This is a genomic window from Marinobacter bohaiensis, assembly GCF_003258515.1.
GTDB lineage: Bacteria > Pseudomonadota > Gammaproteobacteria > Pseudomonadales > Oleiphilaceae > Marinobacter_A > Marinobacter_A bohaiensis.
Genome location: NZ_QGEH01000005.1, coordinates 169997 through 226147, shown reverse-complemented (window position 1 = coordinate 226147; position 56151 = coordinate 169997). Strand labels below are relative to the sequence as shown.

The window sequence follows — 56151 nt, the reverse complement described above, 5'->3', positions numbered from 1 at the left end:
CCTCGACGAACGCCAGCGGGTCCTCGCGGGTGAAGCGTTCGGTGGCCTGGTCGTCGCGGAACAGGGTGATGTCCTTGCCACGCACTTCCAGCCGCTCCCGGCAGGGCAGGCCGATGATCGAGTAACGGCCCCATTTTTCGCCGCCGGTGACGGATTCGAAGAGATAGGTGTAAGGGCCGGTCGCCAGTTTGAGATAGGTGCTCAGCGGCGTGTCCAGGTCGGCGAGGACTTCGCGCTGGACGGGAATACGGTTATAGCCGGCCTGTGCCAGCTCGGTGAACTGTTCGGGCGTCATGGATCGGTTTCCTGAAATCTGATCTGCGGGTACCGCCACAGGCGACCGGAGTCGGTGCACCGTGGGGTGGTTTCAGGTCGGCATGCTCACGCGAGCACCGACCGGGCTGAGGGGATCAGCCGGTGCGCCATCGCCACCATCGAGTCGCACGCGTGCTCAGCACATTGCGCGATTTTGCAGTCAGTTTCAGTCCCCGCACGGCAGGAAAGCTCCGAAGGTGAGAGTGGAGCGGGCCCGTTGCTGGAAGCAGGCCCGACAAAAGTTAGAACGAGGTTACAAAAGCTCTTCGAGCGAATCAACCACTCGATCCGCTCCGGCGTCGTCGATGTTGGCGCCGTGGTTGTAGCCATAACGCACCGCGGCCACCGGGACACCGGCCCGTTGCGCCGCCAGGATGTCGTTGATGGAGTCGCCCACCATCAGCGTGGAGGCCGTGTCGCCGCCCAATTGCTCAATGGCCAGGTGCAGCTGCGCCGGGTCCGGCTTTTTCACCGGCAGGGTGTCGCCGCTGATGGTGGTGTCGAACCAGTGGTCCAGGCCCATCTTTTCCAGCAGCGGGCCGGTGAAGGCGCCGGGTTTGTTGGTCACCACCGCCAGCCGGGCGCCGGCCTCGCGCAGGGCCATCAGGAACGGCACCACGCCGTCGTAGACCCGGGACATGTGGCCGTTGAGGCCGGTATAGGCGTTGAAGAAGCGCTCCTGGGCATCGTCGAACGCGGCGTCGTCGATGGCCGGGCCGGCTTCGTGGTCGAAGCGGCCGGCCAGGGCGCGGCGCACCAGCACGCCGGCGCCGTTGCCCACCCATTGGCGGACCCGGTCGTCGCCGGCCGGGTCACGGCCCAGGCTTTCCAGCATGGAATCGATGGCGGCGGCCAGGTCCGGCGCGCTGTCCACCAGCGTGCCATCAAGATCGAACAGAACGGTACGTGGCCACTGGCCCTGAAACAGTGTTTTCATGTTCAGCGGCTCAGGGCGATCTGCTCACGCATGGCCTGGATGGTGGCCTGGTAGTCGTCGGTGTTGAAGATGGCGGAGCCGGCAACGAACGTGTCGGCGCCAGCGGCGGCGATCTCGCGGATGTTGTCGACCTTGACGCCGCCGTCGATTTCCAGGCGGATGTCGCGGCCGCTGGCATCGATGCGCTGGCGCGCCTCACGCAGCTTGTCGAGTGTGCCCGGAATGAACTTCTGGCCGCCGAAGCCCGGATTGACGGACATCAGCAGGATCATGTCGAGTCGGTCCATGACGTAGTCCAGGTAGTGCAGCGGTGTGGCCGGGTTGAACACCAGGCCCGCCTTGCAGCCCGCGTCCTTGATCAGTTGCAGGGAGCGGTCGATGTGGCCGGACGCTTCCGGGTGGAAGGTGATGTAGCTGGCACCCGCGTCGATGAACATCCTGATCAGGTCGTCCACCGGGCTGACCATCAGGTGCACGTCGATGGGCGCGGTCACGCCGTGCTTGCGCAGGGCTTCGCAGACCATTGGACCGATGGTCAGGTTGGGCACGTAGTGATTGTCCATGACGTCGAAGTGCACGATGTCGGCGCCGGCGGCCAGGACGTTATCGACTTCCTCGCCCAGTCGGGCAAAATCGGCAGACAGGATCGAAGGGGCGATCAGATCGGGCTGCATGACAGGTCTCTCTCGGGAATTTGGGTTCTTCCGGGCGGCCAGGGTTACGATGATGGCGAATACGGCTCCCCGGCAACGGTGGGCCAGTTTATCAGTTTGGCTGGGGATATAAGAGGGTGATTGTGCGTACGATGCTGACGGAACGCCGTGTCTGGCTGATGGTGGCGCTGCTGCTGTGGTCTCTGTCGGGGCTGGCGCAGGAGCCGGATGCCGAGTCCGAACCGGAGGGCGCCGCGGCCGACTCGGCAGGGAACGGGAATGACGATAGCGCGCCAGAGAAGCCGGTTGAGCGTCCCTTCGTCTCCGTTGGACTGGGCCAGGAGGCGCTGGCTGCCCAGCGGCCGGAGCAGGCGGTGTGGCTGGACGCCGGTGCAGGCGGTCGCGTGTTGGGGCTGCTGGAGCGGGAGTCCGGCAGTGAAGCAAAGGGCGCCGTACTGGTGCTTGCCGATGAAGGCCAGAGCGCGGATACGGCGTTGGCCGGTGCCTTGCGCGAGCCCCTTGCCGAAGCCGGTTGGGCGACCATGAGCCTGGGGCTGGAGTCGCCGCCCTATCCGCTGGTCAGGGCCCGGCGTGAGCTGCTGCGGCTCGACCAGATGCCCAAGCCGCGTGAAGTGGCCGCCGGTGACGCCCCGGTACAGGACGGCGCGGGTGAGGGCGACGCCGACGCCGCAGACCCGGCGCAACCTCAGCCCCAGGGCGAGCCTCAGGCCAACGAGGATTCGATCATGATCGATGTGATGGCCCGGGACGATCTCGACCAGCTCCGCAACGCGTACCGGGAACAGATCCAGGCCCAACTGACAGCGGCCATCACGCACCTGCGTGGGCAGGGGTACTCGCGGGTGGCGCTGGTGGGGGTCGGTCACGGCGCGGCGCTGGCCAGTCGTGTGGCGGCCCAGGGTGTTGGAGCCGGCCCTGGGGAGCCTGCGTTGCTGGTCTGGGTGGCGCCCCGGCTGGACGACGACGATCTCGGCGCGGTGGGCGGCGCTCCCCGGCTGCGTCTGCTGGACCTGCGGTCCAATGCGTCGGCGTCGGACGCGCCCAAGGCTCAGAAAGGCCAGTTGAAGCGGTCCGGGATGCCGGGGTATCAGCAGCAGGTGTTGGCGATGGCATCGCCGCCCGCCTCGGCGGATGCCGCTCTGGTGGCGGGGCGGGTCAGTGGCTGGTTGCGGCGAACCCTGTCGCCGCCGGCACCCTGATGCCATTGAGCCGCATGGTCGCCGGCTCAGTGGCCGCGAAACTTCTCGCGGCGCTTGATCAGGTCCCAGGCCAACTGATAGCGGTGCAGGCGTTCCTTGGCGAGCGCGTATTCCTTGTCGCTCAGGCCCTGGCCGAGCTTGTCCGGGTGACATTCCGACACGCGGCGGCGGTAGGCGCGCTTCATCTCCTGCAGGGACGCCTGGCGGCTGACGCCCAGCAATTTACAGGCGGATTCGAAACTGGTCGGCGCCGGTTGCAGTTCGGGTCGCCGGATCCAGAGCTTGCGCGCGTAGTGCTCCATCACGATGTCCAACGCTTCTACCGGTAACCCGAGTCGGTCGATGGCGTCCTCGCAGCGATGGCGGCGGGCTTTGCTGGGTTGTCCATGTAGCTGGGCGGCGTGGCTCAGGCAGAACAGGATCTGGATGGCCGGGGCCGGCCACAAACCGAGTGTCAGGCGCAGCCGCAAACCGCGCTGATTGGCGAGCGGGTCGGCCAGCTTGCCTTTGTGGAAATGGGCGATGGCTTCCTTGCGATGGCGTTCGGACAGCAGCAGCGCCTTCATCAGGCTTTCGGCAAAGCGGATGTCGGTCTCCGTGACCCGGCCGTCGGCCTTGGCCACGTAGCCCAGAAAATAGAACAGGCTGCGCCGGCACCAGCCGGGCAGGCGCGTGCGCTGCAACAGCGTCTGGGCCTGCAGGCCGCAGGCGTTGAACTCCTCCAGCAGCTCGTAGAACTTGTGCTCCAGGCGACCGGATTGCTGCAGGCCGGAGGTGCGTTCGCTCATGGCCGGGCGCCTCCTGCCTGGGCTTCGCCGTTGGCCGACAACTGGCGGTCCAGGTGGGCCAGGCGTTCCGGTGTGCCGATGTCCTGCCAGTCGCCGCGGTGATGGACGCCGGCCACACGGCCCTGCGCCATGGCGTCGCGCAGCAGTGGGGCCAGCTTGCGGAAGCCGGGGGCGAGGTTCTCGAACAGGCTGCGGTGCAGCAGGCTGATGCCGCTGAACGTGAGCTTCGCCTGGCCGGTATCGTGCACGCGGCCGTTTTTATCCAGGTGAAAGTCGCCCTGCGGATGCTGGGGCGGATTGTCGGTCAGCACCAGTACGGCCTGGTCGCCGGGCGAGGGCTGCAGGCGGGCGAGATCGACGTCGCTCCAGATGTCGCCGTTGACCACCAGGAACCATTCCTCATTGTCGGCGGTCAATGTGTCCAGCGCCTGGCGGATGCCGCCTGCGGTTTCCAGCGGCTCCGGTTCGGGTGAATAGTGGATCGAGACCCCGTAACGGGCGCCATCCCCCAGGGCCGCGATGAGCTTGTCGCCTAACCAGGACGGGTTGATCACCAGCTCGCGGAAACCGGCCCGGGCCAGCTTGTCGATCTGGTGTTCGATCAGGGCGCGGCCGCCGGCCTGGAGCAAGGGTTTGGGCGTCTCCAGGGTGAGCGGTCGCATACGCTCCCCCTTGCCGGCAGCGAGAATCATGGCTCTCACGATTAAGCCGCCTGATCGTCAAGCAGGGGGATGACCCGGTTGCCCAGCCAGTCGTGGAAGTGGCGCAGTGCGGGCTGGCGGGCACTGGCTTCCAGCAGGTAATTCACGGTGCGCGGGATGTCGGCCAGGTAACCGGGCTTGCCGTCGCGGATGTAGAGCCGTGCGAAGATCCCGGAGGCCTTCAGATGGCGTTGCATGCCCATCAGCTCGACCCACTGGCGGAAGGTTTCGGCGTCGGCGTGGTGGATGCCGGCGGCCAGCGTCTGTTGGCGGAACTGCTCGACCCAGCGACTGATGCGTGCTTCGGGCCAGCGGATGTAGCAGTCCTTGATCAGCGACACCAGGTCGTAGGTGACCGGGCCGCGTACGGCATCCTGGAAATCGATGATGCCCAGGTCGCGGTCGTCGTCCAGCACCAGCAGGTTGCGGGAATGGTAGTCGCGATGCACGGGCACTTCCGGCTGGGCCAGGGCGGCTTCCTTGAGCAGGGCAAAGGTGGTGTCCAGCAGGCAATGTTCCTGGTCGCTCAGGGTCAGGCCCAGGTGGCGTTCCAGCAGCCAGTCCCGGAACAGGGCCATTTCCCGGTCCAGCAGGGCCTCGTTGTAGGGGGGCAGCGGGTAATCCGGCGTTTCGCGGGTGGCCTGAATGCGGGCCAGGGCGTCGAGGGCGATGCCGTACAGGTCCTCGGCGTTGTCGTCGGTCAGGTGGTCCAGCAGCAGGGCGTCGCCGAAATCGTCCAGCAGCAGGAAGCCCTGCTCCGGGTCCTCGGCGTGGATTGCCGGGACGTTGACGCCTTGCTTACGCCAGTGCCGGGCGATGGCGACAAAGGGGCCGGTGTCCTCCTTTTCCGGAGGCGCATCCATCACGATCCGCGTGCAGGCGGTGCCTTCGGGGGCTCCGGTGACCCGGAAATAGCGGCGGAAGCTGGCGTCGCCGGAAACCGTCACCGGTTCGGTCTGTTCGAACCCCGGTTGGCGCCGCACCCAGGCGGTCAGTGCTGCAAGTCTGCTGTCCATGAAAGCGTTGTCTGTTCTGAGTGGAAGAGGGCCGACGATTGTCGTGCGATGCGCACAGTATCCGTCCCACGGAAAATATCAGAAGGCGCCGGTGGCGGCAAAAGCTGTTGATCCCGGACGTCGACGCGCGTTGGTTGCGTCGTTAACAAGCCTGTCCGGGGCGTGTAAACTACCGGCGGCCTTCAAGACAGTACGGGACCCGAATGATCGTGCCATTGCTACCCTCGACTAAAACGCGTAACCGGATTGGCAGTGGCCAGGTGTGGATCGGGGTCCTCGCCGCCTCGGTCGTCAGCGCCCCGGCCGGCGCCCAGACCGCCGCCGAGATTGACTGGCGTCCGCGGGATCTTCTGCCCGAAGCCCAGCAGGAAACCCTGCCGGCCTATTGCGACGGCGGTTACGTGCAACCGGATCTGGGCGATTCCGGCTCGCCTTTGTTCACCAACGGCGGTAGCAATACGGAGCTGCCGATCAACGCCAGCGGCCGCTCCGCCCGCTACGAAATGGACACCCAACTGGTGCTCGACGGCGACGTGCGTTTGCAGCAAGGCTCGTTTACGGCCCGGGGCAGCCGTGCCACCTACGATGAAACGTCCGGGGTTATGGCGCTGGACGGGCCCATGACCAGCCGCGGTCAGGGGTTCCTGATGACCGGCGACTCGGCCCGTTACGACGCTAACAGCGGCGAAATGCAGGTCAACTCGGCGACGTTTCTGATCCATGAATCGGAAATGCGCGGTCAGGCCGAGCACCTGGCCCGTCCCAGCGACAACATCGTCACGATCCGGGACGGACGCCTGACTACCTGCTCGCCCCAGAGCAACGCCTGGGCCATCGTGGCGTCGGACATCGAGCTGGACCGGGCGGAAGGCTTCGGTACCGCCACCCACGTGCGCCTGGAAGTGCAGGATATCCCGGTGTTCTACTGGCCCTACGCCTCGTTTCCCATCGACGACCGCCGCAAGACCGGCTTCCTCTACCCGGCGTTCGGCACCGCCAACACCGGCAGCGGGCTGTTCATGTCCGTGCCCTATTACCTGAACCTGGCGCCCAATTACGACGCCACGCTCACGCCCCAGTACATCCATGGCCGCGGTCTGTTCAATGAAGTGGAAGGTCGCTACCTGAGCGAGTACGGCGAATCCGTGCTGCAGCTGGGCTACATCAACGACGACGAAGACTACGTGGACGAAAACCCCGGTGAGGACGGCAGTCGCTGGGGGCTGGACTTCACCAGCCGGGCGCGTTTTGGCAGCGGCTGGAGCGGCTACGCTGACTACTCGGTGATTTCCGACGACGACTACCTGAGCGACCTCAACCGCACCCTGGAGATCAACGAGGCCACGCACCTGACCCGCCGCGCCGGGGTTAGGTACAACGACAGAAACCAGTACTTCGAAGCGTACGCCTACGGTTACCAGACCATCGACGAGGACATCAGCGACGCCAACAAGCCCTACGCGCAGCTGCCGGAGATCCTGTACGACGCCAATTACCAGTGGGGCGTGGTGGAAACCAACCTGGAATCCCAGTACACCTACTTCTATCGGGACAACAGCGATCTGTCGGGCGTCGATCGGGCCAACGGCCAGCGCGTGCGACTGAGTCCGGAGCTGGCGCTCGATTTTCGCAAGATCTGGGGCTATTCGCGGCCGTCCGTCACGCTGGACTATACGCACTACGCACTGGAAGACTATACCGTCGACGGCGACAGCAGTATCGACCGCTCTATCCCGGTCTACGAGTGGGACAACGGCCTTTACTTCGACCGTCGCGACACCTTCTTCGACATTCCCTATAACCAGACGCTTGAGCCGCGCCTGTACTACGTCTACTCGGAGTACGAGGATCAGAGCGACATCCCGGACTTCGACACCGGCCTGAAGGACTTCAGCTTCGACAACCTGTTCAGCCCCAACCGCTTCAGTGGCGGTGACCGGGTGGCGGACAACAACCGCCTGACCGCCGCGGTGACCACCCGTTTCAACGATCTGGATACCGGCATCGAGCGGGCCCGTTTTAGCATCGGGCAGGTCTACTACTACGACGAACGCCAGGTCAGCCTGGACGGCGACGGCGCCGATACCCGCAGCGACTCGCCCCTGGCCGGCGAAGCGGTTCTGCGCCCGCTGGAGAACCTGGACATCCGGGTGTCCGGTCTGTGGGACCCGCGCGAGCGTCAGACCGAAGAAGGCCGCAGTCAGCTGGTGTTCCACTCCGATGATTACCAGTATCTGGCGACCCTGGGACACACCTACGATCGCGGCGATCGGGAGCAGATGGATATCGGCGCGGTTTTTCCGGTCTCAGACCACATCAGTCTGATTGGCCGCTGGCTGTATGATTCCCAGGAGGATCGCACGGCCGGCTCCCTGGCGGGCATCGAATACACTGACTGCTGCTGGAGCGTGCAGTTGGTCAGCCAGAATTACCTGACGGATGACAGCGAGCTGGAAAACCGCATCCTGTTCCAGATCCAGTTGAAAGGACTGGGCGGCAGCGGTGGCTCCAGCGATCGGGTCTCCGATGCGATCTATGGATTCAACGAGCGTGAAAGCCGACGCTTTGGCCGGAGCGGTTCCAGCACCTACTGAAACCCTTCGGAAACTGGACTACTGAGGTGAATATGAAGGCATTCCCGCGCCTGTGCGCACGTGTCATGGCCCTGCTGGTTTTCGCGGTGGCCGCCCAGACGGCAATGGCGGAACGCAAGCCGCTGGACCGGGTGATCGCCATCGTCGACGATGGCGTCATCCTGCAATCGGAGCAGGACAGCCGCGTACGCACGGTCAAGGCCCGCCTCAACGCGCAGGGCACCTCGCTGCCGCCGGATAACGTGCTGGAAGAGCGCGTGCTGGACCAGTTGATCCTGGACTCCATCCAGCTGCAGATGGCCGAGAAGATGGGCATGCGCATCAGCGATAACGAGCTGAACGACACCATGCAGAACATCGCCCGCCGCAACAACATGACGCTGGCCCAGTTCGAGGGCGCTCTGGCCAGCGAGGGCCTGACCTACCGCGAGGCGCGCGAGCAGATCCGTCGCGAGATGATCATCAGCCGCGTCCAGCAGCGCCGGGTGGACAACCGGGTGCGGGTAACCCAGCGCGAGGTGGATAACTTCCTGCAGTCCCAGGCCGGTCGCGAGAACAGCGGCGTTGAATACCAGCTGGGTCACATCCTGATCGCGGTGGACGATTTCAACGACGAGGCGGAAGTCGACGCGGCCCGCGCCAAGGCGGAAGCACTGCGCCAGGAGATCGCCGACGGCAAGGACTTCCAGCAGGTGGCGGTGGCCGAATCCGACGGTGCCAACGCCCTGGAGGGGGGCGTGCTGGGCTGGCGTACCGAGAACCAGCTGCCCTCGCTGGTGGTAGACGTGGCCCCGGAGCTGGCCGTGGGTGAGCCGTCCCAGGTGCTGCAAAGCGGCAGTGGTTTCCACATCGTGACGGTGCTGGACAAGCGCGGTGGCGACACCGGCAAGGTGATCGAACAGTCGAAAGTGCGCCACATCCTGATTCGGCCGTCCGAGGCGCTGACCGACGCCCAGGCTCAGGAGAAGATCAACGAGATCTACGAGCAACTGGAAGACGGTGCCGACTTCGCCGAGCTGGCGCGGGAATTCTCCGATGACGCCGTCTCCGGCTCCGACGGCGGCAACCTGGGCTGGGTCAGCCCGGGTGAGATGGTGCCGGCTTTCGAGCAGGCCATGAACGACGCCCGGGTGGGCCAGCTGAAAGGCCCGTTCCGCTCCCGCTTCGGCTGGCACATCCTGCAGGTTCAGGAGCGCCGCCAGAAAGACATCGGCGACCAGTTGAAAGAGAACGAGGCGCGCCAGGTGCTCTACCGCCGCAAGTACGAGGTGGAGCTGCAGAGCTGGCTGCGCGAGATCCGTGAAGAGGCCTACGTCGATATCAAGACCGCCGGCGCCGGCAACGACGGAGGTGCGGACGCATCATGAGCAAGCCGCTGACCCTGGCCCTGACCGCTGGCGAGCCCGCCGGCATCGGGCCGGACCTGTGCCTGCAGATCGCCCAGCGCGAGCGGTCGGCGGGTCTGGTGGTGGTGGCCGACCGGGCCCTGCTGGAAAGCCGTGCCTCGCTCCTGGGGCTGACCGTTTCCCTGCACGACTGGCGCCCGGGTGAGCCGGCGGCGACCGGCGCCCGCCAGCTGTCAGTGCTGACGGTGCCGGGCTTGCAGAGCCGCGAGGCCGGGCGGCTCGACGTCGACAACAGCCGCTATGTCTTGGCCACGCTGGAAACCGCCGCCCGCGGCTGCCTGGACGGCACTTTCGATGGCATGGTGACGGCCCCGGTGCACAAGGGCGTGATCAACGACGCCGGTATCGCCTTCAGCGGTCACACCGAATTCCTGCAGGACCTGTGCGGCGTTGACCGGGTGGTGATGATGTTGGCCACCGAAGGCCTGCGGGTGGCGCTGGTCACCACCCACCTGCCGCTCAAGGACGTGGCGGCGGCCATCACGCCCAAGCGCCTGAGCCAGGTGACGCGTATCCTGCACCGCGATTTGCAGACATTCTTCGGGCTCCCGGACCCGCGCATCCTGGTGGCCGGCCTTAATCCCCATGCTGGGGAAGGCGGTCATCTGGGACGTGAAGAGCTGGACGTGATCGAGCCGACCCTGGCGGACCTGCGCCAGGAGGGCATGACCCTGACCGGTCCGCTGCCGGCGGACACCCTGTTCACGCCCCACTGGCTCAATCAGACCGACGCCGTGCTGGCCATGTACCACGATCAGGGCCTGCCGGTGCTCAAGTTCAAGGGCTTCGGCAACGCCGTCAACATCACCCTGGGGCTGCCCATCGTCCGCACCTCCGTGGACCACGGCACCGCCCTGGACCTGGCCGGTAAGGGCACCGCCGATGCGGGCAGCCTGCGCACCGCCATTAACACCGCAATCGAGATGGCGCATTGTCGCCGGGAACAGAACCATGTCTAAACCGGCCGGCCATCAGGCCCGCAAACGCTTCGGCCAGAATTTCCTGCACGATCCGGGCGTGATCGAGCGCATCGTCAGTGCGATCCATCCCCGCCCTGACGACGTCATGATCGAGATCGGTCCGGGGCTGGGCGCGCTGACCGAGGAGCTGTTGTCGGTCAATCCGGCGCTGCAGGTAGTGGAGCTGGACCGCGACCTGATTCCGGTGCTGCGGACCAAGTTTTTCAATTACCCGGAGTTCCGCATTCACGAGGCGGACGCGCTCAAGTTTGATTTCGCCGAACTGGCGGCGGACAAACCGCTGCGGATCGTCGGCAACCTGCCGTACAACATCTCCACGCCCCTGATCTTCCACCTGCTGGGGCAGGCCGGTGTGGTGCAGGACATGCACTTCATGCTGCAGAAAGAAGTGGTGCAGCGGCTGGCGGCGGTGCCGGGGGACCGGCACTACGGACGCCTGGGCATCATGGCCCAGTATTTCTGCCAGGTGCAGCCGCTGTTCGACGTCGGGCCGGGCGCGTTCAAGCCGGCCCCCAAGGTGGATTCGGCCATCGTCCGCCTGGTGCCGCACCGGGAGCTGCCGTTTCCGACGCAGGACCTGAAGCTGTTACAGTCGGTGGTGAGGACGGCCTTCAATGCCCGGCGCAAGACGCTGCGCAAGGCGCTGGGCGGGTTGGTCAGCGCTGACCAGCTGCAGTCACTGGGGATTGATGACGGCTTGCGGCCGGAAAACCTGGCGCTGCAGGATTATGTCCGGATTGCCGATCATCTGGCCGGGCAGTAACCCGGGCCGGAATCGCCGACCCCGAATCGACAACACCGAACCAGAACCGATACAACCGCATCATGACCGACTATGCCGTAGGCGACATCCAGGGTTGCTATGAGCGCCTGATCGACGTCCTCGACAAGGTGGATTTTTCACCATCGCGGGACTGCCTCTGGGTGGCGGGGGACCTGATCAACCGGGGGCCGTCGTCCCTGGCCACGCTGCGTTTCATCGAGAGCCTGGGGCCCTCCGCCCGCGTGGTGCTGGGCAATCATGACCTGCACCTGCTGGCGGTGGCCTTGGGTGGCCATTCGGTCAAGCGCAAGGACACGTTGCAGGAAATCCTCGACGCCGAGGACGCCGTCTATCTGACCGACTGGCTGCGGCGCCAGAACCTGGCGGTCTATGACGAGCGTCGCGATGTGTTCATGAGCCACGCCGGGTTGCCTCACATCTGGACGGTGCCCGAGGCCATGGATTACGCCCGGGAGCTGGAGTCGGTGTTGCAGAGCCCCGACCCCGCCGGTTATTTCCGCGAGATGTACGGCAATGAGCCGGCCGGCTGGTCGGACGGGCTGACCGGCATGGACCGCTGGCGGGTGATCACCAACTACTTCACCCGCATGCGCTTTATCGCCGAGGACGGCCGCCTGGATCTGCTGACCAAGGATGCCGCCGCCAACGGACCGGACGGCTTCCTGCCCTGGTTCCGGTTCCCGCGGGATGACCGGACCCGGGTGATCTTCGGCCACTGGGCGGCACTGGAAGGGCGCACCGGCATCGACCGCTACATCGCCCTGGACACCGGCTGCGTGTGGGGCGGGCAGCTCACGCTGATGAACCTGGACAGCGGGGAGCGCATCCACTGTGACTGCTGAGCGCCGGATCCTGCGCTGGGCCCTGTTGTTGGGCGCTCTCGCCGCGCTGACCGGGGTTATGGCCGGAGCCTTTGGCGCGCATGGCCTGCGCCAGTCGGTGACGCCCCGCAGCCTGGAGGTCTTCCAGACCGGCGTCACCTACCAGATGTACCACGCCCTGGGGCTTTTAGCCGTGGCCCTGCTGGGGCTGGCGGGCCTGGGCCGGCGCTGGCTGACCCTCGCCGGCGGTTTCTTTGTGCTGGGCATCGTGCTGTTCAGCGGCAGCCTGTACGGGCTGGTGCTGCTGCAGTGGACGACCCTGGGCCCGGTCACTCCGATCGGAGGCCTGTGTTTCATGATCGGCTGGGTCTGTCTGATGATCGCGGCCGTCAAGCGACAACCGGAGGACGATCAACGTGTTGATCCAACTGAACGGTGAATCCCACGATCTGGCGGACAACGCCACCGTGGCCACACTGATCGACGAACTCAAGCTGACCGGCAAGCGGCTGGCGGTGGAGGTGAACGAGGACATCGTCCCGCGCAGCCTCCACGGCGAACACCGGCTGCAGGCTGGCGACCGGGTGGAGGTGGTCCACGCCATCGGCGGGGGCTGAGCCGGCGCGCCCGGAGCAATCCATTGACTGTGTATTCATCGACCGGCGGCTGCGTCCGCCGTTATCAGGACTGAACTATGACCGAGCCGAAACAGGACAAACCACTGGTTATTGCCGGACAAACCTACACCTCGCGCCTGCTGGTGGGCACCGGGAAGTACCGTGACCTGGAACAGACCGGCCAGGCCATCGAAGCCAGCGGCGCGGAAATGGTGACCGTGGCCGTGCGCCGCACCAACATCGGCCAGAATCCGGACGAGCCCAACCTGCTGGATGCGGTATCGCCGGAGCGCTACACGATCCTGCCCAACACCGCGGGTTGCTACAGCGCCAAGGATGCGGTGCGGACCTGCCGCCTGGCGCGGGAGCTGCTCGACGGCCACAACCTGGTCAAGCTGGAAGTGCTGGGGGAAGAGAAGACCCTCTATCCGAACATGCCCGAAACCCTGGAGGCCGCCGAGACCCTGATCAAGGACGGTTTCGACGTGATGGTGTATACCAGCGACGACCCGCTGCTGGCCAAGCGCCTAGAAGAGATGGGCTGCGTCGCCGTGATGCCGCTGGGCGCACCGATCGGGTCGGGGCTGGGCATCCAGAATCGCTACAACATCCGCATGATCGTGGAAAACGCCGAGGTGCCGATCCTGGTGGACGCCGGCGTGGGCACCGCTTCGGACGCCACCATTGCCATGGAGCTGGGCTGCGACGGCGTGCTGATGAACACCGCCATCGCCCAGGCCGGCGACCCGATCCGCATGGCCCGCGCCATGAAGCTGGCCATCGAATCCGGCCGTGAGGCCTACCTGGCCGGCCGCATGCCGCGCAAGGCCTACGCCAGCGCGTCGTCACCGATCGACGGCACCTTTTTCTGATAATCTTAATCCTTTTCACGTGCGGGGCCTTCGGGCCCCGCTCTTTAATGAAGAGGACAAGTCGCCGAAGAGCGGCCATCACGACAAACGCTGAAAAGAGCGATAACAACGGGGCTCAGCGCTGACCCCTGAAAGACGACCCAATAATCTTTCGGAGCTGGAATTACCGAATGACAGACAAAACACCGAGCCGCCGCGAGCGGATCCTGCAGACTCTGGCCGAGATGCTGGAAACCGACCCCGATGCACGGATAACCACTGCGGCGCTGGCGCGCTCGGTGGGGGTCACCGAGGCCGCCCTGTACCGGCACTTCCCCAGCAAGAAAAAGATGTTCGAGGCCCTGATCGACTTCGTGGAAGAGACGGTCTTCTCCCGCTGCCAACGCATCCTGCAGGATGAAGAAGACGCCCAGGCGCGGCTGCGTAATCTGGCCCAACTGGTACTGGTGTTCGCCCAGCGTAATCCGGGGCTGTGCCGCGTACTGACCGGCGATGCCCTGGTGGGCGAGGACTCGGCCCTGCGCCAGCGTGCCTCCCAGTTCTTCGAGCGCCTGGAAACCCAGGCCCGCCAGGTGATCAAGGAAGGCGAGATCCGCCAGGGTTTGCGCCCGGCCACCAGTTCCGCCCGTACGGCAGAGTGGTACATCACCCTGATTGAAGGCCGCATCCAGCGCTTTACCCGCTCGTCCTTCAGTCATCGTCCGGATGCCCACTTCGACGAATTCTGGAATGCCACCCAGCAGGGCATCTGGCGCGTCGCTGAGCCGGCCTGATCCAGGGCATCCTCGTCGTCTTTACGGGCGCAGATCCTGGTGAAGCCGCTACACTGAACGGGGTGGTCGAAGACAGGAAACCGGTTGCGACCGGGCGACGGCCACCCGATTGGGTCCCGGTCAAGGGAGGAGGCGAGCGCTGCAAAGGATCAGGATGTCCGGATTATTCCAGACGTGTGCAAGGATTCTGGCGATCGTCGCCGGCATGATGCTGGTGGCGACGACGGTCGACGCTGAAGACAGCGGGATGCCGGCCGATCGCATCGTGCGCATCGCCACCGGGGACTGGCAACCCTATGTCGACTCCGCCAAGCCGGATTTCGGGCCCCTGGGCCATGTCATTCGCACCGCCTTTGCGCGGGCCGGCTACGAGGTCCGCTACCGCGTTTTTCCCTGGACCCGCAACGCCCAGTTCGTGGCCACCGGCGAGCAGGACGCGATGATGCCCTACTACTGCTCCACGGAGCGGGCCCGGAAGTACCGCTGCAGCCTGCCCATTGTCAGCGGCGAGCAGGTCTTCTTCCACCGCGACGGTGAGTCTCTGGACTGGGATTCCATGGCGGATCTGGCCGACCAGACCATTGGCGCCACCTTGGGCTACTTCTACGGAGGCTCCTTCGAGCGGGCTGAACAGCGCGGCACCATCGCCGTCAAGCGCATTGCCGACGATGCGGCCAACCTGCGTCTGCTGCTGCGCGGCCGCATCGATCTCTATCCGCAGGACCGGGCGGTTGGCTACGGGATGATCCGCGCCAACCTGCCGGAGTCCCAGTGGCACGGCATTACCCACGATCCGCGTCCCCTGCACCGGGAATCCCTGCACCTGCTGTTCGGGCGCCAGGGCGAGCGGGGCAAGCAGCTGATGACGGTCTTTGACCGCGAACTGCGCGCCATGCGTGACAGCGGTGAGCTGGAGCGGCTGCTCAACCCCATCTACGCCGACCAGCGGGCGGTGCGCGGCGCGCCGGCGAGTGACGCTGAGCCGTCAGGCGTTGTGCAGTAGCGCCTGCAGGTCGTCGAACAGGGCGGGGGCGCTGATCAGGATATCCTGACCCCACAGGTCGTCCGGATAGCCTTCCGGCACGGTGTTGAAGTGCCCGCAGCGGGCCCCTGCCTCCAGCGCGATCACCCGCGCCGCCGCGAAATCCCAGGGACTGACGCTCTCGTAGTAGGCGTCCAGGCGTCCCGCCGCCACCCAGCAGATATCCAGCGCCGCTGAGCCGATCCGCCGCAGGTCACGGCAGTTGTGGATCATGGCGTCGAGCCGGCGCAGGAGCGGTGCCAGGGCGTCCTTGGTGTAGGGGAAGCCGGTGGCGAACAGCGCTTGGCGCGGGGTGTCGGCGCCGCTGTTACGAATCGGCTGGCCATTGAGGGTAGCGCCGTCGCCGAGAATGCCGCGGAAGGTCTCGCCGGAGAAGGGCGCGTGCACCACGCCCACCCGTACCCGGCCGCGTTCGGCGTAGGCGATGGACACAGCCACCTGGGGATGGCCGTAGGCGTAATTCACGGTGCCGTCGATCGGGTCGACGATCCACAGGGGGGTGTCCAGGTTCTCCGCCTGGCTCCGGTCTGGCGCGGTTTCCTCGGACAGGATGCGGTGGTCGGGAAAGCGCTCGCGGATGGCCTTGGCGATAAGCTCGTCGGCCATCACGTCAGCGTGGGTGACCAGTTCGGTCTGGTCCTTGTAGTCGGTGCGCAGCGTGTTCTCGCTGCGTTCTCGGGCGATCAGTTCGCCGGCCTGGCGGGCGATCTGCTCGGCAAAATCGGCAATGTCGGACAGGGACACGAGAGTTTCCTTCGATAGTTGCGCGGTTATCGGGATAGCGTGGTGGGAACAAGCATGCCTGCCAGGGGTGGCAGGCACAATGCCGGCGGGATCCGGGATGACCGATCCCGCCGGCGATTCGACGCAAACGGTCGGCGTCAGAGAGCCTTGAGCCACTGCTCCAGCTTGTCCATGGCCAGGATCAGGCGCGGGCAGGCCTGGTCGATGAACGCGTCGTCCAGGTCGCGGTCGGCGAAGTCGTTGCCGGCCAGGCGCAGGGCTTCGCTGCCGTCGAAGTCGACGAACGCCAGGCGCGCACTCAGCTTGTCCGGCACGAAACCGAAGTCGCTGGCCGGCAGGATGGCGATGCCGGTGTCCTCGAGCAGGGCCTTGCACAGCGCGGCGCTGGTCTTGATGTCGTGGTCGGCCAGCGCGTCCCGGTACTCGCAGAAATCCGGGAACAGGTAAAAACCGCCCTGGGGTTTCTGACACCAGATGTTCATGGCCTCCAGGCGCCGGTGCAGGTATTCACCCAGCACCTTCAATACCCGGCGCGACTGCTTCAGGTACTCGTCGATGTCCTCGCCGCCGTTAAACGCGGTAATGGCGGCGTGCTGTATGGGCGAGGCGGTGGAGGTGAAGGTCTCGCTGGCGATGATGGCCATGGCGTCCTGCAGCGGCCGGAGCTCTTCCGGGAACACGAAACAGCCCAGGCGCCAGCCGCCGGCGCCGGCCCACTTGCTCAGGCCCGTGCTGATGATGGTGCCCTCGGGGTAGTAGCGGGCGATGGACTTGTGCTTGCCCTCGAAATGCACTTCCCCGTAGATTTCATCCGACAGCAGGATGATGCGGTACTTGCGCGCCACGTTGGCGATGGCCAGCAGTTGCTCGTCGGTGTAGGTGCAACCGGTCGGGTTGGACGGGTAGTTGAGGATCAGGATACGTGGCCGGGTCGGATCGTCGCGGCAGATGATGTCCAGCTCCTCGGCGGTCAGCTGCCAGTTGTTCTCGGCGTGGGTCGGCAGCCAGTGCACCGAGCGGCCGATGATGCGTGCCTGGGGTGCGTAGGATACCCAGCTCGGGCGAGGGATCAGCAGATCGCCGTAATAGGCCAGCTGCAGGATGAACAGCAGCTCCTTGGAGCCCGGGCCAATGAGGACGTCTTCCCAGGTGGAGCGGGCATGCTGGCTTCGGTTGATGTAGCCGGAGATGGATTCGCGCAGGCCCTTGAGGCCTTTGACTGGCAGGTAGTCCTTTTCGGCGGCGTGCTCGCGCAGGGCTTCGGTGACCCGCTCGGGCACCGGGAACGGCGACTGGCCCAGGCCCAGTTTGATGATGTCGCGTCCCTGCTGGCGCAGGTGGTTGCTCAGTTCGTTGATGCGCAGGGTGGCGGACGGCTGAATACCGCGAACGTTCAGGTTGATGGCATAGCGGTGGTCGGTTTGTATGTCCATGGCTCCGGTCTTTGTGTGGGGCGTGATTCCGAAGGAATCTCCAAACAGGCACCGAGACGGCCTGCTGTGGCACGCAGCGTCCATCGAGGGACGCCGGTGCCTGTTCAGCGGTTCCAGAACCAGTATAGAAAATCGCCACCGCGGATGAAGCCATTACCGCATAGGTGATTGCCGAAATATAAACCGCAACCAGATTAGTCGGTCCGGTCGCAGGTGAGCGCCTTCAGTTCCTGATTGAAGACACGCTCGTTCTCGCTGTAATCCACCGGCACATCCACCAAGTGGACGCCGCCTTTATCAAGGGCTTTGGCGAGGGTGGGCGCTAACTCGTCGGCGCTCTCGATACGATGGCCGGTGGCGCCATAGGATTCGGCGTAGCGGACGAAATCCGGGTTGCCGTAATCCAGGCCGAACGATTCAAAGCCGTCCTGTGCCTGTTTCCACTTGATCATGCCGTAGGCGCTGTCGTTGATCAGCAACACCACGATGTTGAGGTTCAGGCGCACCGCCGTTTCCATCTCCTGGCTGTTCATCATGAAGCCGCCGTCGCCGCAGATCGCCATGATTTTCTTGTCCGGGTAGAGCATGGCGGCGGCCATGGCGCTGGGCAGGCCGGCGCCCATGGAGGCCAGGGCGTTATCCAGCAGCACGGTGTTGTTGTCGTAGGCCTTGTAGTTGCGGGCGAACCAGATCTTGTACATGCCGTTGTCCAGGGCAATGATGCCGTCGTCGGGCATGACCTGACGCACGTCGGCGACAATGCGCTGGGGCAGCACCGGGAAGGCGTCCGAATCGACCCGTTCTTCCAGGTGGTTTTCCACCGACTGCTTGACCCGCATGAATTCGGCGAAGTCGTGGTGCTCGCAGGCGCCGCAGTGCTCGGCCAGCCACTCCACGCTGTTGGCGATGTCGCCCACGACTTCGTGCTGCGGAAAGTAGACCGGGTCCACGTCCGCCGGGCTGAAGTTCACGTGGATGACCTGCTTGCCGCCGGGATGCATGAAGAACGGAGGCTTCTCCACCACGTCGTGACCGACGTTGACCACCAGATCGGCGTGGTCGATGGCGCAGTGCACGAAGTCGCCGTCGGACAGGGCCGCGTTGCCCAGGTAGCGCGGGTGGCGTTCGTCCACCACGCCCTTGCCCATCTGGGTGGTGAAAAAGGGAATGCCGGTGGCCTCGACCAGGTGGATCAACGCTTTGGAGATCCGCTTCCGGTTGGCGCCGGCGCCGATCATGATCAGCGGATGACGCGCCTTGCGGATCAGGTCACAGGCCTGTTGCAGACTCTTGCTGCTGGCGGTGGGGCGGCGGGCATCGCTGGGGCTGAAAATGTGGGTGTCCGGCTCGGCGTGTTCCGCCGCGATGTCCTCGGGCAGCTCCAGGTGGACGGCGCCCGGGCGCTCCTCGGTGGCCAGGCGCACCGCCTCGCGCAGCTTGGCCGGTATGGTGTTGGCGTTGGTGATCTGGCGGGTGTACTTGGTCAGCGGCCGCATCAGGTCCACCACATCGAGGATCTGGAACAGCCCCTGCTTCGACGACTTGATGGGCTTCTGGCCGGAAATCATCAGCATGGGCATGGCGCCAAGCTGGGCGTAGGCGGCGGCGGTGACCAGGTTGGTGGCGCCGGGTCCGAGCGTCGACAGGCAGACCCCCACGCGTCCGGTGAGGCGGCCATAGGTGGCGGCCATGAAACCGGCGGCCTGCTCGTGGCGATTGAGAATCAGGCGAATGCTGGAGTTGCGGATTGATTCCAGCAGGTCCAGGTTTTCTTCCCCGGGTACGGCGAAGATGTACTCCACCTTTTCCTCTTCCAGTGCCTTAACGAAAAGATCCGAGCCCTTGATGGGTGCGTGTCCGGTCATGCTGGCTCCCTGTGTCGCAAATGGTGGGGCCATTCACTATGAGCGATGGCCTTACCCTCAGGCAAGCGGGCGGCGTTACCGGATTGTCAGGGGCGCGGGTGATCGCCGTCAGTGGAGGTCGCTGGGCGGCATGCGGTGGGCGTCCAGCTGCAGGTGCTCGATGCGCTTGCCCAGCAGGATGGCGCGGCCGGTATAGCGCTCCTCCCCGGTGGCGGTGAACTCGAACAGGAAACGCCGCCACACCCGGATGCGGCCTTCCGGATCGCGCTTGAACCAGAGACCGCGCAGGTAGACCGCGTCGTCGAGCAGGGTCACGTCCATGCGCTTGCAGTAGCGACGTGCGGCGTCGAGCACCAGGTCCTTGATCTCCTTGGCGCGCCACCAGTACCAGGCCAGAAACCCGAACAGGAACAGCAGGGTCAGGTCGAACAGGGTCACGGTCAGTCCCGGAACTGTCGGCTGGCGCGGAACGGGTGGGCCTCGTAGGTGCCCAGGATGCGCAGGTCCTCGGCGAAGAAGCCCAGTTCCTCGATGGCCAGCTGCAGCGGGCGCTGGTCCACGTGGCCCTCGATGTCCACATGGAACTGGCTGGCGCTGAGTTGTGACCCGAGGATGTAACTTTCCAGCTTCACCATGTTGACGCCGTTGGTCGCGAAGCCACCCAGGGCCTTGTACAACGCCGCCGGAATGTTGCGCACCCGGAACACGATGGAGGTGATGTAGGCCTTCTGCGGATCGAACGCCGGCTGGATCTCGGTGCCGGACAGGATGATGAAGCGGGTGGTGTTGCCCCGTACGTCCTGGAACTGGTCGTCGAGGATTTCCAGCCCATACAGCTCCGCCGCCAGGCTCGAGGCGATGGCGCCCCGCGAGCGGTCGTTGCCCTCGCTCACCAACAGCGCGGCGCCGGCGGTATCGAGCATGGCTTCGGCGTGCATGCCGGCCTCATCGATGTGGCGGGCGCACTGGGCCAGCGCCTGGGGATGGGAGGACACGGTTTTGATGTCCTCGGCGCGGGCGCCGGGCAGCCCCATCAGGCAGTGGTTGACCGGTTCGAAGTGCTCGCCCACCAGGTGCAGTTTGAGTTTGGGAATCAGCCGGTAGATCTCTTCCACGCGGCCGGCGGTGGAATTTTCCAGCGGGATCATGGCGCGGGCGGCCTGGCCGGTCTCGACCGCGCGCATGGCGTCGAGGAAACTGGGGCAGGGCTGCACCGGCTGGTCCGGAAAGACTTTCTGGCAGGCCAGGTGCGAATAGGCACCGCGGTGCCCCTGGAAGGCGATGGCGGCGTCGGCGGGTAAATCGTGGCTCATGGCGGTATCCTGATCCGGTAAGGCCGGGCCAGCTTAGCAAAGCTGGTATCCTCCGCCCATCATACTGGTTTTGAACGGTTTCGGGAGTCTGACACAGCATGCACTGGATCCTGGGAATTGGCCTGACGGTATTGGCGTTCTATATGCTGCGCCACTGGGGCGACCTGCCGGAGGAGAAACGCAAGGCCTACCTGTTCCGGGGCCTGGCCGGTGGCTTCGTGCTGTTGATGCTCCTGCTGTTGCTGACCGGGCGGATCCACGTGCTGGTGGCGGCGGTGGGCGCGCTGCTGCCGTTCCTGCGCAAACTACCGGCCCTGCTGAAATACCTGCCGCTGGCGAACCGGCTGTACCGGGATTACAAGGGCGGGGCGAATCAGGGCCAGCAGCAGGCCGGTGGAACCGGGGCGCGCCCCGGCAGCGGGCGGATGAGTGTGGAACAGGCGCGGGAGATCCTGGGGCTGGAGGCGTCGGCCTCGCGGGACGATGTCATTGCCGCCCACCGCCGCCTGATTCAGAAAGTGCATCCGGATCGGGGCGGCAACGATTTCCTCGCGGCCCAGATCAATGAAGCCAAGGCGGTCCTGCTGGACCGCCAGGCCTGACTCACATCATCTGCATTCACATCACTTCGACCTTCACCTCGAAGTGCTGGGAGCGCTGGCTGCTGCCGCCCACCTCATAGGTAATGCCCGACTGGTTCCCGCCCTGGCGGGTTTGCGTGCTGCCCAGCTCGAACCAGTCCCCCGGGGCAACACGGCGCATGGTCACGACGCCTTCGGTTTCGTAACCGGCGGGCAGGTCGCCCTGGGGCGTATTGTCGAACGCCATGATCTGCAGCTGGATCTGCTGGCGTGAGATCACCTGCGGTGTGATAACGAAGCCACTGCTGATATCCACCTGATCGAGCAGTACCGCCGGGTTAAACCCGCCCTGCACGGCGACCGGCAGCGCCCGCACCTGGCCGGACTTGATGTGGGCCGACTGGCCATCCTGCACCACCAGGGTCTGCTCCTGGTTGCGCCGAGTGGTGATGACCTTGTTCTCGGCCTGCACCGACACGTTGCCGTTATTGATGGATACGCCACCGCCCTGGCGCTGGCCGCTGCGGCCCTGGCCACTGCGTACGGTAATCCGCAGCTGCACCGGCGCCACATCCATGGTGCCGATCAGCTGTTCGATCTCGTTGAGCACCTGGGGCTCGGCGCGGACCGCCAGGTTCTGGCCCTGGGCGGTGACGTTGAGCTGGTCCTGGGGATAGAGCTGGCGCAACTGGGCGGCGATGTCATCGGCCGGCCGGTTGTTCAGCGAAAAGGTCCGCAGTTGAGGAGCGGCCAGCGCCGCGTGGGTCATGAGCAGAAGCAGCAGGGTGACGAGCCCGCGGGTGAACACGCCGTCTTTGAACATCCATGAATCTCCGGTGGTTGCAATGTGATCAGAGTGCGCTATGATGCTGAGCATGATGACTTCACGTGACGCCTGTCAATTTCACTCTGTAGCGGCTGCTGGTAACCCGGCGGGCGTTGTGGCGTCCGTGTACTTTTGGTGGTTTGCCTATGGCTTTTATTTTAGCCAGAGGTCGGGCCACGCGTAGAAAACCTTCACAGATTCAGAAGGCGGCCCGGCGGAAACCCAGGCTGCCACCGGACTTGAAAAGCCCCGATCGGCAGCCAGCCATCGGGGCTTTTTCATTTCGGACTGAAAGGACGTGAAAGGACACAACCATGAGTAGCGAAGCTCAAGCACGCAGACAGCTTCTTTGCAGCCGACGGCTCTCCGGCCAGAACGGTTGGCGATTTATCAGCGGCTGGCGTTATTGAACGTCAGCCTGCGGGTTTTACCGATTTCTGATGATTGCCAATACGTTTCTGAACCGGAGTACTCATGATGAACATGCCACTGACAGCCACCGACACCACCATCGATCAACGATCGACCCTGCCCAGCGAAACCGCGACCCAGACCGTCGTAAAACTGCCGACGCCGGCGCAGCTGCGCCAGGAGCTGCCGCTCAGCGCCGACCTGGCGCGCCAGATTGCCGAGCACCGGGAAACCGTGCGCCGGGTGCTGCTGGGCGCCGACCCGCGCATGCTGCTGGTGATCGGTCCCTGCTCGGTGCACGACGAAGTGGCCGCCCTGGAATACGGCGAGCGCCTGGCGCGGCTGGCGGAGGAGATCAAGGACCAGTGCGTGGTGGTGATGCGCGCCTACGTCGAAAAGCCCCGCACCACCGTCGGCTGGAAAGGTCTGATGTACGACCCGGAGCGCACCGGCGAGGGTGACATGGCCCAGGGGCTGGTGCGCTGCCGCCGGCTGCTGCTGAACCTGGCCAACCTCGGCCTGCCGCTGGCGACCGAGGCACTCAACCCGGTGGGCTTCAGCTACCTGGAGGATCTGGTGAGCTGGACCGCCATCGGCGCTCGCACCACCGAATCCCAGCTGCACCGGGAAATGGCCTCCGGCCTGCCCATGCCGGTGGGCTTCAAGAACGGCACCGACGGCAGTGTGGGCATGGCGGTCAACGCGATGAAGTCCGCCGCTCACGGCCATCACCGTCTGGGCCATGACGACGACGGCCACCCGGCCATGATCCTGACCCCGGGCAACCGCGACGTGCACCTGGTCCTGCGCGGCGGCCGCGGCATCACCAACTACGATCCCCAGAGCATCGCCGCGGCGACCGCCGCCCTGCGCGAAGCCGGCGTGATGCCCTCGGTAATGGTGGATTGCAGCCACGACAACGCCCAGAAACAGGCGCACCGCCAACTGGATATTGCCCGCCACGTCATGGCCCAGCGCGGCGCCGGTAATACCGACATCCGCGGGCTCATGCTGGAGAGTTTCCTGGAGGAAGGACGCCAGAATGACGGCGAGGAGCTGATCTACGGGTGCTCCATCACCGACCCCTGCCTCGGCTGGGAGCAGACTGAAACGCTGCTGCAATCGCTGGCGGCGATGGGGCGGAATCCGTAGGGCGTTGCCCGGATCGGCGAGGCTGTAAGACGGGCAGGCCTTTAGCCTGCCCTAAACCCGAAACCGCCCCACGGCCTGCGCCAGCCGCTGCATGGCGCCATCCAGCTCCCGCGCCACGGCGGAGGCCTGGGCGATGGCGCTGCTGGAGCGTTCCGCCGCTTCGCTGATGTTCACGGCGTTGCGGTTCACTTCCTCGGAAACCGAACTCTGTTGCTCGGCCATGGAAGCGACTTCCGTGGTCATGTCGAACAGCTGCGACGTGGCGCCGTCGATGTTGCTCATCAGGGCATCGGATTCGGCGAAACGCTGCTGGCCGTTGCGGGTCAGCTCCGATGCCGCGCCAATCGCCCGGACGGCGTTCTGGCTGCCGTCCTGCAGCGCCTCGATGTTGCCGCGAATCTCCTCGGTGGAATCCTGGGTGCGGCTGGCCAGCCCGCGCACCTCGTCCGCCACCACTGCGAACCCGCGCCCGCTCTCACCGGCCCGGGCGGCCTCGATGGCGGCGTTCAGCGCCAGCAGATTGGTCTGCTCGGCGATGCCGGCAATCACGTCCAGCACCGTGCCGATGGCCTGGCTCTTGGTGTCCAGCGATTCAATGACCGCCGTGGTGTCGGCGACTTTCTCCAGCAGTGCGTTCAGCTCGGCGTTGACCTGACGGGTGATGTCCCGGTTGCGGGTCATGTCGCCCCTGATCGTGTCCACGTGGCTGTTGGCCTGCTGCACGCTTTCCGCCACCTGCTGGATGGAGGCGCCCATCTGCTGCATGGCGGAGGTGAGCTGCTCCAGCTCGGCCCGCTGCTGCTGCGACGACTGGTCCGCCTCGCCGGCGGCGCCGGCCAGTTCGGTGACCCGCTGACGGGTGTCGGCCACGGCGCCGTGTACCTCGCGGATGGTGTCCTGGGTGCGGCCGATGAAGCGGTTGAGCGCCCGGGCGGTGTCGGTCATCTCGTCCTTGCCGGTTTCCGGCACACGGCCGGTCAGGTCCCCGTCGCCGTCGGCGATCTCCGCGGCCGCCGTGCGCAGGGCGTTCAGGCGGCTGATCACCCGGGCACCGATCACCAGCCCGATGATCAGGATCAGGGCGACGGCGCTGATGACCAGAACCACCAGGACCGACCGAATCAGCCCGTCGGACTGATTATCGGCGGTGCGGCGCAGGCTGTCGGTGACCTGGCTGAACTCCAGGCTGACCGCCATCAGCACATCGTTCAGGGGCTCGCTGATGCTGGCCGAGGCATCGGCGATGGCGGATTGGGTGGCCTGGGTGGCGGACTGCTTGAGGGTATTGAAACGCTCGGTCAGGGCTTCGGTTTCCTGGGCGATGGCGGCGTTGCTGACCCCCAGCACCAGCTTGCCGATCTCCACGTCCTGGGAGGTGACCGGCAGCTCGATCACCCGGGTCTGTGCGTCGTCCGGGGCCGCGTCCAGCACACTGCGCACGGAGCTGCGGATGGGGCTGGCGTCGATCAGCCGCTTCACGTCCGGGTTGGTGCGATCCACATAGCGGGTCAGCGGGTTGCCGTCCCGGTCCAGGTAGATGGCGAAGATCACATTGGGATTCTCGTGGGCCATTTCCACGAAGCGGGTGAGGGTGGGCACGTCGTTGTCCCAGACGTAGGGCGCGGCGATCTGGGCCAGGATCTGGCCCACCGTGCGGCTGGACTCGACCAGCGTCTCCTCAAAGCGATCGATCACCCGTTGTTGCTCGGATTCGAGCGAGGTGGTCAGGCTGTTCTCCAGCTCGGTCTGGACGTTGCCGGTGAGGTTGTTGACCACCTCATCCAGCCGGGCCTGGTCCTGTTCCAGCGTGGTGCCCAGTTGCGCACCGGCGCTCTCCAGTTCCGTGGCGATCGCGTTTTCCAGTTCGCCCACGTTGTGGCTGGTGATCAGGACCACCAGCGCCACCTGGGCGGCGGCCGCGACCAGCAACGCCAGAAACAGCGGACGCGCCAGCCGACTGCTGAGCGCGTTCTTGATAAAACCGAGCATAGCGAACCCCTACTGCCACAGCGCGCCCCGAGCAGGCGCCATCACACAAATGGTCCCGGAACCGCCTTCTTGTGGCCGCTGCCGGCGTCGAATCCGGCGAAAAGCGGCAGGTTTTATCCCGGGGTCTGGTTTGTGGCGTTATGGAGCAGTTTCTGTGCCAGTCGCGGCTGACAAGGCCAGCCGTCCGGCCAGTGCCAGCAACAGCCCGCCCATGATCCGGTCGAGCCAGTGGCCGAAGCGGCCGAATGCCCGACGCACCCGGGGCAGGGTGAAGAACAGGGCGACAATGCTGAACCAGAGCCCCGTGGCCAACGCCATGTAGACACCATAGAACACCTGCACGCCGGTGGGGGTATCCGGGCTGATCATCAGCGAGAACACGGAGACGAAGAACAGCGTCGCCTTGGGATTGAGGGCGTTGGTCAAAAAGCCCAGGCGGAAAGCCTTGGCGCCCGACTGCCGGGACGCGCTGCCATTCCCCACCTGGATGCTGCCCGGTTTGGAGCGCAGGCACTGCAGCGCGATCCAGGTGAGGTAGAGGGCGCCGACCACTTTGAGGATATTGAACAGGAAGATCGACTGCTGGATCAGCAGGCCAATGCCCAGCAGAGAGTAGGTCACATGCACCAGAATGCCCAGCCCGACGCCAACCGCCGTCAGCAGCGCGTTGCGCCGGCTCTGAGACAGGGCCTGGCGCAGCACCACCGCGAAGTCGGGACCCGGGCTGGCCACGGCCAGCAGGTGGATCAGGGCAATGGTCAGGAATTCGGGCAGAAACTGGAGCATGGGGGCCTCGTGGAACCGGTGAATAGGCCAGCATTCACCAAACGCCGGGAAGCGTCAACGCCCTGAAGTGCTCTTCGCGGCGCGGTGGGTGCGGTTCCCGCCATGCCCGGCCGGCTGGGCATGGCGGGAGCGCTCCATAAGAGTGCGCGTGAGCCGGGCGCCCGCTTGCCGGGCTCAGCGTGGGAGCGAAGCGGCGGGTCGTATCGGGGCCGGTGAGGGTTCGCTGGCACCGGTCGCCGGCTCCGTGAGCGGAATCACCATCGGGTAGCCTTCCGCCAACCGCTCCACGCGGGCGGAGAGGCCGTACACGTCATACAGGTTGGCGCTGGTCAGGACCGATTCCGGCGTCCCCTCGGCGAACAGCCGGCCGTTCTTCATCAGCACCAGGCGGTCGGCAAACTGGGCGGCCAGGTTGAGGTCGTGGACCGCGACCAGCAGCCCGGCACCCGCATTGGCCATGCCCCGCAGGCGCTGGAACACCAGCTGCTGGTGCGCCGGATCCAGTGCCGAGGAGCACTCGTCGAGCAGCAGCAGGCGCGGCCGGGGCTGATCCCAGACCTGGGCCATCACCCGCGCCAGTTGCGTCCGCTGCTGTTCGCCGCCGGACAGGGTGGGCACCAGGCGTGTGCGCAGGTGGGCGATGTCCAGCCAGTCGAGCAACTCGGCCATCACTGCCGAGCGGCGCGCCTGGGGTTCGCGCGGGCGTCCCAGGGCGACGACTTCTTCCACCGTCATGGGGAACTGGAGATCGACCTTCTGCGGCATCACCGCCCGATGGCGCGCCAGTTCCTTGCGGTGCCAGCGGCCCAGGGGCCGATCACCGAAACCGACCTGACCGGCGGCGCTGGCGGACAGCTCCCCCGCCAGGGTACGGATCAGCGTGGACTTGCCGGCCCCGTTGGGTCCCAGCAGGGCGACCATCTCGCCCGCCGCCACCTGCAGCGAGATGTCGTCGAGAATGGGGTGGCCACCCAGCGCGACGGAGACGCCGCTCAGTTGCAGCAGGGCCGGCGTCGGGGCGGAGGGTGTGATGTCGGACATATCAGGCAAACCGGTTACGCATCAGCATGGTCAGGAAAAACGGTCCGCCGAGTAAGGCCATCATCAGGCCGATCGGCAGTTCGGACGGCGCGACGATCACCCGCGCCAGGCAGTCGGCCAGCACCAGCAGGGCCGCGCCACCCAGGGCGCAGGCCGGCAGCAGCAGGCGGTGGCCGGCGCCGAACAGCTGGCGCAGCAGGTGCGGCACCACCAGACCCACGAAACCGATCAGGCCGGTAACGGCAACCGCGGAGCCGACCCCCAGGGCGGCGAGCAGGATGGCGCCGCGCTTGACCCAGTCGGTGGAGTAGCCCAGATGACCGGCCACCGGTTCGCCCATCAGGAAGGCATCCAGCGGGCGCGCCAGGGCGGGCGCGATCAGCAGCGTGGCGATCATCCAGGGGCCGGCCATCCACAGGTCTTCCCAGCGCGCGTGGGCCAGGCTGCCCATGGTCCAGAAGGTGAGCGAGCGCAGCTCGCTGTCGTCGGCGTAGAAGGTCAGAACCCCGGTGCCGGCGCCGGCGATGGCGTTGATGGCGATGCCGGCGAGCAGCAGCAGGGATACGCTGGTCTGTCCCTGGCGGCGGGCAATGCGCCAGGCCAGTAGCGTGGTGACGGTGCCGCCGATAAAGGCCGCCAGCGGCAGGGCCCAGCGCCCGGCGAATGCGATCCAGCCGGCGAGGCTGGAGCCTCCCAGCACGATCACCGCAACCGCACCGAAAGCGGCGCCGCTGGAGACCCCGATCAGGCCCGGGTCGGCCAGCGGATTGCGGAACAGGCCCTGCAACAGGGCGCCGGAGACCGCCAGCACGGCCCCGGTGAGCAGCCCCAGCAGCAGACGCGGCAGGCGGATGTCCCAGAGCACCAGGTGCGCTGTCTGATCGCCGGGCATGGCGCCGACGGCGAGCCTGGTCAGGTCATCGAGGCTGATCGGGTAGGCCCCGCTGGACAGCGCCAGGACCGCCGCGACCAGCAGCACCAGCACCAGCCCCGAATAGTTCAGGGCTGGCGGCAGCCGGCGTATGCCGTCACTGGGCATGGGCGGTGGTCGCCGGGCTGGCGTCGGCGTCCGGAATCACGTTGGCGACGGTCTGCATGGCTTCCGCCAGGCGCGGACCGAAACCCAGCAACAGCATGGCGCTGGCGGCAACGTGATGGCCGTTCTGCCAGGCGGGCAGCTGCGTCAGCCCCGGCCACTGGTCGGCGCGGAACTCGCCCGGGCGCGCCTCGGCGATGACGATGGCGTCCGGTCTGGACACCAGCAGCGCCTCGCGGCTGGCGGGCTTGTAGCCGTTCACGTCGGGCAGGGCGTTGGCCAGCCCCAGCGTCTTGAGCAGGGCATCGGCGGCGGTGTCGCGACCGGCCAGCATGACGCCGTGGTCACCGGCGGCCAGCAGCACCAGTACCCGCGCGTCGGCCTTGCCGGCCATGGTCGCCTGCACCGCTTCGATCTGCTCGCGCATCCGGCCGGTCAGCGTCTGCGCCTCGGATGCGTGGCCCACCAGCTCGCCGACCCGCTCGATTCGCGCCAGGGTGGCGGGCACGTCCCGCGCTACTGGCAACTGCACCACGTCCACGCCGGCGGCGGCGATGCGCTCGATGGTCTGGGCCGGCCCGGCTTCCTCGGTGGTGATCAGCCGGGACGGCTTGAGCGACAGCACGCCTTCCAGGGGCAGGGCGCGCAGGTAGCCGATCTTCGGCAGCGGGCCCACGACCTGCGGCGGATAGTGGCTGGTGGTGTCCACGCCCACCAGCAGGTCGGTTGCGTCCAGGGCGACGATGGTTTCGGTGATCGCGCCGTCGGCGCTGACCACCCGGGGCCCGGCCGCGACCGCCGGTGCGGTCAGGGCGAGGCACAGGCCCAGGGCTCCGGCGAGGGATCGCATCAGGGGCATAGCCGATTCTCCAGGGTCTGCATTTCCAGTCGCCAGGCCTCGTCTTCGGGCTGGCCGGGCTTGCGCGCGCCGAACAGCGTCAGTACCAGGGTGCCGCTGGCGTCGTAGCCTTCCAGCGAGGTGACGATGCCGTCGCTGGTGGGACGGCGCACCCGCCACCACTGCTCGATGGTGCTGACGTTGGCGTGCAGGTTGAATGCCGGATCGAGGATGTTGATCCACGGGCCGGTGGGCAGGATGCGTGACACCGGGCCGGTGTGGATCTGCACGATGCCGGGATTGCCGACGAACACCATGATCGGGCAGCCGCTGGCGCTGACCTGTTGCAGCAGTACGTTGAGCGCGCTGTCTTCCGGGCCCTTGTCAGTGCCGTCGTCCAGGCGCCGGGCGGCATCGGTGCCGACCAGCTCCAGGGCGGTCAGGCGATCCACGTCGTGGCGCTTGAGCAGGGCGTTGAAGTGATGCACGTCCTTGAGCTCGGCCCATTCCCGGCGCAGGGCGTCGGCGTCGAGGGTGGCCGGGTTGGTCCGTTGCAGCGGCGCGCGCGGCGCTTCGATGGCCGGAGTCTGGCCGGCGTCGTCCAGGAAACGGTCCAGCAAGGTCTGCCAGGCGTCGCGGTCAGTGTTGTCGGTGCGGTAGATCTTCTGCAGGGCCTGGCCGTGCCTGTCGAAGAACTGCAGGCTTTCCCGCTCGCCGGAGCGCACCTGTTCCCAGACCCGGAAGCCATAGGCCCACTGGCGGAAGAACACGCGCACGTCGATCTGTCCCACCGCCAGGCCCATGGCGCCCGAGCCGGCGGTGTGGAAATCCTTGAAGGTGCCGGTGACTTCGTGCACCACCGACTCGTTGCGGGCCAGGATCATGACCTCGCCAACCGCGTCCATGGACTCCATCAGCGCGGGGAAGTCCGCCTTGAGCGGCTGCACCGTCTCCGGCTCCCGGCACAGCAGCAGGGCCAGTTCGCTGACTTGCAGTTCCTGTGCCGCCTGGCGGATGCGCAGCCCCGGGTTGTCGGCGCGCAGGGCCGCCCAGCGCTGTGCCAGCTCGGCACTGGCGGAGGGGTGCGGCGTGTGTGTGTTTGTCTGCATGGGATAACTCCGTTTTCGTCAGTCGGTCAGCGGCCGGTTTGGTGTGGCGACCGGGACCAACGCTGCGATCCTGCCTGTCGCAGGTTTGCCGGGCGGGATCGCGTCAAAGGCATTCGCGAAGCGCGTGGGCGGGCTCCTCGAAGACTCAATTAAAATTGATTATCATTTGCGTTTCAGGTCAGGTCAACCGGACGGCATGCCCCGGCCCGATCCGCGGGCGTTGAGCCGTCAGAACACATACTCCGCGCTGACGCCGAAGTTGCGTCCCGGCTCCGACAGGCGATTGGCCGTAGCGGTGCTGGAGGCAATGCCGCGCACGTCGTCCCAGACCCAGTACTTCTTGTCGGTCAGGTTGAACACGCCACCGCGGAGGGTCAGGCCGTCGAGCGGCGTGACGTGGGCGGTCAGGTCGTACAGCTGGTAGGCGGACGGTGCAAACTGGCCGTCGCCGGCGTCGTAGTCGCTGACGTGATTGACGAAGGTGCCGGCCACCTCGGCGCCCCAGACGTTGTCGGGATCCTCGAAGCCCAGCGCCAGCACGGCCTGGATAGGCGGAATGGATTCCAGGGCGGTGCCGTCCTCCAGGTTCTTGCCTTCGATGTAGGCTGCCGCCGTGCGGGAGTACCAGCCATCCGCCAGGCCGACGGCGTCGTTCAGGTCCAGCGTGCCCTTGAACTCGACGCCGCGGATGATGGCGCGGTCGACGTTCTCGGTGGTGTATTCGCCGTACGGGTAGTTGGCCGGGTCGACGCTGACGGAGACGGAACTCTGGATGAAGTCGTCGTAGTCGGTGTAGAAGCCGGTCAGCTCGGCGTTGCCGTAGCGGCCCTGGGCACGCAGGCCGAGTTCGACGAACTTGCTGTGTTCGTCGTCCAGGTCCGGGTTGGCGACGAAGCGGTAGCCGCGGCCACCGTCGTAGTCGTAGTAGAGCTCGTCGTAGGAGGGCGCGCGGAAGCCCAGGCCGGTCTTGCCGAACAGCTGCAGGTTGGGCGTGAAGTCCCAGGTGCCGCCGATCTGGCCGGTGACTGCCTCGCCGCTGGCGCCGTCATAGTCCAGCGATGTCAGGCCGTCGCTGTCCAGGTCATAGTCGTAGCTGTCGAAGCGTACCGCCGGTGTCAGGGAGCCGCGGTTGTCCGCTAGGCTCAGGCGATCCTGCAGGTAGAGGCCGATGCGGGTGGCTTTACCTTTCGGCGAGAAGCGGCTTTCGGACACAGTGTCGCTGTCCTGGTTGATGTCCTTCTGCAGGCTGTCGTAATCGTCCTGCTTGAGCGTCAGGCCGTAGGCGATCTGCTGCGGCACACCGAAGGTGAGGTCTTTGCTGAAGTCTGTCTTGAGCTGGTAGGTGGTCTGGGTGTAATCGCGATCCACCAGCCGGTTATAGCCGGAGTAGACCATCTCGCTGCGGTTGACGGTCTCGGTGTCCTGCCAGTCCAGCTGCCAGTGCAGGTTGTCGAACAGGACGGTGTCCAGTTCGGCCTCCTGGTACAGGCCCAGGCGGTAGCGGGTGAGGGAGTCGTCGGTGGTGTAATCGTCGTAGGTCACGAAGCCGCTGGCGCTTTCCTCCGAGTAGAGGCGCAGCTCGGAGGTGGCCTTGTACTTTTCGGCCACCACCCCGATGCGGCCGCTGTCGGTCCGCTTCTGCAGCTTCATCAGGACGTTGTAGTTATCCACGTCGCCCGGGTTGGGTTCGGTGCGCTCGTCGCCGATGGTGGTGTCCCCCTCGCCGTCGCCGAAGTAGTTCTCCGTGTTGTCGGCGTTGCGGTTGGTGACGATCAGCATGGCTTCGTAATCGCCGCGCCGGCCGGCAACGGTGGCGGTCTCGAAGAAGCCGTTGTTGTCGCTGCGGTAACCGCCTTTGACGCTGGCGTAGGCGTCGTCGCCTTCCCCTTCCAGGAAGTTCTCGGGCGAGGCCAGCTGCATCGAAACGGTGCTGAATCCGGCGCCGCTCTGGGCGTTGCCGCCCTTGATGACAGACACCCCGGCGAGGGACTCGATGTCGGTACTGAGTCGGCCGCTGTTCAGGTAGCTGGACGTCGGGCCATAGGCCTCGGCGGCTTCCAGGCCGTCGAACTGGATCGATATGCGGTTTTCATCGAGACCGCGCACGTTGAAGCCGGACAGGCCGAAGCGGCCGTTATCCGTGGTCAGCACGCTCGGGTCGTAGCGGAAGATGTCATCCACCGAATAGGACACGGTGTCGTCCAGGTCCTCGGCGCTGACGTCGGAGACCGAACCTTCCTCCCGTGCGGTCTTCTCGGTGGCGCTGCGGGCGCCGTCGGCGGTGACCTGGATCTGGGGCAGCTCGATGGTCGAGGTGTCGCCATCGTCGGTGTCGGAGCCGTTGGTGGCGGCGTAGATCATCGGGCTGGAGCCCATCAGGGTGGTGAACGCCAGGGGAATGAGGGTCTGGCTGGACAGGGAGAAATCAAACGGCTTACTTCGCTTCATAGGTCGTATCGCCATGCGGTTTAGTAAATACAAACAATAATGATTCGCATTAATGACGGGTATGTCAATAAAGAGGGCAGGCGGGCGGACTGAGTGAGTTGCTCAAAGTCATGTCGTTGTTAGCCCCAGGTGGCGGGATAACACACCACCGGGCCTCTGGCAGGGCGGCTTTCCGGGACGAAGCGGGCTGGCTGGAAGGTGTTTGTAAAAAACGTGTAAAAAAGCCCCGCGGGGCGGGGCAGAAGGGGGAAAGCTTTCAGGGAAAGCCTTCAGAAAAACTCGACGGGTTACGCCGCGGTGATGCTCGACATCTGGGTCATCGGACAACCCCGGCAGAGATCACCCGGCCGGTCGTTGCGGCCGCTGTCAGCGCCATGGTTCCTCTGGGAGCGACGGTTCCACAGCTTCTCGTGGAAGAAGTAGGCCACCGTGTTGATGGCTGGCTCAACCATGGCAATCAGGCTGCCGATGATGATGTCGCCCGTCAGCACGTAGGCCACGGTGAAAGCGACGGTAAAGTGAGTACAGGCAAAGGTGATCGTCTTGGTCAGGGAGTGATCACCCTCCGCGCCGTGGTTATGGAAAAACAGCTTAAGTACACCCATGATCATCTCCGCTGGCTGACGTTGTACCGTTCCATTAAAACGCGACTGAGATCGATTATTAAGTAAATTGTATTTTTGTTTTCAATAGATACCGGCTATTACTGATGTGAGCCGTCGGATGAGCCGTTAAAATGAAAAATCAGTCACCTGCGTTGAAAACGGCATAGCGCGCCCCTATGAATTGAATATGGTCAATAAACTTTCTAAGGAAAGCTCGCGTAGGTAAGTTAGAGAAAAAACGATCAGAGTTTAAAACGACTCGAAACTGACTGAGGGAGAACCCAATGAGCACGAACCTGATTGGATTGGATACCGGAAAAACCGAGCAACTGGCCAAGGATCTGAACGACCTGCTGGCCAACTACCAGATCTTCTACATGAACGTTCGCGGCTACCACTGGAACATCAAGGGCGACAACTTCTTCGAGCTGCACGCCAAGTTCGAGGAGCTGTACGACGACCTGCTGCAGAAAGTGGACGAAGTCGCCGAGCGTATTCTGACCCTGGGCCATCGCCCCGCGCACGCTTACAGCGCCTACATCGATCGCTCCGGGGTGAACGAGAGCCAGAACGTCAGCGACGGCAAAACCGCCGTTGGCCAGATCGTGGAAAGCTTCGCCAAACTGATCGGCAAGCAGCGTGAAATCCTCGCCACGGCCGGCGATGCCGAGGACGAAGGCACCGTTTCGCTGATGAGCGACTACATCTCCCAGCAGGAGAAAACGGTCTGGATGTACCGCAGCTACCTGGGCGAATAACCCGCCCGGATTGCCCTGTCCGCAAAGCCCCGCCCAGCGCGGGGCTTTTTTGTGTCATCGAGACGTCATCGCCCTGTCTTTTAATCGTCATCCACGTGTCACCTGTCGCCCTTAGCGTCGTACCGGCGCTTCATGACCATAAAACCAGACAATGGGCGAATGAGATGACGAATGACTCCCTTTCTAATGACTCCCTTTCCAAAGGCTCCCTGTTTAAAGGCCCCTTGTTAAAAGACCCGCTGTTTAAAGAGTCCCTGTTCAAAAAGACGGCGCTGACCAGCCTCATCCTGGCCGCGACCCTGGGCCTGACGGCCTGTAACGACGACGATGACGACGACAGCGCCGATCCCGAGACCCGGATCAGCATCGCGCTGGAACAGACCGGCCGCTACACCGACGACGGCAACGGCTTCGACGAAGGCTCCGCCGAGATCGTCGCCTACGACAAGGATTCCACCACGCTGTTCGTGATCAACGCGGAAGCCAACCGTGTGGACGTGCTCAACGTCCAGGATCCCACCAACCCCGAGAAAACCGGTGAGATCGACGCCCTCGACCAATGGGCCAGCGCGGGCGGCATCAACAGCATCGCCTACGCCAACGGCCTGATCGCCATCGCCGTCGAGAACGACACCGCCACCGACGTCGGCCGGGTGCAGATCTACAACGCCTCGGACCTGAACTTCCGCGGTCAGACCGATGTCGGCAGCCTGCCCGACATGGTCACCTTCAGCCACGACGGCACCCAGGTGTTGCTGGCCAACGAGGGCGAGCCCAGCGACGACTACAGCATCGACCCGGAAGGCTCGGTCAGCATCGTCGACGTGACCGACCCGGACAACCCGGTGGCCCAGACCGTTGGCTTCAGCGACTTCAATGCGGGCGGCAGCCGTGCTGCGGAACTGCCGGACGGTGTGCGCGTGTTCGGTAACTATGGTCGCACTCCGCTGACCCTCGCCGCCGACCCGGACCCCGATGCCGATCCCGCCACGCTGGAGGTCAACCAAGACATCTCCGGCGTCAGCGTCAACGACTGGCTCACCCTGGCCTCGGAAGAGGGCGACCCGCTGCCGTATCAGGTGGCCGCGGTGGACAGCGCCAACGGCATCCTGACCCTGACGACCGATTTCGACGGCGATTCCGAGATTGCCGACACGCTCGCCGAAGCGGGCGCCGCCGGCCTGGCCGTCTATCTCCACGACGGTGCATCATCCGTGGCCCAGGACCTGGAGCCGGAGTACATCGCCGTTTCCCCGGACGGCACCCAGGCCTGGGTCACCCTGCAGGAAAACAACGCCGTGGCGATCATCAACATCGACAGCGCCTCCGTTGAGACGATCGTGGCCCTGGGCACCAAGGACTTCAACGAGGACGGCAACGGCCTGGACCCGTCCGACAAGGACGACGGCGCGAACATCGCCAACTGGCCGGTGCGGGGGATGTACATGCCGGACACCATCGCGTCCATCGAGATCGGTGGCGAGGCCTATTACTTCACCGCCAACGAGGGCGACAGCCGCGAATACGACGGCTTCGTGGAGGAACTGCGCTTCGAGGACGCGCCGCGCGAGGGCGACCTGAGCGACACTGCGTTCGGCGACGAGACCCAACTGGGCCGTCTGGCCACCAGCCTGACTTCCGACACCGACGGCAACGGCGTGCTCGATACCCCGGAAATCTACGGCGCCCGCAGCTTCTCCATCTGGAACGCCGAAGGCGGCCTGGTGGCGGACAGCGGCAGCGACTTCGAGACCATCACCTTCGAGCAGTTGGGTGAGGACTTCAACAGCGACAACACCGAGAACGGCAGTGGCGACAGCCGCAGCGACGCCAAGGGGCCGGAGCCAGAGGCCATCGCCGTCGGTGCGATTGAAGACAAAACCTACGCCTTTATCGGCCTGGAGCGCGTGGGCGGCATCATGGTGTACGACGTCTCCGACCCGCAGGCGCCGGCGTTCGTGGAATACGTCACCAACCGCGACTTCGGCTTCGACATCGAAACCCGCATCGACGACGGCGGCGAACCGGCCTACCTGGCCGGTGACCTGGGTCCGGAAAGCATCGTCTTCATCAGCGCCAGCGACAGCCCCAGCGGCGAGCCGATGCTGGCGGTGGGCAACGAGATCAGCGGCACCACGACCTTGTACACCGTCAAGGTGACCGAAGAAGCCGTGGAATAGGACGGCGGGGCTCAACGCCAGGTCCGAATGAAAAAGAGGCCCGGTTGGGCCTCTTTTTTGTTGGGCGGATGGGGTGTCCAGAGTTCAGGCGTGGGGCCGTCAGGACCCAGGGGCCTGGCGGCCCCTCCGAAGCTTCAGCTTCCGAGCAGGCCGCAGGCCTGCCCCGTCATCCCCAGGGCACGATCCCACCGCCCCTCAAACCGCCACCTTCAACGCCGGCACATCCTGGTGCAGGAACCACTTCTCGGTTACCACCTTGCGGGTGAACCAGTGGGAGCGCATCAGGCCGCTGGCGACGGTGGATTTGACCCAGCCCGGCAGCTGCCAGCCGTCGTTCTCGGACAGGGCGCGGCGGCCGAAACGGTCGGCGATGGCGTCGCCGTAGCGCTGCAGGCTCTGGGCGTGCATGTCCGGCGCGCGGCGGATGGTTTCGGCGGCCAGCAGCGCGGATTCGATGGCCGGGCGGATGCCTTCGCCGCTTTGCGTGTAGGCCAGTCCGGCGGCATCGCCGATCAGCAGGATGCCGTCGTCCACCAGCGGCCGCTCGGCGTGGGCGTAGAGCAGGTAGGCGTGGCCCTTGAAGCGGCCGGGCAGATCCTCGGGGATGCGCCCCTGGTCCTTCATGTCCTGCACGAAGGCTTCCAGGTGGTCGGTGAGCTTGTGGTTGTCCTCCCGGCCCAGACCGATGTTCAGGTAGTTGTCCTTGCGGAACACCCAGGCGTAGCCCTTGAGGTCCCGGCAGAACCAGAGTTCCGGCTGGTCGCCCCGGGCGCGGCAGGTCTGCGCCTGGGCGTCGGTCATCTCGAATTCCACTTCCTTGGCGGCGACCACGGTTTCGTGCCCGCCGGGGCCGTCGCCGAGCTGGCGCGCCACCGGGCAGAAGTGTCCGCCGGCGCCCACCACCAGCGGGGCCCGGTAGGTGTCGTTGATGATCCAGTTGCCCTCGTCGCGCACGATGGACTTCACGGGCGTCTTCAGCGCCTTGTCGGCGGTCACGCGGTCCAGCAGGTAGGTGTCGAACTCGCAGCGGCGGATGCCATAGCTCACCGGCTCGTCACCGTGGTCGTTGTCCACCGCCGGCTGGCCCATCATGCCGATGCGGAAACGGTTGATCGGTTGCAGGGTGTTGGCCTGGCGGTAGTCGTCCAGGTCGATGCCCAGGCTTTCCACCACGGCAGGCGTCACCCAGCCGGCGCAGGTCTTGTCCCGGGGGAAGTCGGCCTTGTCCATCAGCAGGATGCGCTTGCCGCTGTTGCGCAGGGCCCAGGCCAGGGTGGAGCCGGCCGGGCCGCCGCCGACGATGATCAGGTCGTAGTGTTCCATGGTCAGACGGACTCCGGTGCAGCCGAGGATGCGTAGAGGTGCTTGCGGTTACGCGGCACGCTGTTGTTGTCCGCGTGGCTGAATACCACCTGGAACAGCTGCAATGAGCTGGTGCGGAACGCCGAGATCGAACCGGCCAGATACAGCCGCCAGGCACGGGTGAAGTTCTCGTCGTACATGTCGGTCACCTCGTCGACGTGGGCCTCGAAGCGGTCCTTCCAGTGTTCCAGGGTCTGGGCGTAGTGCAGGCGCAGGTTCTCCACATCCAGCACCGAGAAATTGCCCCGCTCGCAGATGCCGACGAACTCGCCGATGCTGGGCGGGTAGGCGCCGGGAAAGATGCGTTTCTCGATCCAGGCGTTCATCTTGCGTGGCGAGTTGCGGCCGATGCTGTGCAGCAGGGCCAGGCCATCGGGTTTCAGGGAGCGTTTGATCACCGTGGCCATGTCGTCGTAGTGGCTGGTGCCCACATGTTCCAGCATGCCCACCGAGACGAAGGCGTCGTACTGGCCGCTGATGTTGCGGTAGTCGTCCTCCACGTAGTCGATCTGCTGGTCCAGGCCCTGGCGTTTTGCTTCCTCGCGGGCGAACGCCAGCTGTTCCTTCGAGATGTTGTAGGCGTGCACGTTCACGCCATAGTTCCGCGCCATGTAGCGGGCCAGCCCGCCCCAGCCGCAACCGGCTTCCACCACGGTCATGCCCGGCTTGAGCTGGAGCTTGCGGCAGACGTGTTCCAGCTTGGCCAGTTGCGCCTGTTCGAGCGTGTTGTCGGCGCTCTCGAAATAGGCGCAGGTGTACTGCATCTCTGCCGTATCCAGCCACAGGCGGTAGAAGTCGTTGCCCAGGTCGTAATGGTGGTGGATGTTCTGGCGCGCATCGCCCATATCGGTGGAACGGGGCGCGTGGTTGGCCCAGAGCTTCTCCAGCCAGGCGGGCCAGCTGGACTCGGCCTGGCGGGTGGCCTGGTAGAGCGTGTCCAGCAGCTCGGTCAGGTCGCCGGAGACGGTCAGCCGGCCGGCGCTGTAGAGATCGCCGAACGACAGGTTGGGGTTGGAAACGAGATGATAGAGTGCCTTGGGGTCGGTCAGGCCCAGGGTAAAGCGTGGCGAGGTGTTGTCGAGCCGCACCTGCGACCCGTCCCAGAGTTCGCACTGGATCGGTGGGCTGCCGGCGAACTCAAGCAGCTTCTGCAACAGTTTGCGCTCCCAGAAGTAGGATGCGCGACGGGTCTGGTAGGCTTCCAGCGGGATGGACAGGGCGTTCTCCTGTCGCGGCTCGCTGGCCGACTCGTGGCCGGTCTGGGTGTTCTGATACGCCATGGTGGTCTCCCTGAAAGTTCGAATCCCCTGATGGGGCCCCCGATCAATTCGCCATGCTGTCTCAAACGCACTCTGTCATTTATTTGTTCTTCTATCCCCCCTAGTATAGAAAATCGCCACTTACTGTCACCTTAATGGATCACGTGTAAGGCCCTATGGGGCCTATAGAATCGTCAAATATCGATTTGCTTGCTATTCACCCTATACCGTTTAGCTTGGTAACGAAATCCATCACCGGACCAGGAGACACGAACCATGGCCCAACCCGTCAAGCTGTTGTTCATGGCTGGCAGCACCCGCACCGGATCTTTCAACGCGCAACTGGCCGAAGCCGCCGCCCGCACGGCGGAGACGCGCGACGGCGTCAGCGTCACCCGCATCAACCTCGCCCACTACGAGATGCCCATCTATAACGGCGATCTGGAAGCGGAAAAAGGGCTGCCCCAGGCGGCGCGTGACCTGAAGCAAGTGTTCCGCGACCACCACGGCTTCTGCATCGCCGCGCCGGAATACAACAGCACCCTCACGCCGCTGCTGGTCAACACCCTGCACTGGATCAGTCGCCCGGAATCCAGCGACGAGCCCGGTCTGGCGGCCTTCAAGGGCAAGGTGGCGGGGCTGCTGTCCGCGTCCCCCGGCGGTTTTGGCGGCATGCGTGGCCTCGTGCCCCTGCGCATGATGCTGGGCAACATCGGCGTGCAGGTGATTCCCACGCAAATGGCCGTGCCCCAGGCCAACCAGGTATTCGACGGCAACGGCGAGTTCAAGGGCGACAACTGGCAACCGATGCTGGATGGCGTGATCGACGAGCTGGTGGCCACGGCGGGCGCGGTGGGCCAGGCGGGCCGCTGATTTCAGCCCAGCGGGCTGTTCACCCCCGCAAAGCCTTCGCCCAGCACATGGGTATAGATCTGGGTGGTGCGCACGTTCGCATGGCCCAGCAGCGACTGGACCGTCCGGATATCGCTGCCGCGCCGTAGCAGCTCCGTCGCGAACGTGTGGCGCAGCGTGTGGCAGCCGGTCGGCTTGTGAATCCCCGCGTCTGCAGCCGCGTTGCGGACCGCTTTCTGCACGCTGGAGACATGGATGTGGTGACGCACGGCGCGCCCGGTATCGTCCGCGCACAACCCTTGGGACGGAAACAGCCACTGCCATTCGAGCGACGTGTCCGCGCCCGGGTATTTGCGGCGCAGGGCAAAGGGCAGGGTGACGGGTGCGGTTATGTGCCGGTCCCGCCCGCGCCAGGAAAAGGCGATGCGCTCGATGTGGGCGGCCAGTCGGCTTGCCAGCGCCTCGGGCAACAGGGTCGTGCGGTCTTTCCCGCCCTTGCCATCGCGAACCGTAATGACCCGCCGGGCCTGGTCGATATCCTTCACGCGCAGGCGGGCGGCTTCGGTCACCCTCAGGCCGGCGCCGTACATCAAAGACGCCATCACGTCATACGGCGATGACAACTGCTGAATCAGCCGCATGGCCTCATCGTGGGTGAGCACCGTGGGGAGTCTGGGCGGCCGTTTCGAGCGGGTGGCGTCACCGATATCCCCCAGTGGCGCCTCCAGCACCTTGCTGTAAAGGAAAACGAGGGCGTTCAACGCCTGATCCTGCGTCGCCGCCGCGACATTCCGCTCCACCGCCAGCCAGGTCAGAAAGTCCCTGACATCGGGCGCGCCCAATTGGCGAGGATGGGTCAGGTTCTGGAAGCGGATGAAATAGCGAATCCAGTACCAGTAGGATTTCTCCGTCCGAATACTGTACCGGCCCAACCGCATCACCCGGCGGACCTGCTCCCTGAGGCGGGGTTCCCGTTGCGCCATTCGCTGACCTCCTGTCTGCGAAGCTGTATTTTTATACAGTTATATTGGAATGACAGAATGAAGAAGTCAAACGAAGACATGGCGCCAACGGCGACGAGACGCTAAGGTGTTGTTTAAATGGAATTAACGACCGTACCGAAACCGCCCGTAGGGCGACATTATCGAGAACGCACGATTATTCGATATCGCGGAACGCGGTCTAATTACTGTTATGCATCTCGGTTGGACATAGAATGGGAATGACTCCAGAGCAATTTCTCGAAGCGTTCGTTGATCAGAACCGACTCGATTGCCATGAAAGGCCCGGTGACGTGCGCAGAGGCTTCAATGCTGCCGTCTCGTGCTCCCACTTAGCCGACCATTACTTGGCCTATAACAAGCGCCACTGCCCTGAGAAGGTTGTTGCATTTGACACTATAGGCGACCTTGTAAACTACCTTTCAGAAGAGACGGAAGGCGCCTTTCGCGATATTCGAAGTGTCTCAAATGCCTACAAGCATTTATATACCGAGGTAGGGCCCTTTTCACGCCATTCTACTGTCAATTCCTGTGGCGCAATTGAGGGGGGCACATTTTCCTCCGAAGACCAGATTATTGAAATTCATGAAGAGTATCTTTCTGAAGACAAAGAAAGCGTTCGGTCTGCGGTGATCATTAAGAGGAAAGACGGATCACGATTTGAGCTGCTACCTGCGCTAGACAAGACTGTAGAGCGATTCTACGACCTAGTGTTTGCCGATGCATAACAAATCGCTCAAGTATGTTCCGGCCCTTCGGGCCTACACCGGACGCGGCTAAAGCCGCGCCGCTTAGCTCAAACGTTATGGCAAAAGGAGAATTTGAGTCTGGGCTTCCTGAAGAGCAGTTCAATTTTGGTGTTTTGGTTCCTGCTTTTCGGTCCGGGTATCGGTGGATATACCCTGGCTCAGTTGATGGGTAGCCCATCGACAGATGATCCCGGATTTCCCAACCTTTTCTTGTTTTCCTACATCGTTGGCCTGGTGCCAGCCTTTATTGCAGCAATTTTTGATGGGATTCTGCTCTGGAGTTATAAGGGGCGCGAGGAAGAGATAAGTTTAAGCTTTGCCGTCCTATTGGGTGGCTTATCTGGCGTATTGGTTGCTCTATGTTTCGGCATATTCTTTGATCTCTGGTCAGGTAGCAGGTCGGTGGCGGTCTCTCTGGGCTTTATTGCCGTATTTGCGGTGCCTGGAGCAGTCTGTGGTATTTTCAACAAAACGGCATGGCGGCAGTTGTCGCCATAACAAGGCCAGTCACGGCGACGTCTACTACATTGCGGCTTCGCCTCCATTTCGTAGCCGCGCGTGCTGAATGGCGTTATATGAATAAGTCCGAGACATGAGAAATTTCAAAGAATTCAAACAGTCCTATCTGAAAGAACGAAGTGAGCATGTTGAGGGCAATTTTTTCACGCTATTTGGTTTTTTCTATCGGCTAGTAGGATCAGAAAGATACTGGCTGAAATTTATAGAGCGTGAAACGAGTATCGCTCGATACGGTGTGGCGTGGCTGTCTGAACTTCTCAGTAAAAAGGCTGTAACGAAGAATGAGCTAAACGATTACATGCTGGCTCTCAAAAATACCAACTCAAAAATTTCAGAGCGTAGTAATTTTATTCTTATCTTTGTTAGTGCGATCTCAGTGCTTGGTTTGAGCTCTTTGAATACTGTTTTTTCAGAGCACTTTTCCAGTCCTCCCAAGGTATTTCTATTCGCTATTGCGCTGATTATTGTGGGAGTGCTCATCGAGAGAGCTCGGGGACAATTTCGAATTGCAATCCACGAAGAGTTGATCAATGTGATCGACCGATGCATATAACCAATGCAGGCAAGGGACGCTCCTGTCGTCGCGCCCCTGCTGCAAGCGTTATGCCCTTTGAAACGGAGAGCAGCTTTGAAATTCGAGAAAGCCTTTAATCCTATTGAAGACTTTGATTTTGAGGCTCTAGAAGACTCTGATTTCAGAGAGGATTCGGTGAGGGAAGAAATTATCTCTCCCATCATAAAAGCTGTGGGTTACAGCACAGCGAGGCCTTTCAAGATAATTCGAAGCAAGCCTCTAAAGCACCCCTTCGTTTCAGTTGGTAGCGCCAGAAAGAAAATTACGTGCATCCCGGACTACCTATTCGAAGTGAATGGAGAGTTTGCCTGGGTTCTCGAAGCTAAAGGGCCAAACGAGAATATTCTCGAGGGAAAGCATGTGGAGCAAGCGTACTCATATGCCATTCACAGTGAGATTCGAGTACCGCTATTTGCGCTATGCAACGGAAGAGAATTCGCTCTTTACCACATCAGCAAGGGCGAGCCGATTCTACATTTCGATATGAGGTCATTAGCCAAATACTTTGACAACCTGAAAAAATATGTTTCTCCAGAGAATGTTACTAAAGCGGACTTTAAGCTGGCTAAAGACTTTGGCCTACACCTGAAGCGGCTTGGATTTCATGAATTTGAGAGTTTAATTTTTCCCAATGTGCCCGTTGGGTTTATTGCACAGCTAGATCCAGACCTATTTACAACAGGTTCAGGAATAAAATCCGAAGAGGGTGATAGTTATGTAATGACATTTGACTTCGGTGAAGAAATACTCAAACAGTTGAAAGGAAAGATTCCTGACCAAGCAATCGAAATGTTGCTTAAGCGCGAAGACGGCCATAGAAAGAATGTTCAATTTTCTGACGGAAATTTCCACGTTAATATTGACTGCCGCGTAGGCCATGAATTACAAGAAAATTCTGATGAAATATTCTTGCCATTCATCATCAATCGAGTACTTTAGGCATAACCAGTGCAGGCACGGCGACGCCCATTACATTGCGCCTTCGGCTTCATTTCATGGGCGCGCATGCTGCTGGCGTTATGTTTCTACCCTTAAGGAGTAATACATTGGGCCCGGTGTGCAGCATCGATGACTGTTCAAGAGAGGTTTTTGAAAACACCACTGAGTGTGTCCTTCATTGCCAGAAAGGTGACTATTCTCATGACTTCCAAAACAAAGGGATATTGAGAAAGTTTTATGATGCTTTAATCGAGTACATAGCTGAATCAGCTTTTAAATGGAAGCGACCGGACAACCCTGGATTAGTCAACATAGAAGCAGTTAAAACCTATCTCCACGAAGATGTAGGTGACGATGAAGTAATCGCATTTTCAAATGACGAAATAGTAGTATTTGATTTTATTTTTTTTCCATGCAGGGATAGCAGAGATGATTTTGATTATCTTAAGGTTCTAAGAAAAATAAAAGGTGCTCATTTTAACTACTGCAAATTCACGGCGCACTCAGTCGAGATTCCAGAAGTTGAGGCATTTTTCCAAGATTGTGAGTTTTTTCAATGGTGGAGTATTACACAATCTAAACTACTGGGGAATATAAATAATGTTTTATATCAAGGGTGCCTTTTCAGAGAAGGTGTAAGTTCATACGCAGATGACAATCATAATGCGTTGCTAGACATACCTCTTTTTAATAACTGCTCCTTTGATAAAGCCCTTTCGTTTGGAAATGTCATCATAAAAAAGCCTGTATTTAATAACACGGATGGCGTCTTAGTTAAAATTAATAGTTTGCGAATTGAAAATTGTGAGATTGAAGAAAAGTTTGTGCTAAATAAATTGGTGGCGAGGTATTTATTAATAGAGGATTCAGAGTTCAAAGCCAAGGTTGAGCTGAAAGAAGGACAGATTGACGAGGTCAAATTAATAAACACTAACTTTAAGGGTCTTTTTGACTCCTACTCTTCAGAATATGGAAGTTTTTATTGCTATAAAATCATATATAGTGATTTTGTGGGCTTTGAGAAGTGCGAGTTTGCAGCTTTAGAGGGCGACAATGAGCTAAATAAAGTCTCAACGTTTAGATATGTAACATTTTTAGATTTTACAAATTTTAGAAACTCTAAGTTTAATCAAGGCCTTGATCTTGAGGACGCGAATCTAAAGGAAGCGCCAAACTTTCTGAACATTAGTTTGCTGTCTGATAACACAAATAGAGAGACTTTAAGAATAATAAAAGACTCTTTTGATAAAATCGGAAATCATATCGAAGCAAACAAATTTTTCGCCTATGAAATGAGAAAATATAAACAAGAGCTATCCGGTAGGCCTATCAGCCAAGAAAGGCTGATATTTTGGCTGAACGAGAAAGCCTCTCGATTTGGTCAGAGCTACTTGTTGCCTGTTTTTTGGGTTTTTGTGTTCTCGATATTTTATTACTTGTTAATTGTCGGGCATGAAGGAAACTATCTATACAGTATCGTGCCATCCGCCAATGAGGCGATTAGTTCGATTTCAAATTTTATAAATAGCATCGCATCAAATATAATACCTTTTAAAAAACTGCTTAGAGAAGGTATGGAATTAATTAGCCTTGTGTTCTATGTGATTTTCGCAAGTTTGATATGGCAAACAATTGTGGCTGTAAAAAGACACACAAGGCGTTAATGGAACATAACAATCGGCTGCACGGCGACCGATTTTGCGCCGCTTCGCGGCACCAAACCGGCGCGTGAGCCGGGCGTTAAACCTGAGGATGAGCAATGTTAGAGCCAGAGGCTGATCTGAGATACAGGGTTAATAAATCAGAACTTATTTGGGTTCTAGAGCGGAAATCTTCTGGTTTAGCCGTGCCTCATATTGAAATAGTAGATAGTATCGAACGGACCGTACACGAGCGCGAGGGTAAGAAAGGGCTATACGTTCAATACCAAAGTATATGGCGGCCCCTGCATCCAGCCTCTGAATTCGAAGAGCTGCTGCGCTTATCAAAGGCAGAGAAAATATATCTGTTCTCTAATGAGTGGGGTGTTTCACAAGTTAACCCTGCATCAATTGAAAGACTAACTCCGGCGGCATGTATTTACACTGATGAGTCTGGCTTCGATGAGGTTTAACCAGGCAGTCAACCGGACGCCAAAAGCGTGGCGCTTTTGGTTCCCTCCGCTGCGCTCCGGCGCCGGATACCGCAGGCGTTGAGGCTGTAGAAAAAGCACCACAACGAAGACACCGGCCGCCTGGTGTACGATCCGGCTGTAATCCCCTCAGAAGTGGGGGAGCTCTACTGCGTCGTTAAGCGTCGATGCGCCCTTCCAAGCGATGGTCGAGTCTTGCTGTGAGGAGTCCTGGATGACCCAGTCCGAACTATCGAACATCTATCGAGACTACATCGCCTGCTTGAATGGGCAGGGTTGGACGTCGTTGGGACGTTTTGTTGATGATGACGTCAAGCACAACGGGGAGCGACTCGGAGTATCAGGCTACCGGCGCATGCTGGAGAGAGACTTTTCCGAGATTCCCGATCTATCCTTCAACATTGAGTTGCTGGTTTCCGATCCTCCCTACATAGCCAGCCGGCTCCGCTTCAACTGTACGCCAAAGGCGCGATTTCTTGGCCTGGGTGTACACGGAAGAACGGTGTCCTTTGCCGAGAACGTCTTCTATGAATTCCGCGACGAAAAGATTGTGCAGGTATGGTCCGTAATCGACAAAGCGGCTATTGAGGCGCAGCTCCTGACGAACTGAGCAATGCCTAACCCCTCCATTGAGCGGACGCCTACTGCTAACAGGCGTCACGCGCCGGCATTAGGCTCTCATGTCGACCGTTATACCGAGGTAAAGAAATGAGGCAGGTCGCAGCAATTTTGAAAGTGTTCTGCCGCCTTGTTAACCCTTAAAGAGATCAGAAATTGAACATTAAGATTCGTAATGAGCGTAAAGGGGATGTTGAGCCAATCCACCGAGTTACAGTGCTGGCTTTTCAGGATGCTCCTCATACTGATCACACCGAGCCGTTTATTGTGAAGGCTCTTCGCCGGGCTGATGCGTTGTTTCTGTCTAAAGTCGCCGAATCCGATGGAGACGTTATCGGTCACGTTGCCATTTCTCCAGTAAGCGTTTCAGATGGCTCTGCTAATTGGTTTGGACTCGGGCCGATCTCGGTGCTGCCTGAGTATCAGGGTAAGGGGATTGGCTCGAAACTCATGGAGAACGTGTTGGCTGGCCTGAAAGAGCAGGGTGCGGCGGGCTGCGTGGTACTTGGAGACCCGGGTTACTATGGGCGTTTTGGCTTCAAGGTTGTCGATGGTTTGGTTTTCCCAGGGGTTCCTGTGGAGTATTTCCAGGCACTCTCGTTTGGTGATGATTTTCCGCAGGGAGACGTTGCGTACCACGAGGCATTCTCGGCACGGGATTAACAATTGGCCGCGCAGTGCCGGTTTTCCGCCGCTAAGGAGGTCGATCATTTAAGCCGTTAAGGCAAGCGACGATATACGCGCCTGCTTAAAGCCCTGATGGGACGCACCACCATGCACATCCTTGTCACCGGAGCCGCCGGCTCCGGCACCAGCACGCTCGGCGAGGCCCTCGCCAACGAGCTGAATGCCGCTTTCATTGAGGCTGATGATGTCTATTGGCTGGAAACGCATCCGCCGTTCACGGAGAAAAGACCGGTTAAGGAACGGCAGAGGCTGATGCTAGCTCGTATGGAGCGTCATCCGAGCGCAGTGGTTTCAGGGTCGGTGATGAACTGGGGCGAGCGGGTTGAGAACGCGTTCGACGTGGTGATTTTTCTCTATGTCGAAGCGTCTGTCCGCCTGGAGAGGCTGCGGGAACGCGAGGCTCGTCTTTTCGGCGCGGCCGATCCCGGTTTTCTGGAATGGGCAGCGCAGTATGATCAGGGAACCGCGCCGGGTCGAAGTCTCGCCAGACACCTGGCTTGGCTGGAAGCCCGCTCATGTCGCGTCATCAAGCTCGAAGGCGCTATGTCGGTGTCTGAGCAACTGGAGATTCTGAGACAGGACGGTCTAATTAGGCGCGGCAGTTGATTGCGTTTTTACGGGCTTCGGTTTCCAGAGGGTTGGCAGGCCGGCTCACCATCAACGACGACATCTGGCACAGGGAAAGCCCGCCATGAAGAAAACGCTACTGATCGCGTTGTTCCCGCTCACCACCCTGGCGTCCACCCTCGAAACCCCGCACTACCGCATCGAGATCGAATCCAACTGCGTCGAGGGCGAGGTAACCTGCGACCGGATGACCTACCATGGGACCAGCAAGATCAGCGGAAACGCCATCAGCCTTGAAGGCCGCACCTGGCACACCACCTGTGCGGATGGCGTGACGCCCTGTCGGTTCCTCGGCTATCGATTCGAGAACGGCGCCGTGACGTACCGGGTTCATGAAGACGGCCTGCTGGAAGTGGTGCGTCACGGCGATGAGGTGTTGGTGCATGAGCAGGGGACTTGGCAAAGGTAGCGTGTCGCCTGATGGACCGGTCGCGTGGCTTTCCCGGATTTGTGTACCAGACCTGTCGATTTCACCGGGCCCCGGTCGACTAGGGGAGGCAGAACATGCAACCGGCACCGAACCAAGGAGCCACCATGAATACCCTGATCCTGACCACCTTCGACTGGGTGCCCGATCTGCCCCGGGGCTACGTGCGCGACCTGCGCGTACGCTGGGCGCTGGAAGAGGCCGGCCTGCCTTACCGGGTCGAGAGCGTGCCGTTTCGCGACCGGGCGGCCGCGCATTTCGGGCACCAGCCGTTCGGGCAGGTGCCCTGGCTGACCGATGGCGACCAGTCCATTTTCGAGAGCGGGGCGATCCTGTTGCATCTGGGGGAGCTCAGCGATGCGCTGTTACCGACAGATGCGCGTCAACGCAGCGAAGCCATCCAGTGGGTCTTTGCGGCGCTCAATTCGGTCGAGATGGCGAGCCTGCCCTGGTCTCTGGCCCGGTTCCTCGAGGACAACTCGGAAACACCGGCGCAGAAGCACCTGGAAGACTTTCTCGCCGCCCGACTGCGACACATGGAAAGCGTGCTCGCCGGGCGGGATTGGCTGGTGGATTCTTTCTCGGTGGCGGACATCCTGATGGCCGACGTGCTGCGTCTGGTGGACCGGTTCGACGGGCTGGCGGATTACCCGGCCTGCGCCGATTACGTCGCCCGCGCCTCGGCACGCCCGGCTTTCAGGAAGGCCTACGCCGACCAGATGGCCCATTTCGCGGCGGCAGACTGAAAGAAACCATACGCGAGGCTGGACGCGCCGGGCGGCCGATGCTTAGCTGGGTGTGATTCGCAAACAGGGAGACGCGACCATGAGCCCGAGCGACACCCCGGCCCGGTTCCAGGCCACCATCCTGCGCCCGGCCAGGCCCGATGGCGACGCGGCCTGGGCGTTCGTGGTGCTGCCCAAGAGCGCCAGCGATACCCTGCCGCGCCGGGGCCGGACCACCGTTGATGTCACACTGAACGGCCATGGTTTTCAGGCCACACTCGACCCGGATGGGCAACTGAGCCACTGGCTGCGTTTGGGGCCGGAGACGCTCGAATCCGCCGACGTGGCGGTGGGGGAGACGGCGTCCTTCGAGATCGCCCCCGTCGCGCAGGAACCTGAGCCCGACATCCCGCCGGATTTTCAGGCGGCCCTGGCGGCGGCCCCCGAAGCGCGTGCGGTGTGGGAGGCAACCACCCCCATCGCCCGCCTGGACTGGATTCACTGGATGACGTCCGCCAAGCAGGCCAGGACGCGGACCAAGCGGATCCACGATGCCTGCGACATGCTCGCTTCGGGTAAAAAGCGCGTGTGCTGCTTCGATCCGTCCGGGTATTACAGCAAGGCTCTGAGTGCGCCCAAGGCACTGGATGAGGATCCCGCGAGCGCCCCGTCCTGATCGTTCGGTCGGTTGTTTCGGTGGGATCGCGCGCTTCCGGGGAAAATCCTGCCGACGGGTGTCGAAATCGCGTTGTCCCAGACGACAAGAGGATGCACACGCACCAAAAGGAGCGCATCCATGAGCTCACAACCCACAACATTTCCCCGAATCGCCACGCAGGACGAATGGGAGCGGGCCCGCGAAGCCCTGCTGGCGAAAGAGAAAGCCGCGACCCGGGCGCAGGATGCTCTCGCGGCGGAGCGGCGCCGGTTGCCGATGGTGCCCGTTGAGGGCGATTACCGGTTTACCGGACCGGAAGGCGAGGTGTCGCTGCTTGACCTGTTCCAGGGCCGGCGGCAACTGATCGTCTACTGCGCCATGCTTGAGCCGGGGGCGACGCCCTGCCAGGGCTGTTCGATGGTGATGGACAACATTGGCGACAATCTCGTCCACGTTCGCGCCCGGGACACGACGTTCGTTTTTACGTCGCCGGCGCCGCAGGCCGAGATCCGGGCCCTGCAGACGCGGATGGGCTGGGACGCGCCCTGGTACACCGATCACGACCGCCGTTTCGCCGATGCCTTCGGTGCCGGCACGTGCTTTGCCTTGAACGTGTTCATCCGCGACGACGATCAGCGCCTCTACCGCACCTACTTCACCAATAACCGCGGCGTCGAGCTGTTCGACACCAACTTCCGCCTGCTGGACCTGACCCCGTACGGCCGCCAGGAAACCTGGGAGGACTCGCCCGAGGGCTGGCCGCAGACGGCACCCTACGAGTGGTGGCGGATGCACGATGAGTACTAGGATATAGAAACCAAACCCAATCGCAGGAGGCGATGTGATGTCATGGAAGACCCGGGCGCTGATGCGCCTGATCGGTACTATTGTTTTATCGACCGCCGCAGGTGGGGCCTTTGCCGGCGAGCCGAAAGACTATCTGGCGTCGAAGACGTTCCTGCTCGAAATCCGCTACTGCGCCTGCCCGGCCTCGGCGGCGGACGCGCCGATGGCGCTGCTGCCGTCGTTTCTGAGTGATTCGTCGCTGCTGAAGGTCGATGTGGCGCCGCCGGATCGCGGCTTTGTGGCGTCCGGGACCTTGGCGATGGGGTATTCGCTGTCGCCGGTCCAGGGCCAGCCGGGCGCGTTCCGGTTTGAGTACGCGGCGCGCTATGCGGTGAATGGCGGTGAGTCGTCGGGCGAGGGCGGGCTGGTGATGGAGGAGGGCCGCTGGCTGCCGCTGTTCGGATCGCACCAGACGGGAAGCGACGGCGCGCAGGGCAGTGGCGTTGCGGTTCGGCTGAAGACCGTTCAGTAACGAAACGGCGGGACCGCATCGGGCCCCGCCGGTGACGTCATTCCGCCATAATCACGGTCATGACCAGGTCGCCGTCCATGCGCACGGGACCGTCTTCCTTGGCGCCAAGGGTGTATTCGAAGTGGCCGGTTTTCATGCCGCCATCTTCACCGTGGATCATGAGCATCAGGTGATCGCCGGCGCTGACGTCTTCGGTCAGGATGGCGGCGACGTCCATGTTCTTACCTTTCTTGAGCGGCGCGTGACCCACCACCGGGCCCGGCTTGCCGCTCTCGTCGGTGCGGTGCACGACCAGCCAGCCGTTGGTGTCGGTGGTGACTTTCTTGGCGGTCACCGTGCCGGCGGCCACGTCCTGGTTATCCGCCCAGACACCCATCTTCATGTTGTCCATCGCCAGGGCCGGTGTCGCGCCCAGGGTGGCCATCAGAAACGCACTGCACATCAGGTGTTTTTTCATGGTTCTCTCCTTGCCATTGGATAATAACCCATCGGCGTCTTTGTCGTTCTCGATGGGGTTACAGGCAGCTACGCCCCGGGCGGCGAATCGGTTGCAGTTGCAATGCAGATTTTTTGGGCGTGCAATCGAACCGATCCCAATCCGGTTCTGAGCTAGGCTTCCTCCATGAACGAACGACTGCAGCAACTCTACTGCTCTGAATCCCGTCCCGTGCTGGCAACCCTGATCCGCCTGCTGGGGGATTTCGACCTGGCCGAGGAGGCTCTGCACGAGGCCTTTACCGCCGCGCTCCAGCAATGGCCGGAGCGGGGCGAGCCGGATAATCCGCGTGCCTGGCTGGTGTCCACCGGCCGCTTCAAGGCCATCGACCAGCTGCGCCGGCGAGCCCGGTTCGACGCCTCCCGGGAAGAACTGGTGCGGCAACTGGAAGATCAACTGGACGAGGAGGAAGAGCCGTCCGAGATCGAGGACGACCGGCTGCGTCTGATTTTCACCTGCTGCCACCCCAGCCTGGCGCCGGAAGCCCGCATCGCGCTGACCCTGCGCGAAGTCTGCGGCCTGACCACTGAGGAGATCGCCCGCGCTTTCCTGGTGGGCACACCAACGCTGGCTCAGCGCATCGTGCGCGCCAAGACCAAGATCCGCGACGCGGGCATTCCCTACGAAGTGCCGGGCCGGGAGCAGATCGCCGAGCGCCTCAACGGTGTGCTGCACGTGCTCTACCTGGTGTTCAACGAGGGGTATGCGGCGTCCTCCGGCGAGCGGCTGATCCGCCACGACCTGGCCCGGGAGGCCATACGCCTGACGCGACTGCTCCAGCAACTGCTGCCCGAGCCGGAAGTGCTGGGCCTGCTGTCCCTGATGCTGCTGCAGGATTCCCGCCGCGACGCCCGGGTCACGGCCGGGGGCGATCTGATCCTGCTGGAGGACCAGGACCGCAGCCTCTGGCACCAGGAGCAGATCCGCGAAGGCTGCGATGGCGTGCTGCGCGCCCTGGCCAGCCAGCGTTTCGGGCCGTACACCCTGCAGGCGGCCATCGCCGCCGTGCACGCCGAGGCGCCGTCGGCGCAGGAGACGGACTGGGCCCAGATCGTCGGGCTCTACGATGCCTTGCTGGCCATGCAGCCCTCGCCGGTGGTGGCGCTGAACCGGGCGGTGGCGGTGGCCATGCACGAGGGACCCGCCCACGGCCTGGCGCTGGTGGATGAACTGCTTGAAAAAAAGCCCATGGCGGCGTTTCACCTGGCCCACGCCACCCGGGCGGAGCTGTGCCGTCGCCTTGGTCGCGCCGACGAGGCTCGCGCGGCCTACCGCAGGGCCCTGGAACTGGCGACCCAGGAAGCCGAACGGCGGTTCCTGCAACGCCGCCTCGATGAACTGGGCACCGCCCCGTAAAAAAGTTTCCCACCTGTCGATTCCTTGTCCGGCCGTTCGACTACCTGATGAACCACCCCACAAGCGGGCCCATCACGACAAGGAGGCAACCCATGACAACACGACACAACGACGCCGCCGCGGAAGACGCTATCCGCACGCAGCTCTCGCAGTGGCAGGAAGCCGTGGTCAGCGGCGACGTGGCGCGCATCATGATGTTCTACGCCGAAGACCTGGTGGCCTACGACGCCGTCGTAGCACTGCGTTTCAAGGGCCGCGAGGCCTACCGCAAGCACTGGCAATACTGCATGACCCTGTGTTCCGGCCCGTTCGAGTTCAAGCTGCACGAAATCGACGTCAGTGTGGCGGACGACCTGGCCTTCGCTTTCTTCCTGGTGCATTGCGGCGGCACCAACGAGCAGGGCGAGATGCAGACCGGCTGGATGCGGGGTACCTCCTGCCTGCGCCAGGAGGCGGGCGAGTGGAAAGTGGTGCACGAGCACTTCTCGGCGCCGTTCGACCCGCAAACCATGGCCATCATCCAGGACGCACAGCCTTGAGCGAATTGAGGGCTCGACAGCCCTGAGCGAAAGAACAGCCCTGAGCGAACGGACAAGCCCTGAGCGAACGGACAAGCCCTGAGCGGGCAGGAGGAATACCATGCGATTCATGATCATTCGCCGCGCCGATGCGGACACCGAGGCCGGCGTCATGCCGTCGGACGCCATGCTCCAGGCCATGGGGCGCTACAACCAGTCGCTGATGGACGCAGGCGCCTTTCTCGACGGCACCGGCCTGCGGCCCAGCCGGGACGGCGCCCGGATCGATTTCCAGGACGGCGAGCCCGTGGTCACCCAGGGACCGTTCGCCGAAACCCGCGAGCTGATCGCCGGTTTCACGATGATCGAGGCGGACTCCATGGCTCACGCCCTGGCGTTGGTCAAACAGTGGCCGCCGGAAGACGCGGATGGCCATACCCACCTGGAACTGCGCCAGCTCTACGAACTGGACGACTTTGTCGAAGGCGAGGGCGTGGGTATCCACAAGGACCTGGAACAGCGCCTGCAGAAGCAGCCCGTCAGTATCGGTACGCACCTGCTGTTTCGCGGGGATTGCGCGGAGGCGTTCGCCTTCTATGCTGATGTTCTGGGAGGCCGGGTGGAAGCGGCCATTCCCTTTGGCGAATCGCCCATGGCCGAGGAGGTTGAGCCCGCCTGGCGGGACAGGATCCTGCACGCTCACCTGAGCCTGGGCAAAGGTTACCTGATGGGCTGCGACGCGCCGCCCAACCACTACCAGACGCCCCAGGGGATGAGTGTGCAGGTGGAAGTCGACACGGCGGCGAAAGCCGAGCAGGCCTTCGCCCGGCTGGCGGAAGGCGGCACCGTCACCATGCCGATGGAAGCCACATTCTGGGCCGAGCGTTTCGGCAGTGTGATCGACCGCTTCGGCATCGCCTGGATGATCAATTTCCCTGGCTCTGCCGGGGCGGACTGTCCCATGGGCAAACGGGAGAACGAGGCATGAAATACCTGGCGCTGGTTTACTACGACGAAGCCATCATGAATGGCATGCCCCAGCACGAGTGGGACGCGCTCAACCGGGAGTGCATGGCCTGCGTGGAAGGCCTGGAAAGCAGCGGGCACTTCATCACCGGCAGCCCGCTGCTCCCGACTAGCAGTGCCACTACCGTGCGCGTGCGCGACGGCAAGCTGTCCCTCACGGACGGCCCCTTCGCCGAAACCCGCGAGCAGCTGGCGGGGTTCTACATGCTGGAGGCACGTGACCTGAACGAGGCCATCGGGCTGGCGCAGAAGATCCCGCCGGCGCGCTACGGCTCGGTGGAGGTGCGCCCGGCGCGAGAGCTGGTGGCGGAAGGCAACGTCGCTGGCGGCAACGGATAGGGAGGCAGGCTATGGGTGGCATCGCTTATTTTGAAATCCAGGTGGACGATCCGGAACGTGCCCTGGCGTTTTACGGGGACGTGTTCGGCTGGCGCTTCGTCAAACAGGACGGGTTGCCCGTGGCCTACTGGCGCATCGAGACGGACGGCATGCACGGCGGCCTGCTGCAGCGCCCCTGCCCGGCACCCCCGCTGGGCCAGGGCACCAACGCCTACGTGTGCTCGGTGGGCGTGGACGACTTCGACGCGACCGCCGCCCGCATCGAGTCCCTCGGCGGCCAGGTGGCCCTCGCCAAATTTGCCGTGCCCGGCCTGTGCTGGCAAGGCTATTTCATCGACCCGGAGGGCAACACCTTCGGCCTCTTCCAGCCGGATTTCGATGCCGGCTAGGGCGCCGTTGGGCGATTCCCGCGCATAAAAAAGCCACGCCCAAGGGGGCGTGGCTGGACAAGCAAGTGGGCCGCTCTCCGGGCAATCGCCCGTCGAAGCAGGCCATACTCATTCAGAGACACTAATCAACGCCTTCCATTCTCCAGTTTGTCGCTTCCGGCAACAGGTCAGAAGCTGACAAGTGTCGGTCATTTCCGGTCAATGCCGTGCTGGCGGTCTGTCGCAACAGTTGCGGCGTATTCCCTGCCAGAACCCCTTAGCAATTCCGGAGGCAGGATGGAACGCATAGTGATTGCTGGCGTCAGTGGCGGCATCGGGAAAGCCCTGGCGGAGGCGCTGTTGGATCGGGACGACGTTGCGGTGATCGGTCTGTGCCGGGAGCCGGCGCGGTTGTCCGATTGGGCGGCGCCGGCGGGCGAGCGGCTGACGCTGCTGCCCTGGGACGCTGGCTCGTCTGGCCTGGATAGGGCGGCCTTGCCTGGGGATCTGGAGCTGGACGGGGTGATCTACGCCGCCGGCATCCTGCACGGCGAGGGGCTGAGTCCCGAGAAACGCCTGGAGGATCTGTCGGCCGACAGCCTGCTTCACGCCTACCAGGTGAATGCGGTCGGTTTCCCGATGCTGGTCCAGTCGCTGCTGCCGTACCTGCGGCATAAGCGGCTCAAGCGGTTGATGGCGATTTCCGCCAAGGTGGGATCGATCGGCGACAACGGTTTTGGCGGCTGGTACGCCTACCGGGCCTCGAAGGCCGCCCTCAATATGCTGGTGAAGAATCTCTCGGTGGAGCTGCCGCGCCGGGCCAGACCGGTCACCTGCGTGGCGGTGCATCCGGGCACCACACGGACCGAACTCAGTGCTCCGTTCCAACAGTCCCTGGCGCAATTGCAGGTGCACGACGCCAGCGATACCGCGGCGAACCTGCTGGGTATCTACGATGGGCTGGCTGA

General features: G+C 63.0%; 60 protein-coding genes (2 of these 60 only partly in view). 36 read left to right on the top strand and 24 right to left on the bottom strand.

The genetic code is table 11. From position 1 onward, the window contains the following. The 3 genes from trpE to rpe all read right to left on the bottom strand — a co-directional run. On the bottom strand, positions 1–295 hold the 5' end (the start) of the coding sequence (trpE, locus tag DKK67_RS19275; protein ID WP_111498147.1) for an anthranilate synthase component I. The gene continues 1193 nt to the left of window position 1, outside the view; the window shows 295 of its 1488 coding nt (coding positions 1–295); its start codon is at positions 293–295; its stop codon lies beyond the left edge, outside the window. A gap of 273 nt (positions 296–568) precedes the next feature. Next, positions 569–1252, bottom strand: a complete 684-nt coding sequence (locus DKK67_RS19270; RefSeq protein WP_228160712.1) for a phosphoglycolate phosphatase — start codon at positions 1250–1252, stop codon at positions 569–571. Positions 1253–1254: 2 nt separating this feature from the next. Further along, positions 1255–1926 carry a ribulose-phosphate 3-epimerase gene (gene rpe, locus DKK67_RS19265; RefSeq protein WP_111498145.1) on the bottom strand — a complete coding sequence of 224 codons (672 nt, stop codon included), beginning with the start codon at positions 1924–1926 and terminating at the stop codon, positions 1255–1257. A gap of 131 nt (positions 1927–2057) precedes the next feature. On the opposite strand from rpe, the gene DKK67_RS19260 reads away from it, so the two are divergent. Next, positions 2058–3125 carry a DUF3530 family protein gene (locus DKK67_RS19260; RefSeq protein ID WP_111498144.1) on the top strand — a complete coding sequence of 356 codons (1068 nt, stop codon included), beginning with the start codon at positions 2058–2060 and terminating at the stop codon, positions 3123–3125. A gap of 26 nt (positions 3126–3151) precedes the next feature. On the opposite strand, the gene DKK67_RS19255 is transcribed toward DKK67_RS19260, so the two are convergent. From DKK67_RS19255 to DKK67_RS19245, 3 genes are read right to left on the bottom strand one after another with little or no spacing between them, the layout of a single operon-like run. Further along, positions 3152–3913 carry a DnaJ domain-containing protein gene (locus tag DKK67_RS19255; protein WP_111498143.1) on the bottom strand — a complete coding sequence of 254 codons (762 nt, stop codon included), beginning with the start codon at positions 3911–3913 and terminating at the stop codon, positions 3152–3154. Continuing rightward, the gene (gene murU / locus DKK67_RS19250) at positions 3910–4614 is read right to left on the bottom strand and encodes an N-acetylmuramate alpha-1-phosphate uridylyltransferase MurU (RefSeq protein WP_111498142.1); all 705 of its coding nucleotides are present in this window, start codon (positions 4612–4614) and stop codon (positions 3910–3912) included. The genes DKK67_RS19255 and murU overlap by 4 nt, the downstream gene beginning before the upstream one ends. 2 nt (positions 4615–4616) lie before the next feature. After that, on the bottom strand, positions 4617–5630 hold the full coding sequence (locus tag DKK67_RS19245) for an aminoglycoside phosphotransferase family protein (protein ID WP_111498141.1): 1014 nt from the start codon (positions 5628–5630) through the stop codon (positions 4617–4619). 209 nt (positions 5631–5839) lie between these two features. Between DKK67_RS19245 and DKK67_RS19240 the strand changes: the two genes are divergently transcribed. The 10 genes from DKK67_RS19240 (at position 5840) to DKK67_RS19195 (ending at position 15480) form a co-directional block, all read left to right on the top strand. Continuing rightward, positions 5840–8224 (top strand): LPS-assembly protein LptD, encoded by a 2385-nt coding sequence (locus tag DKK67_RS19240; protein ID WP_407657888.1) that lies wholly within the window; start codon positions 5840–5842, stop codon positions 8222–8224. Positions 8225–8256: 32 nt separating this feature from the next. Next, entirely contained in the window at positions 8257–9591 is a 1335-nt protein-coding gene (locus DKK67_RS19235; protein WP_111498139.1) for a peptidylprolyl isomerase, read from the top strand. Next, the gene (gene pdxA, locus DKK67_RS19230; protein ID WP_111498138.1) at positions 9588–10589 is read left to right on the top strand and encodes a 4-hydroxythreonine-4-phosphate dehydrogenase PdxA; all 1002 of its coding nucleotides are present in this window, start codon (positions 9588–9590) and stop codon (positions 10587–10589) included. The genes DKK67_RS19235 and pdxA overlap by 4 nt, the downstream gene beginning before the upstream one ends. Further along, positions 10582–11373 (top strand): 16S rRNA (adenine(1518)-N(6)/adenine(1519)-N(6))-dimethyltransferase RsmA, encoded by a 792-nt coding sequence (gene rsmA / locus DKK67_RS19225; RefSeq protein ID WP_111498137.1) that lies wholly within the window; start codon positions 10582–10584, stop codon positions 11371–11373. The genes pdxA and rsmA overlap by 8 nt, the downstream gene beginning before the upstream one ends. Before the next feature lie 62 nt (positions 11374–11435). Further along, entirely contained in the window at positions 11436–12236 is an 801-nt protein-coding gene (locus DKK67_RS19220) for a symmetrical bis(5'-nucleosyl)-tetraphosphatase (RefSeq protein WP_111498136.1), read from the top strand. Beyond that, complete coding sequence (locus DKK67_RS19215) at positions 12226–12654, top strand: DUF423 domain-containing protein (RefSeq protein WP_407657887.1); 429 nt, start codon at positions 12226–12228, stop codon at positions 12652–12654. The genes DKK67_RS19220 and DKK67_RS19215 overlap by 11 nt, the downstream gene beginning before the upstream one ends. Then, the gene (gene thiS, locus DKK67_RS19210) at positions 12632–12832 is read left to right on the top strand and encodes a sulfur carrier protein ThiS (RefSeq protein ID WP_111498135.1); all 201 of its coding nucleotides are present in this window, start codon (positions 12632–12634) and stop codon (positions 12830–12832) included. Before DKK67_RS19215 ends, thiS begins: the two co-directional genes overlap by 23 nt. A gap of 77 nt (positions 12833–12909) precedes the next feature. Further along, positions 12910–13704, top strand: a complete 795-nt coding sequence (locus DKK67_RS19205) for a thiazole synthase (protein ID WP_111498134.1) — start codon at positions 12910–12912, stop codon at positions 13702–13704. 170 nt (positions 13705–13874) lie between these two features. Continuing rightward, positions 13875–14477 (top strand): nucleoid occlusion factor SlmA, encoded by a 603-nt coding sequence (slmA, locus tag DKK67_RS19200; protein ID WP_111498133.1) that lies wholly within the window; start codon positions 13875–13877, stop codon positions 14475–14477. A 154-nt stretch (positions 14478–14631) separates the two neighbouring features. Then, entirely contained in the window at positions 14632–15480 is an 849-nt protein-coding gene (locus DKK67_RS19195; protein ID WP_228160711.1) for a substrate-binding periplasmic protein, read from the top strand. Here the strand turns inward: DKK67_RS19195 and DKK67_RS19190 are convergent. The 5 genes from DKK67_RS19190 to DKK67_RS19170 form a co-directional block, all read right to left on the bottom strand. Next, a complete protein-coding gene (locus tag DKK67_RS19190; RefSeq protein WP_111498131.1) occupies positions 15463–16263 on the bottom strand; it encodes an inositol monophosphatase family protein in 801 nt (266 codons plus the stop codon). The two genes, DKK67_RS19195 and DKK67_RS19190, sit on opposite strands and share 18 nt — an antisense overlap. A 137-nt stretch (positions 16264–16400) precedes the next feature. Then, on the bottom strand, positions 16401–17696 hold the full coding sequence (locus tag DKK67_RS19185; protein ID WP_111498130.1) for a pyridoxal phosphate-dependent aminotransferase: 1296 nt from the start codon (positions 17694–17696) through the stop codon (positions 16401–16403). 194 nt (positions 17697–17890) lie between these two features. Further along, on the bottom strand, positions 17891–19561 hold the full coding sequence (locus DKK67_RS19180; protein WP_111498129.1) for an acetolactate synthase large subunit: 1671 nt from the start codon (positions 19559–19561) through the stop codon (positions 17891–17893). Positions 19562–19669: 108 nt separating this feature from the next. Further along, positions 19670–19999, bottom strand: a complete 330-nt coding sequence (locus DKK67_RS19175; RefSeq protein WP_111498128.1) for a DUF3301 domain-containing protein — start codon at positions 19997–19999, stop codon at positions 19670–19672. Positions 20000–20001: 2 nt separating this feature from the next. Further along, positions 20002–20874, bottom strand: a complete 873-nt coding sequence (locus DKK67_RS19170; RefSeq protein ID WP_111498127.1) for a prephenate dehydratase — start codon at positions 20872–20874, stop codon at positions 20002–20004. 98 nt (positions 20875–20972) lie between these two features. Here DKK67_RS19170 and DKK67_RS19165 point away from each other — a divergent pair, with 98 nt between their 5' ends. After that, on the top strand, positions 20973–21476 hold the full coding sequence (locus DKK67_RS19165; RefSeq protein WP_111498126.1) for a DnaJ domain-containing protein: 504 nt from the start codon (positions 20973–20975) through the stop codon (positions 21474–21476). Between the two features lie 16 nt (positions 21477–21492). Here the strand turns inward: DKK67_RS19165 and DKK67_RS19160 are convergent, their stop codons facing one another. Then, on the bottom strand, positions 21493–22278 hold the full coding sequence (locus tag DKK67_RS19160) for a secretin N-terminal domain-containing protein (RefSeq protein ID WP_111498125.1): 786 nt from the start codon (positions 22276–22278) through the stop codon (positions 21493–21495). Positions 22279–22758: 480 nt separating this feature from the next. Here DKK67_RS19160 and DKK67_RS19155 point away from each other — a divergent pair, with 480 nt between their 5' ends. After that, positions 22759–23844, top strand: a complete 1086-nt coding sequence (locus DKK67_RS19155) for a 3-deoxy-7-phosphoheptulonate synthase (RefSeq protein WP_111498163.1) — start codon at positions 22759–22761, stop codon at positions 23842–23844. A 51-nt stretch (positions 23845–23895) separates the two neighbouring features. On the opposite strand, the gene DKK67_RS19150 is transcribed toward DKK67_RS19155, so the two are convergent. From DKK67_RS19150 to DKK67_RS19115, 8 genes are all read right to left on the bottom strand, one after another. Next, positions 23896–25833, bottom strand: coding sequence for a methyl-accepting chemotaxis protein (locus DKK67_RS19150; protein WP_111498124.1), 1938 nt, complete (start codon positions 25831–25833; stop codon positions 23896–23898). 138 nt (positions 25834–25971) lie between these two features. Continuing rightward, positions 25972–26619 (bottom strand): LysE family transporter, encoded by a 648-nt coding sequence (locus tag DKK67_RS19145; RefSeq protein WP_111498123.1) that lies wholly within the window; start codon positions 26617–26619, stop codon positions 25972–25974. 174 nt (positions 26620–26793) lie between these two features. Beyond that, complete coding sequence (locus DKK67_RS19140; protein WP_111498122.1) at positions 26794–27660, bottom strand: heme ABC transporter ATP-binding protein; 867 nt, start codon at positions 27658–27660, stop codon at positions 26794–26796. Position 27661: 1 nt separating this feature from the next. Further along, complete coding sequence (locus DKK67_RS19135) at positions 27662–28699, bottom strand: FecCD family ABC transporter permease (protein WP_111498121.1); 1038 nt, start codon at positions 28697–28699, stop codon at positions 27662–27664. Continuing rightward, a complete protein-coding gene (locus DKK67_RS19130; protein ID WP_228160710.1) occupies positions 28689–29555 on the bottom strand; it encodes a heme/hemin ABC transporter substrate-binding protein in 867 nt (288 codons plus the stop codon). The genes DKK67_RS19135 and DKK67_RS19130 overlap by 11 nt, the downstream gene beginning before the upstream one ends. Further along, positions 29546–30643, bottom strand: a complete 1098-nt coding sequence (locus DKK67_RS19125; protein WP_111498120.1) for a hemin-degrading factor — start codon at positions 30641–30643, stop codon at positions 29546–29548. The genes DKK67_RS19130 and DKK67_RS19125 overlap by 10 nt, the downstream gene beginning before the upstream one ends. 228 nt (positions 30644–30871) lie before the next feature. Continuing rightward, a complete protein-coding gene (locus DKK67_RS19120) occupies positions 30872–33091 on the bottom strand; it encodes a TonB-dependent hemoglobin/transferrin/lactoferrin family receptor (protein ID WP_162628883.1) in 2220 nt (739 codons plus the stop codon). 287 nt (positions 33092–33378) lie between these two features. Beyond that, a complete protein-coding gene (locus tag DKK67_RS19115) occupies positions 33379–33696 on the bottom strand; it encodes a DUF2061 domain-containing protein (protein WP_204355877.1) in 318 nt (105 codons plus the stop codon). 284 nt (positions 33697–33980) lie between these two features. Here DKK67_RS19115 and DKK67_RS19110 point away from each other — a divergent pair, with 284 nt between their 5' ends. After that, on the top strand, positions 33981–34454 hold the full coding sequence (locus tag DKK67_RS19110; RefSeq protein WP_111498118.1) for a Dps family protein: 474 nt from the start codon (positions 33981–33983) through the stop codon (positions 34452–34454). 224 nt (positions 34455–34678) lie between these two features. After that, positions 34679–36634: a choice-of-anchor I family protein gene (locus DKK67_RS19105; RefSeq protein ID WP_228160709.1), complete on the top strand. Its 1956-nt coding sequence runs from the start codon at positions 34679–34681 to the stop codon at positions 36632–36634. Between the two features lie 195 nt (positions 36635–36829). Here the strand turns inward: DKK67_RS19105 and DKK67_RS19100 are convergent, their stop codons facing one another. Continuing rightward, the gene (locus tag DKK67_RS19100; protein WP_111498117.1) at positions 36830–37957 is read right to left on the bottom strand and encodes an NAD(P)/FAD-dependent oxidoreductase; all 1128 of its coding nucleotides are present in this window, start codon (positions 37955–37957) and stop codon (positions 36830–36832) included. 2 nt (positions 37958–37959) lie between these two features. Further along, the gene (locus DKK67_RS19095; protein ID WP_111498116.1) at positions 37960–39276 is read right to left on the bottom strand and encodes an SAM-dependent methyltransferase; all 1317 of its coding nucleotides are present in this window, start codon (positions 39274–39276) and stop codon (positions 37960–37962) included. Between the two features lie 255 nt (positions 39277–39531). Between DKK67_RS19095 and DKK67_RS19090 the strand changes: the two genes are divergently transcribed. Continuing rightward, positions 39532–40128, top strand: a complete 597-nt coding sequence (locus DKK67_RS19090) for an NADPH-dependent FMN reductase (RefSeq protein WP_111498115.1) — start codon at positions 39532–39534, stop codon at positions 40126–40128. 2 nt (positions 40129–40130) lie between these two features. Here DKK67_RS19090 and DKK67_RS19085 read toward each other — a convergent pair whose 3' ends face one another. Then, positions 40131–41090 carry an integron integrase gene (locus tag DKK67_RS19085; protein ID WP_111498114.1) on the bottom strand — a complete coding sequence of 320 codons (960 nt, stop codon included), beginning with the start codon at positions 41088–41090 and terminating at the stop codon, positions 40131–40133. Positions 41091–41329: 239 nt separating this feature from the next. Between DKK67_RS19085 and DKK67_RS19080 the strand changes: the two genes are divergently transcribed. From DKK67_RS19080 to DKK67_RS19025, 14 genes are all read left to right on the top strand, one after another. Next, positions 41330–41836, top strand: coding sequence for a hypothetical protein (locus DKK67_RS19080; RefSeq protein ID WP_111498113.1), 507 nt, complete (start codon positions 41330–41332; stop codon positions 41834–41836). Between the two features lie 93 nt (positions 41837–41929). Continuing rightward, positions 41930–42355: a hypothetical protein gene (locus tag DKK67_RS19075; RefSeq protein WP_111498112.1), complete on the top strand. Its 426-nt coding sequence runs from the start codon at positions 41930–41932 to the stop codon at positions 42353–42355. Between the two features lie 94 nt (positions 42356–42449). Beyond that, positions 42450–42929 (top strand): hypothetical protein, encoded by a 480-nt coding sequence (locus DKK67_RS21685; RefSeq protein ID WP_162628882.1) that lies wholly within the window; start codon positions 42450–42452, stop codon positions 42927–42929. A gap of 75 nt (positions 42930–43004) precedes the next feature. Continuing rightward, on the top strand, positions 43005–43889 hold the full coding sequence (locus DKK67_RS19070) for a type I restriction enzyme HsdR N-terminal domain-containing protein (RefSeq protein WP_111498111.1): 885 nt from the start codon (positions 43005–43007) through the stop codon (positions 43887–43889). Between the two features lie 56 nt (positions 43890–43945). Continuing rightward, positions 43946–45553, top strand: coding sequence for a hypothetical protein (locus tag DKK67_RS21680; protein ID WP_162628881.1), 1608 nt, complete (start codon positions 43946–43948; stop codon positions 45551–45553). 95 nt (positions 45554–45648) lie between these two features. Further along, on the top strand, positions 45649–46002 hold the full coding sequence (locus tag DKK67_RS21675; RefSeq protein WP_162628880.1) for a hypothetical protein: 354 nt from the start codon (positions 45649–45651) through the stop codon (positions 46000–46002). A gap of 232 nt (positions 46003–46234) precedes the next feature. Continuing rightward, positions 46235–46630, top strand: coding sequence for an ester cyclase (locus DKK67_RS19060; protein WP_111498109.1), 396 nt, complete (start codon positions 46235–46237; stop codon positions 46628–46630). Positions 46631–46794: 164 nt separating this feature from the next. Continuing rightward, positions 46795–47301, top strand: coding sequence for a GNAT family N-acetyltransferase (locus DKK67_RS19055; protein WP_111498108.1), 507 nt, complete (start codon positions 46795–46797; stop codon positions 47299–47301). A 111-nt stretch (positions 47302–47412) separates the two neighbouring features. Beyond that, positions 47413–47931, top strand: coding sequence for an AAA family ATPase (locus DKK67_RS19050; RefSeq protein WP_111498159.1), 519 nt, complete (start codon positions 47413–47415; stop codon positions 47929–47931). A gap of 85 nt (positions 47932–48016) precedes the next feature. Beyond that, positions 48017–48361, top strand: a complete 345-nt coding sequence (locus DKK67_RS19045) for a hypothetical protein (protein ID WP_111498107.1) — start codon at positions 48017–48019, stop codon at positions 48359–48361. Positions 48362–48486: 125 nt separating this feature from the next. Then, positions 48487–49125: a glutathione S-transferase family protein gene (locus tag DKK67_RS19040; protein ID WP_111498106.1), complete on the top strand. Its 639-nt coding sequence runs from the start codon at positions 48487–48489 to the stop codon at positions 49123–49125. A 79-nt stretch (positions 49126–49204) separates the two neighbouring features. After that, positions 49205–49780 carry a YdeI/OmpD-associated family protein gene (locus DKK67_RS19035; protein ID WP_111498105.1) on the top strand — a complete coding sequence of 192 codons (576 nt, stop codon included), beginning with the start codon at positions 49205–49207 and terminating at the stop codon, positions 49778–49780. 120 nt (positions 49781–49900) lie between these two features. Beyond that, positions 49901–50569, top strand: coding sequence for a DUF899 domain-containing protein (locus DKK67_RS19030; RefSeq protein WP_111498104.1), 669 nt, complete (start codon positions 49901–49903; stop codon positions 50567–50569). 37 nt (positions 50570–50606) lie between these two features. After that, positions 50607–51080 (top strand): hypothetical protein, encoded by a 474-nt coding sequence (locus DKK67_RS19025; RefSeq protein WP_111498103.1) that lies wholly within the window; start codon positions 50607–50609, stop codon positions 51078–51080. A gap of 37 nt (positions 51081–51117) precedes the next feature. On the opposite strand, the gene DKK67_RS19020 is transcribed toward DKK67_RS19025, so the two are convergent. Beyond that, on the bottom strand, positions 51118–51537 hold the full coding sequence (locus DKK67_RS19020; RefSeq protein ID WP_111498102.1) for a DUF7282 domain-containing protein: 420 nt from the start codon (positions 51535–51537) through the stop codon (positions 51118–51120). A gap of 165 nt (positions 51538–51702) precedes the next feature. On the opposite strand from DKK67_RS19020, the gene DKK67_RS19015 reads away from it, so the two are divergent. The 6 genes from DKK67_RS19015 to DKK67_RS18990 all read left to right on the top strand — a co-directional run. After that, complete coding sequence (locus tag DKK67_RS19015; protein WP_111498101.1) at positions 51703–52932, top strand: RNA polymerase sigma factor; 1230 nt, start codon at positions 51703–51705, stop codon at positions 52930–52932. Positions 52933–53024: 92 nt separating this feature from the next. Beyond that, positions 53025–53471, top strand: a complete 447-nt coding sequence (locus DKK67_RS19010; protein ID WP_111498100.1) for a YybH family protein — start codon at positions 53025–53027, stop codon at positions 53469–53471. A 100-nt stretch (positions 53472–53571) separates the two neighbouring features. Then, positions 53572–54438 (top strand): YciI family protein, encoded by an 867-nt coding sequence (locus DKK67_RS19005; RefSeq protein WP_111498099.1) that lies wholly within the window; start codon positions 53572–53574, stop codon positions 54436–54438. Further along, positions 54435–54815 (top strand): YciI family protein, encoded by a 381-nt coding sequence (locus DKK67_RS19000; RefSeq protein WP_111498098.1) that lies wholly within the window; start codon positions 54435–54437, stop codon positions 54813–54815. Before DKK67_RS19005 ends, DKK67_RS19000 begins: the two co-directional genes overlap by 4 nt. 11 nt (positions 54816–54826) lie before the next feature. Further along, a complete protein-coding gene (locus DKK67_RS18995; protein WP_111498097.1) occupies positions 54827–55204 on the top strand; it encodes a VOC family protein in 378 nt (125 codons plus the stop codon). 276 nt (positions 55205–55480) lie between these two features. After that, on the top strand, positions 55481–56151 hold the 5' portion of the coding sequence (locus DKK67_RS18990) for an SDR family oxidoreductase (RefSeq protein ID WP_111498096.1). The gene runs 52 nt beyond the window's last position; only the first 671 of its 723 coding nucleotides appear in the window; it begins with the start codon at positions 55481–55483; the stop codon falls past the right edge of the window.

Bases quoted from the DNA above. Each gene is read 5' to 3' on its own strand.
- DKK67_RS19040 (WP_111498106.1), top strand. From the start codon at position 48,487: ATGAATACCCTGATCCTGACCACCTTCGACTGGGTGCCCGATCTGCCC.
- DKK67_RS19035 (WP_111498105.1), top strand. From the start codon at position 49,205: ATGAGCCCGAGCGACACCCCGGCCCGGTTCCAGGCCACCATCCTGCGC.
- DKK67_RS19245 (WP_111498141.1), bottom strand. From the start codon at position 5,630: ATGGACAGCAGACTTGCAGCACTGACCGCCTGGGTGCGGCGCCAACCG.
- DKK67_RS19180 (WP_111498129.1), bottom strand. From the start codon at position 19,561: ATGACCGGACACGCACCCATCAAGGGCTCGGATCTTTTCGTTAAGGCA.
- DKK67_RS21680 (WP_162628881.1), top strand. From the start codon at position 43,946: ATGGGCGCGCATGCTGCTGGCGTTATGTTTCTACCCTTAAGGAGTAAT.
- DKK67_RS19130 (WP_228160710.1), bottom strand. From the start codon at position 29,555: ATGCCCCTGATGCGATCCCTCGCCGGAGCCCTGGGCCTGTGCCTCGCC.
- DKK67_RS19030 (WP_111498104.1), top strand. From the start codon at position 49,901: ATGAGCTCACAACCCACAACATTTCCCCGAATCGCCACGCAGGACGAA.
- DKK67_RS19195 (WP_228160711.1), top strand. From the start codon at position 14,632: ATGTCCGGATTATTCCAGACGTGTGCAAGGATTCTGGCGATCGTCGCC.
- DKK67_RS19015 (WP_111498101.1), top strand. From the start codon at position 51,703: ATGAACGAACGACTGCAGCAACTCTACTGCTCTGAATCCCGTCCCGTG.
- DKK67_RS19120 (WP_162628883.1), bottom strand. From the start codon at position 33,091: ATGAAGCGAAGTAAGCCGTTTGATTTCTCCCTGTCCAGCCAGACCCTC.
- DKK67_RS19100 (WP_111498117.1), bottom strand. From the start codon at position 37,957: ATGGAACACTACGACCTGATCATCGTCGGCGGCGGCCCGGCCGGCTCC.
- DKK67_RS18995 (WP_111498097.1), top strand. From the start codon at position 54,827: ATGGGTGGCATCGCTTATTTTGAAATCCAGGTGGACGATCCGGAACGT.
- DKK67_RS19125 (WP_111498120.1), bottom strand. From the start codon at position 30,643: ATGCAGACAAACACACACACGCCGCACCCCTCCGCCAGTGCCGAGCTG.
- pdxA (WP_111498138.1), top strand. From the start codon at position 9,588: ATGAGCAAGCCGCTGACCCTGGCCCTGACCGCTGGCGAGCCCGCCGGC.
- DKK67_RS19005 (WP_111498099.1), top strand. From the start codon at position 53,572: ATGCGATTCATGATCATTCGCCGCGCCGATGCGGACACCGAGGCCGGC.
- slmA (WP_111498133.1), top strand. From the start codon at position 13,875: ATGACAGACAAAACACCGAGCCGCCGCGAGCGGATCCTGCAGACTCTG.
- DKK67_RS19085 (WP_111498114.1), bottom strand. From the start codon at position 41,090: ATGGCGCAACGGGAACCCCGCCTCAGGGAGCAGGTCCGCCGGGTGATG.
- DKK67_RS19155 (WP_111498163.1), top strand. From the start codon at position 22,759: ATGAACATGCCACTGACAGCCACCGACACCACCATCGATCAACGATCG.
- DKK67_RS19045 (WP_111498107.1), top strand. From the start codon at position 48,017: ATGAAGAAAACGCTACTGATCGCGTTGTTCCCGCTCACCACCCTGGCG.
- DKK67_RS19145 (WP_111498123.1), bottom strand. From the start codon at position 26,619: ATGCTCCAGTTTCTGCCCGAATTCCTGACCATTGCCCTGATCCACCTG.
- rpe (WP_111498145.1), bottom strand. From the start codon at position 1,926: ATGCAGCCCGATCTGATCGCCCCTTCGATCCTGTCTGCCGATTTTGCC.
- DKK67_RS19270 (WP_228160712.1), bottom strand. From the start codon at position 1,252: ATGAAAACACTGTTTCAGGGCCAGTGGCCACGTACCGTTCTGTTCGAT.
- DKK67_RS19140 (WP_111498122.1), bottom strand. From the start codon at position 27,660: ATGTCCGACATCACACCCTCCGCCCCGACGCCGGCCCTGCTGCAACTG.
- DKK67_RS19010 (WP_111498100.1), top strand. From the start codon at position 53,025: ATGACAACACGACACAACGACGCCGCCGCGGAAGACGCTATCCGCACG.
- DKK67_RS19165 (WP_111498126.1), top strand. From the start codon at position 20,973: ATGCACTGGATCCTGGGAATTGGCCTGACGGTATTGGCGTTCTATATG.
- DKK67_RS19185 (WP_111498130.1), bottom strand. From the start codon at position 17,696: ATGGACATACAAACCGACCACCGCTATGCCATCAACCTGAACGTTCGC.
- DKK67_RS19220 (WP_111498136.1), top strand. From the start codon at position 11,436: ATGACCGACTATGCCGTAGGCGACATCCAGGGTTGCTATGAGCGCCTG.
- DKK67_RS19095 (WP_111498116.1), bottom strand. From the start codon at position 39,276: ATGGCGTATCAGAACACCCAGACCGGCCACGAGTCGGCCAGCGAGCCG.
- DKK67_RS19090 (WP_111498115.1), top strand. From the start codon at position 39,532: ATGGCCCAACCCGTCAAGCTGTTGTTCATGGCTGGCAGCACCCGCACC.
- DKK67_RS19135 (WP_111498121.1), bottom strand. From the start codon at position 28,699: ATGCCCAGTGACGGCATACGCCGGCTGCCGCCAGCCCTGAACTATTCG.
- DKK67_RS19025 (WP_111498103.1), top strand. From the start codon at position 50,607: ATGTCATGGAAGACCCGGGCGCTGATGCGCCTGATCGGTACTATTGTT.
- DKK67_RS19080 (WP_111498113.1), top strand. From the start codon at position 41,330: ATGACTCCAGAGCAATTTCTCGAAGCGTTCGTTGATCAGAACCGACTC.
- DKK67_RS19255 (WP_111498143.1), bottom strand. From the start codon at position 3,913: ATGAGCGAACGCACCTCCGGCCTGCAGCAATCCGGTCGCCTGGAGCAC.
- DKK67_RS19115 (WP_204355877.1), bottom strand. From the start codon at position 33,696: ATGGGTGTACTTAAGCTGTTTTTCCATAACCACGGCGCGGAGGGTGAT.
- DKK67_RS19150 (WP_111498124.1), bottom strand. From the start codon at position 25,833: ATGCTCGGTTTTATCAAGAACGCGCTCAGCAGTCGGCTGGCGCGTCCG.
- DKK67_RS19260 (WP_111498144.1), top strand. From the start codon at position 2,058: ATGCTGACGGAACGCCGTGTCTGGCTGATGGTGGCGCTGCTGCTGTGG.
- DKK67_RS19050 (WP_111498159.1), top strand. From the start codon at position 47,413: ATGCACATCCTTGTCACCGGAGCCGCCGGCTCCGGCACCAGCACGCTC.
- DKK67_RS21685 (WP_162628882.1), top strand. From the start codon at position 42,450: ATGAGAAATTTCAAAGAATTCAAACAGTCCTATCTGAAAGAACGAAGT.
- DKK67_RS21675 (WP_162628880.1), top strand. From the start codon at position 45,649: ATGTTAGAGCCAGAGGCTGATCTGAGATACAGGGTTAATAAATCAGAA.
- DKK67_RS19235 (WP_111498139.1), top strand. From the start codon at position 8,257: ATGAAGGCATTCCCGCGCCTGTGCGCACGTGTCATGGCCCTGCTGGTT.
- DKK67_RS19000 (WP_111498098.1), top strand. From the start codon at position 54,435: ATGAAATACCTGGCGCTGGTTTACTACGACGAAGCCATCATGAATGGC.
- DKK67_RS19020 (WP_111498102.1), bottom strand. From the start codon at position 51,537: ATGAAAAAACACCTGATGTGCAGTGCGTTTCTGATGGCCACCCTGGGC.
- rsmA (WP_111498137.1), top strand. From the start codon at position 10,582: ATGTCTAAACCGGCCGGCCATCAGGCCCGCAAACGCTTCGGCCAGAAT.
- DKK67_RS19205 (WP_111498134.1), top strand. From the start codon at position 12,910: ATGACCGAGCCGAAACAGGACAAACCACTGGTTATTGCCGGACAAACC.
- DKK67_RS19110 (WP_111498118.1), top strand. From the start codon at position 33,981: ATGAGCACGAACCTGATTGGATTGGATACCGGAAAAACCGAGCAACTG.
- DKK67_RS19160 (WP_111498125.1), bottom strand. From the start codon at position 22,278: ATGTTCAAAGACGGCGTGTTCACCCGCGGGCTCGTCACCCTGCTGCTT.
- DKK67_RS19170 (WP_111498127.1), bottom strand. From the start codon at position 20,874: ATGAGCCACGATTTACCCGCCGACGCCGCCATCGCCTTCCAGGGGCAC.
- DKK67_RS19060 (WP_111498109.1), top strand. From the start codon at position 46,235: ATGACCCAGTCCGAACTATCGAACATCTATCGAGACTACATCGCCTGC.